We start from the raw sequence: 57,671 nt of genomic DNA, 5'->3' as shown, positions 1-57,671 counted from the left end.
TCATCGCTTTGCATCACGCTGCGACTGGCTTCATAAAGCGCGATCTGGACAACAAGGAAATCACTTTCAGGATATTTTTCCTTGAATGCACGATGGATTTCGCTGAAAAGCCGCGACTTATAATGCGCCCATAACTGGTTGTGTACAACGAGAACGCGCATTATTTTTTAAGATTTAAATATTCCTGGAACAAAGGATAAAGATTGTTTGCCAAAAAAAGCTGTCCCTGGCTGTTATAATGTACAACATCCAGCTTCCGGTAATATTTGGGATCAATTCCCAGGCTGAATTCGTTCACAAGCCGGATATCGTGCTGAATGGCAAAGGCTATAATCTGGTCGCCCTGATCATTGAAATGTCCCAGCTCTATTTCCGAAGTTTCGGGGTGGAGATAAATGAAGAGTGGGATAGAATCTTTTTTAGCGATTTCGTAAATCTGCTCATACCCGGGATTAAAAGTCAATCCTGGCTTCCTGATTCCGGCATCATTAAGCTCTTCTTTTTTCAGCGAATCCCTTTCCATAGAATCCAGAAGGGCTCTCTCAGGGTTTTTTTCAATGGTTGGGGCGAAAAACCAGGTGTTGAAATAGTAAAAGAAAATCCACCGGTAACGATCCCAGAGTTCGTAGAGCGCCACTTTATATTGCTTATCGGGCCAGCCGGGATCGATGCCCACAGGACTTTGGTGCGACATGATATCGTACGCATCGTGGCTGCTGGTAACCAGGCACATCAGCCTGGCCTTGAATGTTCCGTATTTTTTAAGATAGGCGGCAATGTTATCGGGGCCCCACGAGCCGGCCGAAATGTTCAGCACCCGAACGCGCGTACCGAAATCTTTCAGAAAACGCTTTTCAAGTAGAGTAGAAGCAATGCTGTCCTGGTCGGTAAGGCTTCCGCCGTTTACCACCGAATCGCCGATAAGCAGGATCACAATGCTATCCGACGGCAGGACTTCTTCATTGCGCATGGAAAAGCTGTTGGTCTGCACGCGGTAACCAAACCGTTTCACATCCTGGTCGGGCGCATATATGTATTCAAAATCCGGATCCGAAATATAGAGCGGAGAATTACAGAAGCCATATTTATATCTCAATACAACTTCCGTGGTAACCGCCAGGATCACGACGAGGATTAAAAATCTATAAAAATATTTTAACATCAAGGAAAACGGTGTGTCCGCTGCAAATGCGCATGCAAATTTAGAATTACTTTTTCCATTTACGACGTTTTAACACCGCACAGGAATAATTTAACAGAATTGCAGCAACCAGTCTGCCAAGCGGAGTTTTCGATGGTTTAGTACAGAATCCAGAAGCTGACCGACCCTGGTATACGATGTTAGCCTGGAACTTAGACACGATTTCAAGCTAACATTTCTATCAGTTCAATGCGGTTACCGAACGGATCGCGGAAGGAAAATCGCTTCCGGTCGGGTATGAGGCTGTCCTGCCGGATTGCAATTCCATTCTTTTCCAAAATTTCCCGCGCCGCATCCAGGTTCTTCACCTCAAATGCAGGATGCCGCTGCGACTGCTCCGAAGGCTCCTCTGCCCGGATATGGAGCTCAATATCGCCCATGGCAAACCAGATAGCGCCATTCGGAAGCGGATAGCCCGTTTCTCTCAGCTCTTTCAAACCCAATACACCGCCGTAAAATTCCCTGGCGGCTTCTTCTGCACCGGGAGGAATGCACAGCATGATGTGATTCAGTCTTTCAAATTCAATTTTCATATTCAGGAGTGTTTTTTTTCCAATCGCTTCACAAAGGACCTTTACTAGCCTCGAGGCCGTCTTTCCAAACCGCTTCAATTTTGCGCGTGTTTTTGATATCATTAGCAGGGTTAGCACTCAGAATGATCAGATCGGCTTTTTTGCCACGCGTCAGTGTGCCGAGCTCATTGTCAATTTTCAACGCTTTTGCCGCATTTTGAGTTGCAAGCATAATGGCCTGAACTGGGGTAAGGCCCGCCTGGACCATCAGTTCAAGTTCCAGATGTTCTGTGAAACCCTGCGTCCTGATCGGAAATGCGCCGGAATCGGTGCCGAGCGCGACGGTAATGCCCGCATCCACGATTTTTTTGAGGTTAATTAATGCTGTTTTAAATGCAGCAGCATTCCGTTCATAGTCAGCAGATGCCCGGACTTTTTCTGCGTAAGCCGGATCGGTAACCATTTCAAGCACGCCCGGTTCCAATGATTTTATAAAAAAGTCATCATTGATCCAGTCCGGCTGACTGGCGTAGGCAAACTGATATTCGTCCAGTGCAAGTGTGGGGATGTATATGACGTTCTTCTCCTTCATTTTATTCAAAAGCTCCGCATCCACCGTCCTGTCGCGAATGCTGTGGGCGATGATATCAATGCCAGCCTCGGTCAGGAGCCGTGCGTCTTCTGCATAAAACAAATGTGCTGCCACGCGGATATTGCGTTTATGCGCTTCGGTGATAATGGCCTGGTATATTTCGGGCTTCATTTTCTGAGCATTGCCGCCATGATCGTCCACCCATATCTTCACAACCGTAGGTTTAAGCGGAACCAGCTTATCCAGCATGGCGGGCACTTCCTCAGGATTTTCCGGGCGGAAAAGCAAGTTCATCCATGAACCCGGGTTGGGATCGGGTGTATTGAAGCCGTACCCTGCCGAAAAGAGGCGAGCGCCCGGAAGCAAACCCGCCACCGTCGAATCCCGCATGCCGTCGAAGATCAAAGGCCTGTCGGTGCCCATAGCAAGCACTGCATTAACTCCATAATCCTGATATTTTTTGAGCTGGCGCAGCACATTTTCTCTCGTGTAATTTTCTGCCGAAGAAGTTGTCCCCAGCAAAGTGCCGACATGCGCATGCGCACATATCAGCGACGGGATTACCGTCTTCCCTGTCAGATTAATCTCCTTCGCACCGTTCAGTTTAATGTTGGATTCTACCGCGACCACCCGGCCATCCATGATCAGAATGTCCGTATCCTCGCGCGGCTCTTCGCCGGTGCCATCGATCACCGTCGCGTTCTTCAATATAATGGACTGCGGCTGACTGATGGCAGAAAATCCGGTTACCAGCAGCAGAAGTAAGAAAAAGTGATTGGCCTGATTTTTCATAAAGAAGCATTTTTGAAATCTTGCACTATAACCGTACCGAACCATGTAATAGCTTTCAACTGGTATAGCTTTTGTATAAAACGGAGAATCATTTTTGAACGTCAAAGTAAATTATTTCAACCTAAATTCTTGTAATCATGGCAAAGTATTCAAAAAAGGCCGGAGAAAAAGTAGAGGAAGCGATGCACGAACAAAAAGAAGGAAAACTGAAAACAGGTTCGGGTAAGAAGGTGACATCCAAGAAACAAGCCGTGGCCATCGGTTTATCCGAGGCACGGAAAGAAGGCGCAAAGGTGCCGAAAAAGAAGGATTAATTTCTTGCTCTAATTTCTATACGATCTTATCTGATATTGCTGAAAATGTGACATTTTGCGTCCTAAATACGCATTCTACATGAAGATGTCGAAGTAGCTCTGTTTTGTTACGAAAAGTATTATAAACTATCCTGTTGTAACCGTTAAAGTAATTAAATAAAAGCTATATTGTACGGATATATGTATTTGTGACACCGACGCTTAATTGTAAGGAATTTTGATTAATGAATACATCAGGTAACGCAATGTCCGAGGAACAGGGCGGACCCAATAATGCAAGCGACTTTCAGCTCTTTCAGACTTTCATGGGTAGTCATTCCATGTATGTCGTCCGTACAGATATTGACGGAAACTATATCTTCCTTAATGATTATTTCTGCAATTTCTATGGCGTGCAACGTGAGGAGCTTCTAGGGCACTCATCCCTCATGGGCGTGGTCAATGAAGATATAGAAAAATGCCTCAGAGTAGCTGAACTATGCCTGCTAAGTCCGGGCAAGCCACATTCCGTAATTCTCAGAAAACGTTCTAAACACAACACAATCGCCACAACCCAGTGGGAATTTACTGCCCTGAAAGATGAATCAGGCACGGTAAAGGAGATTTTTTGCCTGGGTTATGACATCACGCAGAAGATCAAAACAGAACAGGACCTTTCTGTATTGGTGTCCAATGTCCAGGACGTTCTTTTTACATTATCTCCAACGCTGACATTCACTTATGTTTCGCCAAGCTGGACAAGAGTATATGGGTATCAGATCAAAGAAACCCTGGGCCAATCCTTTACAGACTATATACATCCCGATGACCTGCATTTGTGTACAGCTTCCCTTTTAAAGGTCGTTGAAACCAATACGCCCATCCGCGGCGGGATAGAGCACCGCATCCTGCATAAGAACGGAACGTGGTCCTGGAGTAATACCAATGCGAGCATCGACGCCCGGGGCAACGAAATTATCCTGACCAGCCACAACATTACCGAGCTTCGCCGCTCCCGTGAAAGGTTGAAAGAACTGGCTATTGTTGCTTCTAACACAACGGATTACATAGTGATAACCGATAGCAGGGGATTAATCACATGGGTAAACAGGGCATACGAGAACCAGACCGGCTATACCCGGCGCGAAGTGAAAGGCCGCCGACCGGTGGATCTCCTGTGCGGCCCTAAAACGGATATGGCCACGGTCGAGACAATCAATAAGGCCAGCATAGAAAAGAAGGTCATTCAGGTTGAAATCTTGTGTTATAAAAAAAATGGGGAATGCTACTGGGTTGACTTGAAGATTACACCCGTTTTTGACAATGAAGGAAACTGTACGAATTACATTGCAATAGAGAGGGACATTACCGCGCGCAAGAAGTCGGACGACGAAATGCGGCGGATGAAAGATCTTCTGGAACAAACAAACAGCGTTGCCCGGATCGGCGGATGGGAACTGCATGCCAAAACGGGTGAATTGTATTGGTCTTCCATCACAAGACAGATACACGAAGTAGACGAAGATTTTTTACCGGATGCCAACACGGCAATTTCATTTTATAAAGAAGGCGCGAGCCGCGATGCCATCAATAGGGTGGTGCTGGACGGAATTACCCACGGAACGCCCTGGGACATTGAGTTGCAGCTGACTACTTCAAAAGGCAATGAGATCTGGGTCAGGACGATAGGCAAGTCCGAAATGGTGGATGGCGCCTGTGTGAGACTTTACGGGGCATTTCAGGATATAACCAGCCGCAAACGCTCAGACGAGGCTATCCTTGATTCGGAAGCTAAGTTTCGCAGTCTGTACGACTCCACAAGCGACGCAGTAGTGCTGCTCGATAGGAAGGGATACCTGGATTGCAATCAGGCCGCATTGAGAATGTTTAATCTGGATTCGATTGACAATCTGATCGGTAAAACGCATGAAGAGCTCGCCGCTGCAACTTACACATCCTACGACCAGCTGGCCGGCATTGCCAAAGAGAATCTTGAAACGGCTTACGAGATCGGGAGCCATCGTTTTGAATGGGTATTCAAGCGGTTTGGGCCTGACACGGACAGTTTCGTTGCAGAAGTGCTCCTGAATCTGATCAATGTTAACGACTCCCAGATCATACAAGCGGTGATCAGGGACATTACGCAGCGAAAGCACGCAGAGCTGGAACTGCTGGAAGCACGCGAACAGGCTGAATCAGCGAGCAAGCTTAAATCCGAATTTCTGGCCAATATGAGCCATGAAATACGGACGCCGCTTAACGGCGTGGTTGGATTCACCGATTTGCTGATGAAAACGCGCCTGGACGAAACGCAGCAGCAATACATGTCCATGGTTTTCCAATCCGCCAATTCGCTGCTGGAAATCATCAATGATATTCTCGACTTCTCTAAAATCGAGGCCGGAAAGCTGGATCTTCGCTATGAGAAAACAGATCTGCTGACAGTCTGCGGGCAGGTAGCGGATATGCTTACTTACCAGGCGCAGCAGAAACATCTGGAAATGCTTTTAAACATTCCGGCAGATATTCCGCATTATGTGCTGGCAGATCCGTTGCGTCTGAAACAGGTTTTGGCAAACCTGCTTAGCAATGCAGTGAAATTTACGATCGACGGGGAGGTAGAGCTGCAAATAGCATTGCTTGGCCGCAATGATGATGAAGTGGCCATCCGTTTTCTGGTGCGGGACACCGGGATCGGGATTGAGCCCGAAAACCAGCGTAAGATATTTGATGCTTTTTCCCAGGCGGATTCTTCCACGACAAAACGATTTGGCGGCACAGGTCTGGGCCTTACCATCTCTAACAGTCTGCTGGAATTAATGAACAGCCGATTGCAGCTCAGCAGCAAGGCCAATGAAGGCAGTATTTTCTTTTTTGATGTAACATTCAAAATCATCCCGGACGGGGACGAGTTCTTCTGGGACAATACGGACAACATCAGGCGTGTCCTTGTGGTGGACGACAATGTGCATAACGGAACTATCCTCACCGACGTCCTGATCAACAAAGACATTGATTCCGATTTTGTTTCTAGCGGGCAGGAAGCATTGGAAAAATTATTTTCGGACGTGAAATATGATGTAGTCCTGATGGATTGCCAGATGCCGGAAATGGACGGCATTGAAACGATACGTAAAGTCCGCAACAGCAATGATCAGGATTTGAAAGATTTACCTATAATCCTGCTCAATGACTCTTTTGAAGAGGAAACGCTCACGGCTGTAATGACTGAGCTCAACGTTCCGCGTTTTCTGGTAAAGCCTGTCAAGATCAAGCAGTTGTTTTCGATGTTGTCGCGAATACATACCAAAAATCAGCCCACCCGGCAACTAACCGTCGACACTGCGAACAGCCTAAGTACCGAAACATCATCCGACGCCATTACAGTGCTGATTGCCGAAGATCACAAGATCAATATGTTGCTGGTAAAGACCATGTTAGGAAAGATTTTGTCCAATGTGACCATGATCGAAGCCGTGAACGGGAGAGAAGCCGTCAAACTATATGCGGAAACAAATCCTGACATCATATTTATGGATATCCAGATGCCCGAAGTGAATGGTTATGAAGCCACGCAGGAGATACGCAGGATGGAATCGGGCAGAAGGATCCCAATCATTGCGCTTACTGCGGGAACAGTGGTGGGCGAGCGGGAGAAGTGCATTGATGCGGGAATGGACGATTATCTCACCAAACCCGTCGTGAAAGATACATTGCAAGAAACCATTGTGAAGTGGCTCCTGCAACGTTCGGAAGTCGAGGTAAATTAAAAATGGGCCATAGGGCCCATTTTTAATTTACTATTATCCGTTAACAACTTGCCCACCGTTCGGGTGCAGCACCTGTCCGCTGATGTAAGAAGCATCCTCACATGCCAGGAAAACATACGACGGAGCAACCTCAGCAGGCTGGCCCGGACGCTCCATAGGCGTGTCTTTTCCAAATTTTTCTACTTTCTCCGCATCAAATGTGGCCGGGATTAGCGGCGTCCAGATCGGACCGGGCGCTACTGCATTCACCCTTATTTTCTTCTCTGCCAGCGCCAGTGCCAGCGATCTTGTATATGCAACAATTGCCCCTTTCGTCGAAGAGTAATCCAGCAATGCAGGGCTGCCGTGATATGCGGTTACCGATGTTGTATTAATAATGTTGTCACCTTCTGCCAAATGCGGCAATGCAGCTTGTGTAAAGAAAAAGAATGAGAAGATGTTGGTAGCAAAGGTTACGTGGAGCTGCTCGGCAGTGATCTCCCGGATATCTTCCTTGGGATGCTGTTCAGCAGCATTATTTACCAGAACATTCAACTTTCCAAACTCGCTGACAACCTGCGCAACAGCGTCTTTACAAAATGACTCGTCACGAATGTCACCCGGAACGAGCAGACATCTTTTTCCTTCTGCTTCTACCAATGCCTTTGTTTCCTGCGCATCCTGGTCTTCTTCCAGGTAGACGATCGCCACATCCGCGCCTTCCCGTGCAAAATGAACCGCTACCGCTCTTCCTATCCCGCTGTCTCCACCGGTAATCAGTGCCGCTTTGCCTTCCAGCTTGCCGCTTCCGCGGTAGTTATCCCGGATTATGACAGGAGCCGGATCCATAATGTGTTCAATACCAGGCTGCGAACCTTGCGTCTGTCCTTTCGTATCTATGTTGTAATCCATGGTTTAGTAATGTTAATGTTTCTAATTATTGTGAATGCGGCCTATCCCTAAAACCATGTGCCAGTGAATCGAACGGGCGTGGTTTTCAATGTTTTTTCCAAAAAATCTTATTAAATATCTGCATGAGCAATGTTTTGCACAGTGTTCATGCGCGAAATATGCCTTCATGCGCGCGCTCATGCATTCGGCACAATTCTAATAGCTGATTTCATGCATTGGGCATAAACTAAAGAACATGGATACGAAAAAGTAGTGATGCTCGACGGCAAGCCGCTCCAAGATTTCCATTATGTAGACAATGGCACAATGGCCATTACCGGCATCAGCAAGGCCGTAGCCGACCTTCCAGTTTGCATTTCAAAGGTTTTATAGCTTACTTTCTGTGGCTGGTCGTGCATTTGTTCTCTTTGATCCGCTATCGGAACCAGGTGAGAACTTTTTATAACTGGACGGTTGCGTTTGTTACCAGAGATCAGTCACTGCGCTTCATCATGGATGCAAAGCCCGACAAATAAATTATGATCAATACGATTGCTGAGAAGACAAAATATCCATTCGAGTGGCTGGATATTACAGACCCCAATGAGGAAGAGTTGAAACAACTTACCGAGGCTCATTCACTCCATAAATCCTCCATCAAAGACTGGTTGCAGCCTGACCACCTTCCCAAATATGAAAAAGTCGGTGATTACGTGTTCATCATTTTCCGGCTCCATTCCGAGAAGGTCGGCCCGGAAGCAGATACGGTTCCGGAGCTGACCGATAAGGTTGCCATTTTTATGTTCCAGGAAAAAGTAATCACCTTACACCGTAAACCGTGGGACGCGCCAAATTTCATTGCCGAAAATCAACTCGAACAACATCAATGCAAGGACACATTACATCTTGTGAATGAGATCATTAAGAGCTGCCTATCCACCTATGAAGCGCCTTCTGTGAAACTGACGAGTGACATTGAGTTTTACGAGGAAAATATGTTTCTCAAAAACCGCAGGCCTTCTTTATTAAAGGGCCTGTATTATCTCCGACGCAGGGTGGAAGTGACGCGCCGCATCATCATGTTATCGCATGAGATTGTGGACAAGATGGATGCTCCTGATCATTCCAATGCCTATACACGGGATACGAGGGATCTTTTTGTCAAAATGCAGAACATTTATGACACGCTTTTTGAAAATATGAATCAGCTGGTCATGATCTATTTTTCAATTTCTTCCCAGCGTACCAACGAGATCGTTCGCGTTCTTACGCTGTTTTCAGTGTTTTTTATGCCTTTAACTTTTATCGTCGGTATTTACGGCATGAACTTCGACTTTATGCCCGAGTTGCGGATGAGATATGGTTACCCCGTTGTGATGATTGTTATGGGGCTTATCACGGTTGCAATTTATGGCTGGTTCAAAAAGAAGGGCTGGTTGTGAGCTCGTTATGAAGGAAATATTTATTGCAAAAGCTGTCGCATTACACCCAACCTATGAATGATATCTTTACCAAAACATTGAAATACGCGTTCCTTTCTGCCCTTTTCTGCTTGATCCACCTTGCTGCCTGGTCTGCTGTCATTCCTAAGGCACCGTCAGCGCTGGCGGCCACTGCTATTTCTGCCACGCAAATCAATTTGACTTGGGTCGATAATGCGGTTAACGAAACTGGCTTCGAGCTGGAACGATCGACCGACGGTCTGAAATTTGTGAAAATCACGGACCTGGCGGCCAACGTCAAAATATACCCGAACACAGGCCTTACGCCGTCAACGAAATACTGGTTCAGGATTTTGGCCAAAAATGCCGCCGGCAAATCAGCTTACAGCAACATTGCCAATGCAACCACATTCCTCGTTGCCCCAAATGCTCCTGAGAACCTGAGTGCGGTTTCCGTTTCCCCGACGCAAATCAATGTCAGTTGGGTGGATAATGCATTGAATGAGAGTGGTTTTCAGTTGGAACGGTCGCTGGATGGCGTTGCCTTTACAAAGCTCGCAGACCTTGCACCGAACATTAAATCATTCCAAAACACAGGCCTTAACCCAGCCACTACATATCATTATCGCGTTCGCGCCATCAATGCGGCGGGCGCTTCGGCATATAGCAATGTGGATTCGGCGACTACGGATAACATTCCGGTGCCCGATAGGCCCGAAAACTTTTCCGCCATTCCTATCGCGCCGGATGTTGTGCAATTGAGCTGGGCCGCCGTGTCTGCCAATGCCAAAGAAGTCGTCATAGAACGTTCCAAAGACGTTACCACACAGTTTGAACAGATCGGAAAAGTGGCCGCAAATGTGCTGCAATTCCAGGACACCGATTCGCTGGCCAACACCAATTATTTTTATCGGATCAAGGCCGTTAATGCGGGTGGAAGTTCGCCTTACAGCCTTATTTCTATTGTTTTAGCCAATGCTATCATTACCGGCAGTGAGGCTCCGATGTCGGATTACGTTATTTATTCATTCCAAAAAATGCTGGTTATTGAATTAAAAAGGCCTGTGGCCGCACAAATGCAGCTCTATAATGCCAGCGGAATAAAGCAGATGGACACGAAAATAACAGCATCTTCGCGCACAGACCTTTCCAGGTTCACCACTGGCATCTATATCGTTCGCATTCAGACAGGTAAAGAAGTAATATCACGAAGAATAGTGCTTTTTGACTAAAATATCCTAAATCCTGAAACATGAAATCCGCTAAATACCTGCTGCTGTCAGCATTCGCGCTGATCATTCTTTCCCCTGCCTCAGCATTTGCTCAGAAAAAGAAGAAATATATCGTGAATGCGTATGTAGGCGGTTTTCGCGGCCTGGTTAAGACAGAAGAAATTGACGCCGAAAAGCTGACCCACATCAATTACGCATTTGTGAATGTGCAGGACAGCCTCGCAGTGCTGACCAATCTGGCAACGGATTCCACCAACTTTCGCAAGCTGAACGAAATGAAAGCAGCCAAAAATCCGGATCTCAAAATCCTGATTTCCATCGGCGGATGGGCTTGGAGTGAAAACTTCTCGGATGCCGTCCTAACCGAAACTTCCCGAAGAAAATTTGCCAAATCCAGCGTGGACATTGTACGTCAGTTCAACCTGGACGGCGTGGACATTGACTGGGAATATCCTGCCATGCCGGGAGAAGAAGGAAACATATTCCGGCCCGAAGACAGGCAGAATTTTACATTAATGTTCAAAGCCATCCGCGAAGAACTGGATCTGCTGCAAAAAGAAAAAAGCCGGGCTTATCAACTGACAACGGCAGTAGGAGGCTCGAAATCATTCATCGAAAACACCGAAATGGGACTTGCACAGCCATTTTTGGATTATGTTTTCATCATGACTTATGATTACGGCGGGAAAAACGGGACCGTCGGCCACCACACGAATTTATATGATTACAACCCGGACGGTTCCTCGGCCGACCGCTCCGTAAAGAATTTCATGGCGGCAGGCGTTCCGGCAAGCAAGATTGTGCTCGGCGCTGCATTCTATGGAAAAGGCTGGGAAGCCGCAACGGCCAACAATAACGGACTGGGCGAAAAACGCGTAAAATCCGTGCAGGGAGGCGGTTATACCAAGCTGAAAGACACATTGATCAACCAGAATGGCTACAAAAAGTTTTACGATAAAAAAGCAAAAGCACCCTATCTGTTTAATGAGTCGACCAAAGTGTTGATTACTTACGAGGACGAAAAGTCAGTGCGGGACAAATGTAAATATGTCAAAAAGAATAAGTTGGCCGGCATTTTCTTTTGGGAATATTTTAACGATCCAAAAGAATACCTGATCACGGAGATCAGTAAAAACCTGGACTAGCTGACCAGGTTAAGCAAATCCTTTTTCGTCAAAGTTTTCAGGACGGAAGCATCCGTTTTTACCAGATCGTCGGCGAGGTCCTTTTTGGATTCTTGTAATTCTAGGATTTTTTCCTCAATCGTCCCCGGGCAAATGAGGCGCACGGCGATCACATTTTTCTTCTGCCCGATGCGGTAACTCCGGTCAATGGCCTGATTTTCAACCGCCGGGTTCCACCACGGATCAACGAGATAAACGTAATCCGCCTCTGTGAGATTCAATCCCGTTCCGCCCGCTTTCAGGCTGATCAGAAACACGCGAATGTTCGCATTGTTTTGAAAATTGTCAACCCTTGCAGCCCGGTCCTTCGTCTGGCCGGTAAGATATTCAAACTTGATCCCGCGCGTGACCAGCTCTGCCTTGATCAAATCCAGCATGGTCACGAACTGTGAAAAAACCAGGATCTTATGCTGCGTGGATTTACTCTCAATCTGTTCCAAAAGCGTGTCGATTTTGGCCGACGCATTGCCATAATAAAGGTGGTCGTTCAACAGGGCAGGAGAGTTGCAGATCTGGCGCAGTTTGGTAAGCCCTTGCAACACATGCAGGCTCTCGCGCGCAATGTCGCCTTCGTTTTTTGTATTTAGAAATGTATAAAATTCGAGTTCATAAGCATTGTAAACCTTGCGCTGCTCTTCGCCCATTTCGCAGTAAATCACCATCTCCGTCTTGTCCGGAAGCTCGGTTGCTACTTGCTTTTTGGTCCTCCGCAAAATGAACGGATCAATGCGTTTTTGCAGTTCCCGCGCCCGGTCATTGTCCTTGAAACGGTCAATAGGCATGGAAAAGTGGTTTCGGAACTGTGTTTTGTTGCCTAGCAAGCCCGGGCAAGCAAACGAAAGCTGGCCATAAATGTCGAATGTATTGTTCTCAATCGGCGTCCCCGTCAGCACAAGCTTATTCCGGGATTGCAATAGTCTAGCGGCTTTATAGCGCTGTGATTCAGGATTTTTGATGGCCTGCGACTCATCGAGGACAATGTAGTTGAAATAATATTTCCTGAGGAAATTGACGTCCGAAAGCAACGTGCCATACGACGTCAGAATCACCTCGTAATTATCAAAGTCAGAAATGGTCTTAACCCGGTCCGCGCCGTAAATGGTCAGGACTTTGAGCGACGGGGCAAACTTTTCGATTTCCGCCAGCCAGTTGAATATCAGGGACGTAGGGACAATGATCAGGTTTGTGTTTTGAACCTGCTTATTTCTTTGCGTTAGGATGAAGGCAATGATCTGCAAGGTTTTGCCCAGACCCATATCATCCGCCAGGCAGCCGCCAAACCCGAATTCATCCAGGAAATTCAGCCAGTTAAGCCCCTGTTTCTGATATTCGCGCAATGACGCGTTCAGATCTGCCGGCACTTCGACGGCTTCAATCGATTCAAAATCGGCAAAACGGGATTTATAGAATGCAATCTGCTCTTTCACTTCATTACTAAGCGCCTCAGCATCATACATTTCACTCACCGAAGCAAAGTTCATCTTTGATGTCTGGATAACATCCCCGACAATTTCACCGGCTTCAAAAAATTTGGCAAATTTCTCGATCCATTCATCTGGCAAGATGCCCTGTGAGCCGTCGTCCAGCTGCACATATTTCGTTCGGTTCTTAACGGCCTTATGCAGATTTTTTAAGGTAACCTTTTGATTTCCAAAGCGCACACCCGCAGTTGTATTGAACCAGTTTATGCCGCTGATCACATGCACAGACACTTGCGCGCGGTTCGGATTAAGCCGGATTTTTGTTAGTTTATCAAATCCGAGCACCGTTATTTTCTGATCTCTCCATTCCTCAAATGTGTTCAGAAACCAGGACTCGTTCAGGAAGCGTTCTTTATACAAATAAAAGAATTCCCTGCCCAGCTGATCCTCAAAATCAGGATGTTGGCGGATAATAGCGCTTGCGAACCGAAGCTCTTCACTTTCATCTCGTTGCACGCTGAACGGATTGCCGTGCGCATCGACCGAATAAATTTGTTTCTTGGAAAAAACAGGCACTTCTACACGTCCATATTTCATGACGGGCGTGATCATTACATAATTCCCGAAATCTTCCAGGTAAATGATCTTCTCATTTTCGAGATGAAATCCCTGTTCTTCTTTCTGAGCCTGCGTGGCCGGTTTCAGATACGAATAAGTGATCCGGATCTTCGATTCCAGCTTCGAAAGCAGGTTTTGTCTGAATTCTTCAAACTTCGAGTTATGAATGATAATTTTTTGATTATGCTGGCTGAAAAATTCAACGGTTTTCAAAATGTCCTCATTATCAATTAAATGCAAAGCATCCAGATACAACACAAAGTAGTCGTAACGCATCTTGACTAATTCCAGGTCCAGAGAAACGCCGTTCAGGCTCAGTTGGCCCGAAATCTGGAAAAACGGATCTTTTCGGTCAATGTTCAAATGCATATCAACGGGCGATTTTTCCAGTTTTACCAAAACCAGGGACGCTGCGCTGACATTCTCGGAAATCAATGGGTTATGGTAAAAAAAGTCGAGTCCGTGCGGATTTTTGACAATGCTTTTGAGTCCCGCTATATCGGTATCGACCTGCTTTTTTCGGAAATTATTCTGGAAAGAAGCAATGGCCGTGTAAAACTTGATCACGTCCGCGTCGTGCGTTTTCCATATCGCGTCCAGCGGATTTATTAATGTAAGCGGGTTTTTAAGCTTTCCGTCGCGCGTGGTTGCGGCTTCATGGATCTCGAAATAAAAATGCTCGTAATACTTATGCTGACCAATGACGACGATTGTTTTCGAATTCTCCTTCGGCACTTCTGAGCCCGGAATGTCGATAGCAGACTTGTTAATCCATTGGTTCTCTAAAAACGAAACCGACGACGCGCTGATCGGGATCAGCTCTTTCATCTTGGGCTTGATTTCCAGCTCCCTATTCATGTAAATCAGCTGAAAATAAGCATCCAGGTCCGCCTCATTCTCTAAGCCATAATCCTGCGCAACAACTCGTATTTTGTCAAATCTCAGCTTTTTATCAAAAAATGCACGCAGGTCCTTTCTGTTATTAAGGTTATACAGAACCTGGATCTGGTGCTCGCACAGCCGTTTTTTAGGCTTATTGCATTCACAATAGACAGTCAGCGAATGACTGTTTTGCCTGGCTACAACTTTACAATGGTCGGTTAATGCTTCGGGGATTTTAAATGAAGCATAATCCACATCAATTTCGTGCGGTTGGATGTCAAAGAAGCCTCTCCGGTCGGTGGCCGGCAGTTCAGCGCTGTTCTGCAGAATGTGTGTGGTTGTTAAATCTGCGAGATTGAAATCCTGAAAAACAAAGTTGTGGGCTGGCTGGTTTTCTGCGTCGGCAGGGGCATTCTGTTTCATATGGCAAATTAATGAACTATTTTGCACATTCATTTTAAATCATTCTCAACATGGAAATCGGACTTGCTGCTGATCACGGCGGATACGAACTGAAAGAGTTCTTGAAGACCTATTTAATCGAAAAAGGGCATCATATAACAGATTTTGGCGCCTATCAAATGGATTCCAAGGACGATTATCCGGATTTTGTGATTCCATTGGCCAATGCCGTTGTGAAAAAGGAAGTGGAACGCGGCATTGCTGTTTGCGGAAGCGGCGTGGGCGCTTCTGTGGTGGCTAATAAAGTTGCCGGCGTTCGTGCAGCGTTGATTAATGACCACTTTTCGGCCCACCAGGGTGTGGAAGATGACGACCTGAACTTGCTTTGTCTGGGCGGTCGCATTACCGGGAATATGGTTGCGCAGGAATTCGTGGAATCTTTCCTTAATGCGCGTTTTACGGGAGAGGAGAGGCATTTACGTAGATTAGGAAAGGTTAAGGCATTAGAAAAATGAGTGTAGGATTAAATTTTACAAAGCTTACCGCTTTCTTTTTATTTATTTCAACGGCCTTCGCCAACGCGCAGCAGCCGTCCTCTGGCTCACCGCAGGCCGTTCCACTCGACTCGGTGTTGTCAGTAAAACCGGATAGCGCCGTAAAGCCTCCGCCTCCGCTGTTCGACACAATTCGTTACCGCTTTATTGGTGATGGGAATTTTGCGCGGGGGAATGTGAACCGCAGCCTCGTCGTGCTCAGGGCAGAACTCACATTCAGCGGCCCAGCTATCAATGTAGCCACCAACCCGCGTTTTACATACGGAAAGCAAAGCGGTATCCTCGCGGAAAGAGATAGTTATGTTGACCTTTTCGTAGACGTTTTCAAAAAGCGGAGAACCTATGCATTCGGACTGGGTGCTCTGGAAACCAGCAATCTGCGCCGCATCGATCTGCGCCAGATGGCGGGTGCGGGAGTAGGTTACCGCCTCATCAGGAATAAATCCAATGACATGAGCCTGACGAATGCGATCCTTTATGAATCCACCAATTTCCAGGAAATCTCAACGGTGACGACCATAAGGAATTCATTTCGGGTAAAGGGCAAGCATTCGCTGTTACAGGATAAAATCCGGATCAACCACCTTACATTCCTGCAACCGGCTCTGAATGATTTTTCAAACCTGCGTTGGAACACCATCATTTCTTTCGAACTGCCTCTGAACAAATGGGTTACATTGCGGACGAGCTTCGAAAACTCTTATGAAAGTGTGGTAGAAGCCACCCGCAAACGCAACGATTCCCGGATCACATTCGGGGTTTCAGTAGGGAATAAATAAATGCGCAGGTCGGCCTGCTCTTGTCAGGGAAAAAGTGGGATAATGGTGTCCATGATTGCGGTACATTATATATGCATAAAATGTGCTTTGTATATCATCACAACTTTTCAATCCTGACATGAAAGAATCAGACGATAACCGCCGCCAGTTCATCCGGAATTCAGTAAGCACAGCCGCAGGCATCATGTTGTTGCCCGGCCTGGCGGAAAAGGCTTCTGCCTCCGCGCTGGCGCGTTCTGTGAAAGAACCATTAACGCCTAATATGCCACCCAGAATTAAATTTTCCGTGATTGGAATGAACCACGGCCACATTTACGGTCAGGTGGAGGCGGTTACACGGGGTGGCGGAGAGCTGGTTTCGTTTTATGCCAAAGAAGAGGACTTGTCTGCCGCATTCGCCAAGCGTTACCCGCAAGCCAAACAAGCAAAAAGCGAAGCCGAAATTCTCGATGACAAGTCTATTCAGCTCATCCTAAGTTCCGGTATTCCCGACGAGCGCGCACCGCTGGGGATTCGTGTCATGAAAAGCGGAAAGGATTATATGGTCGATAAACCGGGCATAACCACGTTGGAACAGCTTGCGCAGGTGCGGAAAGTGCAAAAGGATACCAAACGCATTTACTCCATCATGTACAGCGAACGTTTGGAAAACCGCGCGACAGTTAAGGCAGGAGAATTGATCAAAGAAGGCGTGATCGGAAAAGTGGTGCAAACCATCGGTCTCGGGCCACACCGCATGACGCCCAAATCACGTCCCGAATGGTTTTTTGATAAAAAGCGCTTTGGAGGCATCATCTGTGACATTGCATCGCACCAGTTTGACCAGTTTCTTTTCTTCACTGGATCTACAAAAGCCGAAGTTGTCGCCTCACAGGTTGGTAATGTCAACCATCCGCAATATCCAAAGTTCGAAGATTTTGGTGATGCAATGCTGCGTGGCAACGGAGGCACCGGCTACATTCGTGTCGACTGGTTTACACCCGACGGCCTCAAATCCTGGGGCGATGGCCGCTTGACCGTGCTAGGCACCGAAGGCTACATCGAGATCCGTAAAAACATCGACATTGCCGGCCGCGAAGGCGGAAACCACCTTTTCGTAGTCAATAACAAGGAAACACAATACATAGATTGCAGCAAAGTAGAACTTCCCTACGGCCGCCAACTCGTAGACGACGTCCTCAACAGAACCGAAACCGCCATGTCGCAGGAACATTGTTTCCTGGCCACGGAGCTTGCATTGAAAGCGCAAAAGAACGCGCAGAATGTAGCGGCTTTGAGTTGATCAGTTTGTGTCTAGACTGAGAATTTGAGATATTTAATCCTACTATTGCTTGTACAGTGTCCAGTTACACTGTACATTTGTTTTTATGATCATCAGCATCAGTAGTAAGCCTTTACGTTTGCTTTACCAGAAAGGGGATGGGACAAAACTTCCTGCTTCTCAATTGGGTAAGATCAATCTGATAATGACGTTACTGGATGGCGCGGCTGAACCGGAAGATATGGATTTTCCAGGCTCTGGCTTGCATAAGTTATCAGGCGAATATAAAGATTTCTGGTCTGTAAAGGTGAATGCTAATTATAGGATCATCTTTAAATTTACAAGCAAAGGCGTCGCTGACGTTGATTATCTGGATTATCATTAAACAGAACTCAACAATGGAAGACAATAAAGTAAAAGGCCCGATGAAGAATCCGTTACACCCCGGACAGGTGTTGAAGCAAATGTATTTGGAGCCGCTTAATCTTACTATTACGCAAGCTGCGGAAGGATTGGCAGTGGACAGAAAAACATTGTCTTACCTGGTAAACGGAAAGCAGTCCGTGTCTGTCAATATGGCTTTGAGGCTGGCTGAGGCGTTCAACACGACACCGCAGCTTTGGCTTAATATGCAGCAGAATTACGATTTGCGCCAAGCAGAGAACGCTACCAAATTGGAGAAGAACTATACAATTCAGCACTTTTGGGAGCCGCAGAAGGCGGCTTCCCAAAAGACTGTGTGAGGTGCTTCATGTCACTCGACAACGCTTCAAAGTCCTCATCGGACAATGTAATGTTCGCTGCGCCCATGTTTTCTTTTAAATGTTCCAGCGAGCTGGTGCCGGGGATAAGGAGAATGTGTGGAGCTCGTTTCAATAGCCAGGCTAACGCAATCTGTGAAGTTGTAGCGCCGTGCTTCTCGGCGATCTGTGCGATTTTGGATTGTAGCTTGTTCGGGCCGGATGCGAGCGGATACCACGGGATAAATGCCATTCCTTGCTGCTCGGTGTAATCAACGACTTCTTCCCATTTGCGGTCGCCCAGGTTGTACAGGTTTTGAACAGAAACAATTTCAATCACTTTTTCAGCGCGCTGAATCTGCTCGACATTTACTTCCGACAAACCCACAAATCGTATTTTGCCCGCATTAACCGCCTCTACAACAGGTGCCAGCGTCTCTTCAACCGGGAATTTTGGATCGAAACGGTGCAACTGCCAAAGGTCGATTTTCTCAACTTTTAATCTTTTCAAACTCCCGTCGATGGCTTCACGGATGTGTTTTGGATCGCCGTTGGTGACCCATTGATTTGGGCCGGTCCGATCAAAGCCGCCTTTTGTCGCGATTAGCAGGTCGAGCCGATAGGGGTGCAATGCATCTGCGATCAGGACTTCGTTGGTATGCGGGCCGTAAGAATCGGCTGTATCGATGAAGTTTACTCCTGCTCCAACGGCAGCTTGTAACACTTTTTTGCCATTTTCCCGATCAGCAACTTCGCCCCAGACGCCCTTGCCTGTAAGCTGCATGCCGCCATAACCCAGTCTTTTTATCTCAATTTCTCCGCCAACGCGGAATGTCTGTGCAATGGATGTGCTCATGGTTTGTGATTTGTTAAAGATTATTAAGCATTAACCCGCAGTTTGATGATTTGATTCGCCATGATCCGCATGTTAATGCCTAATTATTTGAGAAATCACAAATGTCACGCCTGGGCATAAGTTGGCACAGTTTTGTTCCAAATCATTTAAATCAATGTTCAGAAAAAATGGAAACCACAATTTACGAAGATCAGGCAAAAGCACTGGTCGCTGAGATGAAGCAACTAATTGAAGCAAAGGGGATTAATAATGGTAATGCATTGGAAGAAGCAGGCCTGAGCCAGGAAATTGCAGAGAAAATCTTTAATGGCGGGCAGTTGCCAAGCCTCTCGGAGTTCCTTGCGTTGTGCCAGATTTCAGGGATTTCATTCCAGTTACCGACTGTTGAAACGCCGAATACGCCGATGTAAGCGGAGAAGGAGGCTGCGTTACTTAGCCACTTCAAAGCTGCATCACCTAGCCACTTCAAAATTGAAATCGCCATTCATGACCAGCCTCGCGTCGGTGGTTTCAGGGTTGCCGGGGATTTGCAGTCCTTTGATCTTGGCGGTTTTGCCTTTGCTTAGCAGGTCATATACATGTTTGTCCGTAAGTTTTTTACCTAAAAACTCAAACGGAATTTTAAAACCGCATACGCTGAAATTGGAACAGCCGTAAGCGGTTTTTCCTTTTTTGAGCAATTGCTCTTTGCATTTTGGGCACGTAAGCGCTTCAATGTTGATTTCCTCCTTTGGCTCTTTCGGCTCGCGGGGTTTGGCGGGCTTCTTTTCTTTTTCCTCTTTCTCGATCACAACCGGCACTTCTTCGGCAATGCTGATGGCACGTCCGCGGTTATTCTTCACTTCATTGGTCAGCTCCACAACCATCTGGATCAGCTCTTGTTTGAACGTTTCCATCGAATAATCGCCCTTTTCAATCAGCCGCAGTTTCCGCTCCCAGTTTCCGGTGAGCTCGGCACTTTTCAACAGTTCATTCTGAATGGTGTCAATGAGGTCAATGCCCGTTTGTGTGGCCAGAATGTTCTTCTTTTTCTTTTCAATATAACGCCTTTTGAAAAGCGTTTCGATAATGTTGGCGCGGGTGGACGGCCTTCCGATGCCGTTGTCTTTCATTAGCTCGCGCATTTCCTCATCCTCCACCTGCTTCCCGGCCGTTTCCATGGCTCTCAGCAATGTGGCTTCCGTGTAAGCTTTGGGCGGCGTGGTTTTTCCCTGGTGCACGCGCGGCTCGTGCGGGCCTCTTTCGCCGACTTCGAAGTTGGGCATCAGCTTTTCCTCTTCCGCTGCCTCTTTTCTCGCGCTGGCATCATTGGCATAAACAGCCCGCCAGCCCGGTTCCAGAATCTGCTTCCCTGTTGCTTTGAATTCAACTTGTCCCACCATTCCCAGCACCGTTGTGTTTGAAACCTTACATTCCGGATAGAAAACGGCAATAAACCGGCGGGCGATCAGGTCGTAAATGCGCTTTTCTTCCGAGCTGATGTTACCGGGCAAAACGCCGGTAGGAATAATGGCGTGGTGATCCGTTACTTTCTTATCATCAAAAACCGTTTTTGATTTTGGGATTGGTTTTTCCAAAAGCGGCGCGGTCAGTTGCGCATAGTAAGTGAGCTGCCTCAATATGCCCTCTACTTTGGGATGCAGATCTTCGGAAAGATAGGTTGTGTCGACCCGCGGGTAAGTCACGAATTTCTTTTCGTAGAGATTTTGAATGTGCTTTAATGTATCCTCGGCGGAATAGCCAAACTTTTTATTGGCTTCCACTTGTAGTGAAGTCAGGTCGAAGAGCCTTGGATTTCCTTCTTTTCCTTCCTTTTTTTCAAATGATGTTATTTCAAAATCGTGCAGCAGCAAATAGGCGAGGCCTTTTTTTGCCTTTTCTTCACTCCTGATCCGGTCAATGGTTGCCGTAAATTCTGTTTCGCGGTAAATGGTTTTTAATTCCCAATATTCTTCCGAGATAAATGCATTGATCTCCTTCTGACGCTGCACGATCAATGCGAGCGTAGGCGTTTGGACGCGGCCAATGCTCAGGACGACCTTTCCCTGACCGAATTTTTTGGTAAAAAGGCGTGTCGCGTTCATGCCCAGCAGCCAGTCGCCGATGGCGCGTGCGCTGCCTGCTGCATATAAGTTGTTGTAAAGTGCGCTGTCTTTGAGTTTTTCAAAACCCTCGCGAATCGCTTGTTCGGTAAGCGAAGAGATCCAGAGGCGTTTCACGGGAACGGTGCATTTGGCTTTCAGTAATACCCAGCGCTGGATGAGCTCACCTTCCTGGCCCGCATCCCCGCAGTTGATCACTTCCTCGCATTTGCTGACCAGACTTTCGATCACCGCAAATTGCTTCATCGCTCCCGCATTATCGATCAGCTTGATGCCGAAACTGGATGGGATCATGGGAAGGTCTTCCAAACGCCATGATTTCCAGCGTTCTGTATAGTCGTGCGGTTCTTTTAATGTGCAGAAGTGACCAAAAGTCCAGGTGACCTGATAACCATTCCCCTCATAATAACCGTCCCTGCGCTGATTGGCCCCGATAATTCCCGCAATGTCTTTGGCAACACTTGGCTTTTCAGCAATACACAATTTCATAGCTGCAAACTTACTCGATTGAGCCGCAAAGTTTATAAAAACACCCGAAAAACTGACCGGATAATCAATCGGTGAAAACTATTTAAAATTATTTTCAAAATATTTTTTGGCAGTGGGAGCTTTTTGGGTCAAAAAATTGGCAAAAATGGCTATTGATAAAATACACTCCGAATTTTATTCTGATTAAAGATCACTTTGCCAAATTGTATCTTATCCTTTTTAATTGGATTGTTCTAAGATTGACCGTTGGCCTAGCCAAACAGAATTAAGTGAAGTAAAAAAAGCAGCTTTTAGGTTACTATTCAAATTCTAATCTTTAAATAATTATATTTTAAGAAGCTGTATAAGCGGATCTTAAACTTCAAATTATGATCATTTCCGCCGAATGCCGTAAAGCACATTGTCTGCTTGAACGTTTGTATTCAGATAATTGTAGTATATTTGTACAAGAATTAGAGACAAAAACAGAACAAAAAACGTAAACACTATTAACAATGAAAAATACAAAAAACATTTTCGCAGCAGCCTTGATGGCCTTGACTTTCGTAACTTACGCTAACGCTAATACCACTGCATATACAGTTGAAGAAAAAGTAAAAGTTTCTGGACTAAGCAAAGCACTTCCAGCTTCACTTCCCGTTTTGGAAAGTCCGGCACCACAGAAAGCAAAAAATTCGATTGACACCAACAATCACAGTGCATCACAAAAAGCAGCTATCGTAGGCCTACAATTGAAAAGCACTACGAAGTAATTAAAATCAGCCTTAATTTGAGAAGGCTTTACGGAGAAAGAGAAAGTTAAAGAGGGGGATTATTTCTCCCTCTTTTTTTGTGCATTAACCTATTCGCGGACGCCGGTTTTTTGCCATCTGAGCAAGCCTTGACGGATGTCGGCCAGGATCTGGTAATCATCTTTGACCCAGTTGCCCGAATTATGTTTGGTATGCTTTGCAGTGCGCAGGTAATTTTCAAACAACGCATAGCATTCCATTGCATCCTCGCGCGAATGAAAACTGTCGATCCACGCTTCCGGCACTTCGTTTTTGGGCACAATGCCGATGCCTACATTATAGACCTTAATAATCCCTTTGGAGAATTCCCACGAAATGTAATCCTGCTCCCGCGTGTAAGCGGCCCTTAATATGGATGCATTGTGGCCAATGTAATTGATCAGCCGGTCATAAATTTTATCCTTCGTTTCCGGCGCGTCCGGTTTAATACGCCAGGCATTGTTTTGAACGGAAAAAGGATCTTCCATATATCTATCTATCGGCTCACCATATTGGGCCAGCGGCAGGCTGTTTCCCGGCATGAACTCTACCAAAAGTCGCTGTTTTCCCGAAGGCGACGTTTGTATAATCACTTTCAACTCCTCCGTTTTGCGATTGGCCGTCAATAAAAGCGACTGGTCATTTTCGTCATAAGAATATTGGCCGAAATCGTATTTGCCATCTTGATAAACACGGGTGAAAGTGCTGTCGGGGAAAAAGGACATTAAAACCTGATCCATGCTGCCGGTCACTTTTAGCAGGCTGCGATCTTTATTCGGAACGGCCGAACTGCCTCTGAATTTAGCAAACCGCCAGCTTCCAGCCAATTTTCCCTTATTCAGGATCAGGGGGTTAATGTTGGTGATCCGGCCCTGGTAACTTGCATCTTTTTTTTGCTTCACGCCACGGTAAATGATCCCATGAAAGTCCATCATGGTAATCAATATAAGCAGCCATATCATTTTGATCAACGCCATGACAGATCGAAACCTAAGTTTTTAATGTAGCCTTCCTGAAAGGTTTAAGAGTATTTCCAGAAGGTTTTGTGCTTATTCCTGTCATTCCAAGCCCTTTCACCAACCATTACCTGATTGTAAAACCTATGCAAATCATAAGGTCAGCCCCGCTTTTCCTCATTTTCCTGTTGCTCAATTTCGGATATAATTTAAAAAATCCCGCGAAGGAAATCAAAAAAAATGTGGTTGCGGAAAATTCCCTTTCTGCCGTTCAAAACGAAGCGGAAGAGACCATCAGTATATTTAATGGAACAGATAAAAAGCCGATTTTAGTCCAGAATGCGAAGGCAAATTTCCGCCCTTACCTGCACCCGATTGTCGCGCCGGACGGAAAAGGCGTGCTTACCGAATACAGCCCGGGTCATCACAAGCATCAAACTGGCATTTACTGGGGTTACACGCGCGTGAACAGCCGCGACTATTTTCATCATCCAGACGGCGATTATTGGAAAAGGGTTTCGGCAAAAGTGGTTGAAGCAAAAGGAACCGAAGTCAAATGGCAAACAGTCTATAATCTGCTTGATTCGACTGGGAAGGCTGTTTTGACCGAAACCCAGAACTGGTCCATGCGTTTCAAAGACGGCAAATATCTGCTCGATCTCGAATGGAATGGCGAGGCACAAACGGATGTGACCATTGGAAAATATGATTACGGCGGCTTGTTCGTCAGAATGCCCTGGAAGGAAGGCATTAAGGGCGAGGTGATCAATGCTGCGCGGCAAAAAAATGAAAAAGCAGAGGGCCAGGCCGCCATGTGGGTGGATATCGGCATGCAGGTGACGGGCCGCGATAACCTCGCACACATTGCGATTCTGGATCATCCTGAAAATAAAGGTTATCCCCAAACCTGGCGCGTTGACCAGCAACTGGGCGCTGGTCCGGCGAGGGCAAGAAAGGCCGATTGGCACATTAAAAAAGGAGAAACGGAGACAATCAAGCATGAACTCGTCATTTACACCGGCGAGCTGAATGATGTGGAATTAAATAAAACATTCGGCGAATTCATCGGCAACAATGGCACTTATAACACTGCTGCATTGTGGGCGATTGCCCAAAAAGAGGGTAGGGAGGCCAAATTCCTGAGTGCGCAGGAGGCAGTTGCTGCTATGACAATTAAAGACGGTTTTCAGGTAAATGCCTATGCTTCGGAACCTATGATGACGCAGCCGATGGCGTTCTGCTGGGACGATAAGGGGCGAATGTGGATTGCGGAAAACAAGGATTACGAGTCGAGGGGAAAAGGTTTTTCAAATGCAGGCGACAGCCGGATTCTGATCCTGGAAGATACGAATGGAGATGGCGTTGCCGACAGCCGAAAGGTTTTCATGGAAGGCATTGCATTTCCATCCGCGATTGCAGTAGGTTTTGATGGCGTTTTTGTAGGCGCTCCGCCGAACCTGCTTTTTGTGCCGGATAAAAATGGTGACGACAAAGCCGATATGGACAATATTGAAGTGCGCCTGACAGGCTGGGGCATCCGCGACCGGCACGAGACATTGAACAGTTTTCATTGGGGTCCCGACGGCTGGCTATATGGTTTGCAGGGTTTTGCCACGCCTTCCAAAGTGGGAAAACCTAAGGATAAAGGCAAGCTTTACAAGCATAAGGACCCGTTTCCCGAGAATTTTGAGGTGGAAGATGGCGTCGATATCAATGGTGGCGTGTGGCGTTACCATCCTACCAAAGCTATTTTTGAGGTTGTAGCACATGGTTTCAGCAATCCTTGGGGCATTGATTATGATGCAAAAGGCCAGTTGCTGATGACGGCTTGCGTGATCCCGCATTTATGGCACGTAATCCCGGGCGGCATTTACCACCGGCAGGGCGGACAACATTTCAATCCGTATGTTTATAATGATATCAAAACCATAGCCGATCACACGCACCGCTCGGCGCATGGCGGCGCACGGGTTTACTTGTCCGATGCTTTCCCGGAGTCTGAACGCGGGAAAATTTTCATGGCCAATATTCACGAGCACGGCATCTTATCAGACATTCTAACACCCAAGGGCTCGGGGTTCAGCGGGAAGCACGGCGATGATTTTATGATGGCCAACAATGCGCAATGGGTTGGTTTCAGCATGGAAATCGGGCCGGAAGGTGGCATGTATGTCCTCGACTGGCACGATGCCGACATTTGCGGATCGGATGTTTTGAACTCAGAAACAGGCCGGATTTTCAGGATTATGCCAAAAGTTTCCAATGCAGAAAACTGGAAAGGTCGCTATGATGATCTTGGCAAAATGTCTGACATGCAACTGGCCGATTTGCAAACCAGCAAAAGCGAATGGCACGCACGCCGCGCCAGGATCATTTTGCAAAACAGGGCTGTGAAAGGCAAGTTGTCCAAGGATGCGCTTGAAAAACTGGCGAACATTTATGCAAAAGATAATAACGCAGATTACAGACTCCGTGCCATGTGGGCTTTGCAGGTTACGAATGCTCTGAATGCTGATCAATTGATGAAAGCATTGGACGATAAAGACATCTATGTTCGCGCCTGGGCCATTCAATTTTTAACGGAAAACAACAAGCCTTCACAGGAAGCGGTTGCCAAATTTGTAAAGCTTGCCAAAGAAGATCCGTCTCCTGTTGTGAGACTTTATCTCGCGTCCGCATTGCAACGCATGGATCCGGCGCAGCGGTGGGGAATTGCAGAAAATCTGATCGCCCATTTAGCTGACGCCGAAGATCATAATCTTCCGAAAATGATCTGGTATGGCATTGAGCCTTTGGTTAAAAACAATCCTGCGAAAGCATTAGAAATGGCCGGGAAAAGCAAACTTTCAATGGTGACGCAATACATTGCGCGCCGGGCGGTGGATGCGGATGCTGTGGAAACGGTGGTAGCGGCGATTGGAAAAATGCCTGCGAACCATGTTGTTATGATGGAGGGAATGCGTGACGGGCTGGAAGGCCGCACAGACATTAAGACGCCTGCAAACTGGAAAGCTGTTTTTGCCAGCCTAAAACAATCCAGCGAGCCTGCTGCAACGCTGGCAGTGGAAATATCCCAGCATTTCGGCGATACGGAGGCGGCAAAGGGCTTTTTGGCAACACTTAAAAATGCGAATGCACCCGCAGACCAGCGCCGCAAAGCGTTACAGGCACTGGCAATCCGGCAAAGACCGGAATTACTCGCTGAGCTGTCTAATTTACTCATTAATAAGGACTTGAAGCTTGATGCGATCCGTGCTATGGCCGGGTACGACAGCGAACCATTAGGCAAGCTGCTGATTGAACAATATCCGAAATTCAATGCAACCGAAAAAGCCGAAGCCATTCAGACATTGGCATCCCGGCCAAAATCAGGCTGGTTACTCACCCAGGCCATTTCTAAAAATGTGATTCCCAAAAAGGACATTCCTACTTACGTTGCGCGGCAGCTCAGAAGGGTGGTAGGAAGCGGTTTTGTGGAAGTTTGGGGGCCGATTGACCATGTAGCTTTTGATGAAAAGGCCTATAAGAAATACAAAACTCTGCTAACCGACAAGAATGTTTCCGCGGCCAGTCGCAACCAGGGACGCATGATTTTCCAGAGAACTTGTGCGCCGTGTCATAAGCTCTATGGTGAAGGCGGCATTATCGGCCCTGAACTTACAGGCTCGAACCGTGCGAATCTCGATTATTTGCTCGGTAACATTCTCGATCCGAGTGGAGAAATTCAGGACGATTACAAAATGGTTGTAGTTACCACGCGTGATGGCCGTACTTATGTGGGCAACATTGCCAAGGAAACGGACCGGCAGCTGACATTACGCATTGTTGGGCAGGATGCGGTTGCTATCAATAAATCAGACATTCAGACGCGCGAGGTGACGCCGGTTTCCATGATGCCCTCAGGGCTTCTGGAAGCATTGTCGGATAAGGAAGTGACTGAGCTGGTAGCTTATCTGAGAACCACAGCGCAGGTTGAACTGCCCAAATAAATGGCACGATACCAGTAATTTATTGTAATAGATCTGCTTTTGATTTAAATTAAAACCCAAACCAAACAGGAGATCGTTATGCGGATTTATTATAGGATTTTACTTGCGCTTATTGTTCTCGTTTCCAGCATTCAGTTTACCAAAGCAGAGCAACCCGAGACTTTAAAAATCGGCGCGGTGGCTCCGGATTTTAGCCTGATGGGCGTGGATGGTAAGAAATATTCCCTCAAAAGCTTCGCCGCTTCACCAGTTCTGGCCATTGTTTTTACCTGTAATCATTGCCCTACCGCACAGGCTTATGAGGATCGTATCAAAAAATTAACGGCTGATAATAAAGCAAAAGGCCTCGCATTGATCGCCATTTCATCCAACGATCCCAAAGCAATCCGCCTGGACGAGCTGGGTTACACGGATTTGAGCGACACATATGACGAAATGAAGGTGCGTGCCAAGGATATGGCTTATAACTTTCCTTATCTGTATGACGGCGACGATCAGAAAACCGCATTGGCATATGGTCCGGTGGCTACCCCGCATATTTTCATTTTTGACAAAGCCAGAAAGCTGCAATATCACGGTCGCATAGACGATGTTGAAAAGCCGACGGGAACGCCGAAAAATTTAGACGCAAAAAATGCCATTGAAGCATTGCTGGCTAACAAACCAGTTCCTGTGCCGTCTACCAAGACGTTCGGCTGCTCGATGAAATGGATCTCGAAAGAAGACGGTGTGCAAAAAGAAAAAGCTGGCTGGGCAAAGGAACCTGTAACGCTCGAAGCCATTGATGAGGTTGGATTAAAAGAACTGATCAGTAACAAATCGGATAAGCTGCGGCTCATTAATGTATGGGCTACGTGGTGCGGCCCCTGCGTCACCGAATTTCCTGATTTTATGACCATGCACCATATGTATCGCGGTCGCGACTTCGAATTTGTGTCCATCAGCGCCGATAATCCCGATAAGAAGGAAAAGGCCTTGAAGTTCCTGCAAGGGAAATTTGCTTCCAATAAGAATTATATTTTTAATATGGAAGATAAGTATAAAATGATTGAAGCTATTGACCCTAAATGGCAGGGCGCATTGCCCTACACGATCCTGGTGGAGCCGGGAGGGAAGATCGTTTACGCACAGCAGGGCCCTATTGACCCACATAAAATGAAAAAAATAGTCGTTGAGAATAAATACGTAGGCAGATATTACTAACAACCTGATCATTAACCTTTATTAATCATGGCAGAACACGAAATTTCAAGACGTCAGTTTTTGAGCGCATCCGCGCTTGTGACTGCTGGCGTAAGCCTTTTGCCAGGCACAGGCTTTGGCTTTCCGGCTTATATTAAAAACCTGGGCAAGCCAAATTCCCTTTTCAATGGTGTACAGGTGGGAGCGATCACCTACTCGTGGCGCAGTATGCCAGGCACCGCCGAAGACATTCTCAAATATTGTATTGAAGCCAATGTGAGCGCTATTGAGCTCATGGGGCCAACAGGCGAGCTGTTCGCAGGCGCACCCGAAGGACCCAAAATGCCGCCATGGACAGGTGGCAAGCGTCCGGAGCTGACCGACGATCAGAAAGCCGCGCAGGCCGAGCATCAGGTTAAAATGGCGGAGTGGCGTGCAAAGGTCCCTATGGATAAATTTGTTCAGCTCCGGAAGATGTATAATGATGCCGGTGTGAGCATTTATGCATTCAAACCTTCGGCACTGGGCGAAAAAAATACGGATCAGGAAGTGGATTATGCACTCCGCGCTGCCAAAGCACTCGGTGCAAACCAGGCTACCATTGAACAGCCCAATGATCCCGCACAAACAAAAAGGCTGGGAGACATTGCGGCAAAAAACAAAGTATACGTAGGTTATCATGGTCATACCCAGCAGACGCCAACCTGGTGGGACACTGCATTAAACCAATCGAAATACAATGCCATGAACTTTGATATGGGACATTATGTAGCCGCAGGTTTTGACCCGATTCCATTAATCGAAACCAAACATGACCACATTGTAAGCATGCACGTGAAAGACCGGAAAAACAAGGAGAACGGCGGTGCCAATGTAGTGTGGGGGCAAGGAGATACACCTATTACGGCCGCTTTGGAACTCATGCGCGCCAGGAAATATAAGTTTCCCGCAACGATCGAGCTGGAATATGAGATCCCGGCCGGTTCCGACGCAGTGAAAGAAACTGCCAAGTGCGTGGAGTATGCCAGAAAAGCATTGGGCGCCTGAGAAAAAAGTGACCCACTTTCTTACCGTCACGGGATTCGTTCCGTGACGGTTTTTTCATTTTTTAAGAAAAAATTTACCTAAATATTTTTTCGTACGAAATATTTCCTACATTTGAATTGTTGACTAGAGAACAGAATGATGGAGCCTACAAAATCGGAATTGGAAATATTACAAGTGCTATGGGAGCATGGCCCTTCAACAGTGAGGTTTGTGAATGACAAACTGAACGAAGAAAAGCGGGCTGTGCAGTATTCTTCCACTTTGAAGCTCATGCAGATCATGACCGAAAAGGGCATCGTGATCCGGGATGAAAGCAGTATGAAGCACGTATATAGTCCCGCGGAAGCAGAGGATAAAACAAAAAATGCATTGCTTGAAAAGTTTGTGGATTCGATGTACAAAGGCTCGGCCTCGAACCTGGTTATGCAGCTTTTTGGCAATAAAAACACCTCACAGGAGGAACTGAATGAGATCAAGGATTTTTTGAAAAAGCTGGATAAGTAAACACATAAACACCCCCTGGCCATGAATTTCAATGAATTGTATTTTCAAAAATTGGTTCAGGCACTGAGTCTGACGTTGATCCATTCACTCTGGCAGGGCCTCATTGCCGCCGTGCTGGCCGGAATCATTCTGATATTGACCAGAAAAGCGAAACCGGCGCTGCGATATAACTTGCTGGCGACATTGCTTTTGACCTTTGTGATTGCATCTTCCTACACTTTCTTTCAGTTGTTAATGTCGGCAAAGGGGGTTAGCAAAACGGCAGTAATGGGCTCATTAACAGCAACAAATCAAACAGCAGTCTCGGTTATATTTGACGGCAGCAATGCCGTTTCCGCCGGTGATCAAAATGTGTGGATTGGCTATTTACTGGATTTTTGCAACAGAAATGCGCAGCTGATCGCGGCTGTCTGGTTTATTATATTCGCATTCAAATCCTTGCAAGCTACCGCCGGATTTTTATATGTTCAAAACATCAAGAAACGGAATGTGCACCCGCTTCGGGAAAGCTGGCAGCCACGATTTGATATGTTACTTAACAAGCTGAAAGTTAGGCAGCTTATTCAGGTTGTGGAGTCTGAAAACGTGCTCGTTCCGATGGTCATCGGATTTATCAAACCTGTGGTTATCATCCCGTTTGGAATATTTGCGAACCTGCCGGAAGCGCAGATCGAGGCCATTATTTTGCATGAACTGGCTCACATTAAAAGGCGCGATTACCTCGTGAATTTGATCCAGATTTTTTGTGAAAATGTATTCTTCTTCAATCCCGCATTGCTATGGTTATTGCGATTGATCCGGGAGGAAAGGGAACATTGCTGCGACGATCTGGCGATATCTGTGATGGAAAACAAGACTTCATTTGTCCACGCGCTGGTTTCCTTTCAGGAGTATAATTTAAATGGATCAGCATTTGAAATGGCTTTTTCCAAAAAGCGTAATCACTTACTGGACAGGATCAAACGAATTATTTATAACAACAATAAACCATTAAACGCCATGGAAAAATTATTTGTAACAATCAGTTTGCTCACCGTTGCCGCTTTGTCAGCTGCTGTTTCGCAGGACGCACCAAAGTCTGCTCCTGTGCAGGTTAAAAAAGTAACCGCAAGCTCCATGCCTGCGCCTCTTGCTGCCGTTGAGCCGCTGCCGGTTGTAGTCATGAATCAGGACACTTTACCTAAAAAGAAAATAGAACCGAAACCGGCGAACGCGGAAGAAGAAGTTGAAGTGACCGAAAATATCTCACTCAACTATAATGTCGATTCCAATTCAAATATTAACATTAAAAGCAATGGTATAAGCACTTACAGCATTACTGTAAATGGGAAGCATTATGAAATGGTGAAGATCAAAGACAAAATCACAACGTTAATGATCGATGGAAATGAAATTCCAAAGGAGGACTTTCCTAAGTATCAGTCCGAGATTAACCAGGTGCTGGATAAGATAACAGAAGAGCATAAAAAAGCCGAGGCCCAAAGAAAAGAAGCAGATAAGCACCGGGCGACTGCTGATCAGCATCGGGCAGCAGCGGATGCGCAGCGCAGGCAGGCAGACGAAATGCGGGTGCTGGCTGATAAGCAGCGCTTACAGGCGGACGAACAAAGAAAACAAGCAGAGGAAAACCGAAAAGTTGCTGAGGCACATGCGGCCAGGGCAAACGTTGACCGGGAAAGATTTGAAGGCATGCAGGACAACATTATCGATGACCTGAAAGATGCAGGTGTTATCAAAAGCAAAGTTGACCTTTCCTATAAATTCAATGAGAACGAGTTGGTTGTAAACGGCGAGAAACAACCGGAAGCACTGCACCAGAAATTGAGAGAGAAATATATGAAGGACAAAAATTTTGAAATGCTTTACAATTATGGTGGCAAGTCCGGCTCGTCTACTGGAATCCATTATAAAAAGTAGGATTGAGCGTTAATCGCCTGCAAATACAAGTATAACGTTACGCCATTTGTATTTTATAAAAGTATCAAACGAACATGTTGGGACATGCATCGCAGGACTTTTATCAAAAATACAGGGGTAGCCGCCGCAGCAGGCGCAGCCATTTCAACAGGCTTTTCATTCAAAAGTCAGAATGTGAAGAACAAGCTCCCGAAATGGAAGGGCTTTAATTTGCTCGACTTTTTTTCTCCTGATCCTGCTTCAAGCAGGAAACCAACTACCGAAGAACAGTTCAAATGGATGAGCGATTGGGGTTTTGATTTTGTCAGGATCCCGATGGCTTATCCTGCATATGTGAAATTTGACCGCAGCCGGAACATTACGCCCGAAGAAGTTTATCAGATTGACGAACAGGCGGTCGAACGCATCGATAAGCTCGTTACAACGGCACATAAATACAACATTCACGTCAGTCTGAACCTGCATAGAGCGCCGGGTTACTGTGTTAACGCAGGTTTTCATGAGCCTTATAATTTGTGGACGGATCAGAAAGCGTTGGACGCCTTTTGCTTTCACTGGAACATGTGGGCGAAGCGTTATAAGAATGTTTCCAACAAAAAAATAAGCTTCGATCTCCTAAATGAGCCTAGCATGCGCGAGGATATGAATGATCAGCATTCTAAAAGATCTTCTGTGCCTGGCGCGGTTTACCGGAAACTTGCCATTGCGGCGTCCGAAGCGATCAGAAAGGAAAATTCCATGCATTTGATCATAGCTGATGGCAACGACGTGGGCAGCTCGGTTATCCCCGAGATTGCAGATTTGGACATTGCACAAAGTTGCCGCGGTTATCACCCGGGCATTATCTCACATTACAAAGCGCCCTGGGCGAACAAAGATCCGGATAATCTTCCCGAACCGAAATGGCCGGGACAGGTGGGTGACAAGTATCTGAGCCGAGCCATGCTCGAAAGCTTTTACAAACCCTGGATTGATATGGTGGGGAAGGGAGTAGGCGTGCATTGCGGCGAATGTGGCTGCTGGAACAAAACGCCCCACGCCGTTTTCCTGGCCTGGTTTGGCGATGTGCTCGACATTCTAACGTCCAACGGAATCGGTTTCTCCTTATGGGAATTTATGGGCGATTTCGGCGTGCTGGATTCCCGCCGCGACGATGTAGCCTACGAAGACTGGCACGGCCACAAGCTCGACAGGAAATTGCTGACCTTAATGATGAAATACTAAATTATATCCTGAATCGGTAAAAAAACGTCCGTTTTGGCTTTTCGTGTAAATCATACGTTAATTTCAGTCAATTCTTCATGAACCGCAGAACCGCTCTATCTTCTATTCTCGCCCTTTCAGGTGCAGGAATTTTGCCTGCCGAAGCCGCTAAAAGCAAAGAACAGCCTTTTATTTATTCTTTGAATATGAGCACTTTGCGTGGGCATAAGCTTGGTTTCAGGAAGGAACTCGAAGTGGCTGCAAAAGCAGGGTTCGGGTCTGTTGAAATTTGGATTAATACATTGCAGGACTACCTGAAAACGGGTGGAACATTGCAGGATGCCAAAAAGATCATCAATGATCTGGGCATTAAAGTGGAAGATGCCATCGGCTTCGCAACCTGGATCGTGGAAGACGAATCGGCGCGTTCCAAGGCGATTGAGCAGCTCAAAGTAGAGATGGACCAGCTTGCACAAATCGGCTGTCCGCGCATTGCGGCACCGCCTATGGGTGCAACCACCGGCGATTCGCTGGACCTGGCAAAGGTGGCAGAGCGTTACCGGACCATTCTTGAATTAGGGGATAAAACGGGCGTCGTGCCGCACCTTGAACTATGGGGTTTTTCCAAAAATCTTAGCCGGGTAGGAGAGATCCTATATGTGGCAGTGGAGTCGGGGCATCCGTCGGCGCGCTTGCTGATGGACGTTTACCATTTGCATAAAGGCGGCTCGGGTATGGATGCCGTGAAAGATGTTGGCAAACCTTTGGTAGAGATATTTCACATTAACGATTACCCGGCAACACCTCCACGTGAATCGATTACCGATGCCGACCGCGTCTATGCCGGTGATGGCGTTGCTCCGTTGAAAGACCTTTTGAAATCACTGAAAAATCCCGATCGTCCTGTTATTCTTTCCTTTGAAGTCTTCAATAAGGAGTATTATGCACAGGATGCATTGCTTGTAGCGAAAACGGGCCTTGCTAAGATGAAGAAAGTGACAGAAGGCGTGTAATCACAGCCTGTTGGTCCAGGCTAAAATGCTGAGGACCAGCCCGGCAATGGTCGCAATCCCCGAAAGAATGATTGCAAATATGGCTAGAAATCCTTTCGAGCCTGTTCTGGCTGTTATAAGCAATTTATCGCCTTCCTTAAAACTGACGGATTCAACTGTACGCAATGTGTAGTCGCCTGGGTCAGCGACGTTAAATCCTGCAATCGGCACAACACGGTTTCCCGACATGTCTTTGCGCATTCCGAGCATATTGACGGCATTGGTAACTTGTAATTCCTGCTGGCCGACATCCTCAATCAATGTAAATGAGCAGTTTGTAGGAATGACGCCCGTGAGTGACGGCCGCTTATAGGCGATCTCATAATCACCAGCCTGATCTATTTTAATTTTATTCGATCCCGTTTTTGCCGGAAATTCAGTTTTCGGGCCTGCATAAACTTGTGCAATCCTGCTAATGCTCCTGAACAGAAAATAGACGCCCGTCAAAAACAGGGCGGGAAAAAGGATCTTGAATAACATAGCGGTGTTTGTTTAGTGTGTTTTAAAAGGAATTAACATCAGAGCTGCATGGTTTTCGCTGTTTCGAAATATTTTTTGACGAGGATATTAATGAACCTGGTCAGGTAAACTTCATTGAAAAAGACATTGGAAAAATTATCAAAGCGCTGCGATTGAACGCCCAGGTAAAAGAAATACAGACTTACGCCCAACATTGGAATTATCCTCTTTTCCTCACCGGAAATGCTCGCAACCGATTCGTAGCCTTCGAGAAACCTGTTAACCTTACTCCTGCATTCCTGCTCATCTTTTTCGACACTATGCACTTGCAAAATGTAATAAGCCAGATCGAGGCACAGCCAGCCATTCCCGCAAAAGTCGAAATCAAAAATCGTAACCCTATTATTTGAATCAATGTTGAGATTGTCAAACCAGATATCCAGATGAACAGCGCCTTTTCGCAACTGGCTTTCATCGACATTGGCAAACTCCTGCATTAAAATATGTTGTGCAGATCGCATAAAAGCCATTTCTTCCGTATCTGATGCCAGGAATTCGCTGATATGTTCAAGCGGATCGACGAGTATGGTTTCGCTTGTGTAAGTGACACGATCGAGGTTAAAACCCTGGGATAGCACGTGCATTTGCGCCATTAATGCCCCGATCTGGAAATGCGTTTCCAGCGAGAAGTTGAGTTGCTTTTTACCTTCTGCATAAGAGAACATTACTGCATACCTGTCCCCTTCGGGCGCATTGATTGTCTGGATATAGCCGGTGGTTTCACTGGCGATCGGATAGGAAACCGGAATGCTGTTTTTGTATAAATACAAAAGAAGACGAATCTCTTCATTGATCTCTTTCTCGCTCCGCCATCCTAGTGCGTACACCCGGAAAATGTATTTGATGCCCGAAGCATTCACAAGATACGTGTGGCTGATGCCGGCTTTCAGCAATTTGCATGTCACCGCCTTATCCGGGAAATATCTAGCTTGTATAAATTGTCCTAAGTGTTGTGTAGAAGGGTTGGAACTCGTAACCGGAAAGTGCGCCATAACATGATAAAATTGAGGGGGCGAAATTATAGAATCATGACAACTTATTTGGTTTTTACTTGAATATGGTTCAATTTGTCGGCGAACGGCGGGAACAATTATTTACCGGTTGTTATCCTGGATTTTTTGGTTTATCAGACAAAAATATGATTGAAGTAAAATTGAAGCTCGATGAACGCAAGAGAGGCGCGTTTTACATCGAGGAAGAGGGCAAGCAGATAGGGGAAATGGTGATTGGCGTAAGCGACACCGCGGTAACGGTTTACCACACGGAAGTTGACGAGAACATGTCCGGAAAAGGCTATGCGAAGTTAATGCTGGATGAAATGGTCGGTTATGCGCGCAAACAAAATCTGCAAGTCGTTCCGTTGTGTGAATATGTGCATGTCCAGTTCAAAAAACATCCCGACGAGTTCCAGGACGTCTGGCGGAAATAAGCCGGGACGTTTGTGTCTTTAGTTTGGAACAGGCAGGTAGACGATGAAAGTGGATCCCACTTCCGGTTCGCTTCTGGCCGTAATGTAGCCGTGATGGTTTTGGACAACTTTTTTACATAATGCAAGCCCAATTCCCGAGCCGGAAAATTCACCCCGCCCGTGCAAGCGCTGGAACATTTGGAAAATCCGGTCCAGATATTTTTCATCAAAGCCGATTCCGTTATCGCGGACTTCGAAACGGATGTAATGATGCTCTGAAAACAAGCGCGGCAACGCTGCAAGTTCGGCCGCGTCCACGTCCCTGGCCAAAATTTCGATCACCGACGGCACATCCTGCTTCCTGTATTTGATCGCATTGCTCAGCAGATTTTGCACGAGCTGGGTCAGCTGCGAGGCATTGCCCCAAACCGTCGGTAATGGCCCTATCCTAATGTCGGATTTCTGTTCTTCAATAGAGATTTCAAGATCCGCTATTACTGACGAAACGATTTTATCCAGGTCAACAGGCTCCAAAGCGCTGTCACGCGTGGTCAGCCTCGAATATGCCAGCAAATCATCGATCATACTCGACATTCTTTTGGAAGCATCCTGGATCCGGTTCAGCATAAAAATGCCGTTCTCATCGAATGAATTTCCGTAAACAGTCTGCAAACGTGAGCTGAACGACAGGATTTTACGCAACGGCTCCTGCATGTCATGACTTGCCGCATAGGCAAATTGCTGCAAGTTGCTATTCGAGTTCAACAGCTCCTGATTAACCTGATGCAGTTCCTCGGTCCGTTTTTGTACTCTTTGTTCCAATTCATTGACCAGCTGACGATAACGCTCTTCGCTTTGCTCCAAAGCCTGTCGCGATTTCACCTGCTCGGTGACATCCACCGCCATATCAAGGATTGCATAGATTTCACCTTTCGAATTACGGAGCGGCTTATAGGTGAAGTCGAAATAGAAAGTTTCCAGGACGCCATTCATCACCAGGTCAGTCCGGCTGCCAAAGGCGGCATATGGTATCCCTGTTTCAAAAATTTCACTCAGGATTTTAAGGAAAGGCTGGCTTTGCAGTTCTGGAAGCGCTTCGTGTAATGGCTTGCCGATCACACTGTTACCTTTTCCCCAGATCTTTAACATCGCCTCATTCGGCAGCTCAATGATCATTTCCCTGCCTACAAATAAGGAAGTTGCCACAGGCGCCTGCTCGATCAATGTGCGCAAATGTTCTTCGCTGGTCCGGATTATATTTTCGGCTTCGATACGGTCCGTAATGTCCATAACCACGCCCGAAAGCGACACGGCTTTTCCGGTGCTGTCAAAAAGATATTGTCCGATTACCCGCACCCAATGTACGGAGTTGTCGTGCCATACAAAACGCGCTTCATACCGCAACTGGCCGGTTGCCGACGCAACCTTATATGCGTTCAACCGCTTATCGGCATCTTCCGGGTGTACATGTCTGATGAAGACATCACGTGAATACGCACTGTCCTCCCTTCCCGTAATTATGCGTGACATAGTGGGGGAGTAAATGATCTCATCGGTTGACAGGGTAACTAAAAACGATCCGGCACCGGAGCCTTCAATCGTCATAGCAGCCTGCTGGTCCGCCCAGGCAACTTTTTCCCGATTAGATATCTCGTCTGTGACATTGCGCGAAACGCCTGAAAACCGATAGGGTATCCCTTCGGCCGTGAAATACGCTTTACCCGTGCAATGGAGCCAGCGCAATGTGTTGTCTGCGGCGCCAACCGCTCTGTACCGAACGTCATAAGTTAGCCGCTTATCCGGGTCGAGTGCATTCCTTATGGCACTGGTTACTTTTTCCCGATCCTCAGAATGAATGTGCAGGATCAGACTCTCGAAATTTAATATCTCTTCGGGGGGATTTCCGTATAGTTCTCTGCATCTATCATCAAAGTAAACTTCCCCGGTATCCGGGTTCATATTCCAGACGCCCAGCTGCGCGGCGCCAAGCGCGAATTGCAAATTGGCTTCACTTTCCAATCTTGCCACTTCGGACTGCAATTCTTCCGACAGATCCCCCATTAATTTATTGTGATTTAAGTCCGGCTTAGTGTTCATTTTCCCCGATGCCTGAATACATTTTATCCGTAAAAATAATCATATTAATGACAAAGCATTAGCTACGTTCATAACCCATTTTCGGATTGCAGCCGGACCGTATATAGTAAAGTCTATAGCGGACAGACTTTTATCCGTGATCCAACATTATATCTGCATTATGTTAAAAACATCATTATGCCTGTTTCTATCAGTTATGCTGGCAACATTTATCGCAATGGTGCCGCAGAAGAAGAAAGTTTCGCTTTTTGACGGCAAAACATTCAGCGGCTGGGAAGGTGATACGGTGAAGACCTGGAAGATAGAGAACGGCGTAATCGCTGGTGGTTCGCTGGAAGAAACGGTGCCGCACAATGAATTTTTAGTTACCAAAAAAAACTATTCGACCTTTATACTAACCCTTAAATTCAAGCTTACGGGGCATGACGGCTTCATTAATACAGGCGTTCAGTTTCACAGTGTGCGATCGAAAGATCCCTCCTATGAAATGATTGGTTATCAGGCAGATCTGGGAGAAAAGTTTTGGGCGAGCCTTTATGATGAATCCCGCAGGAACAAAACCCTTATTGCGCCCGATTCGGCGGAGGTGCTCAACCTGGTTAAGCTGAACGACTGGAATGATTATCAGGTGCGGAGTGAAAACGGCCGGATCAGGATTGTGCTCAATGGTAAGCAGACTGTGGATTATACAGAGCCCGACAAGTCCATTCCTCAGCAGGGGCTCATCGGGTTACAGATCCACGGGGGCGGAAAAGCAAAGGTTTATTACAAAGATATTTTTATAGAAGAATTATAAAGCCACGCCGCTAGGGACGTGGCTTTGGTGTTATTTCCAGCTTTTCAATAATCGTCTTGCAACCACTATTTCGGCTGTGTGATAGGCATTGTGATCGGCAATAAGCATGGCTTCGCGTAGCAGGCTTTGTCCGGTTCCCCAGGGCAGTGGCGTAAAAAGATCGTTTTTTTCGTCTTCCAGCAGCGCTTGAAAACGCTGCTGATCTTCCTCAATTTGCTTCAACGAATTATTCCATTCCTCATCGCTGATTTTTTCGGTTGGTTCCACCCAGTAATCGTCCGGCCAGGCAAGCGAAGGACTGTCGGCAGAAGCGGAAAAATCGACAATGTCCTGCTGCGCAATCCTGATGTGTTCAACCAATTGCCAAATGCTGTATGGGAGATTTTCCGGGATAACGGTGCGTAATTCCGGCGGTAGCCCGGCAACCGAATCCTTAAAACTGACGTGTGCGTTTCCTTTTTCAATGAGGCCGATAAGCTCATCTACAAGTTTTTTTCGTTGGGAGTTGTCCATAAATTGTAAATAGAAGATCGTTGTGGTTCGACAAACATTTATTCCTTATTTTAGTGGAATCATCACAATGTAACATTTTAGTCATATTTAATATGAATCCTACCCGACGGAAATTTCTCATGAACGTAACGGCGGCCTCCGCTTTGTTAGCTACTGAAAGCATTGCCAAGCCTTTCAACATTATCAAAGACCTCAAAAAGATCAGCCCCAATGACAAGATCCGTTTTGCGACGATCGGGATGGGAATCCAGGGCCATCAGGATACGAAAGCTGCATTGAGAGGCGCACCCGATGCGGAGTTTGTTGCTGCGGCAGACCTGTACGACGGCAGACTGACCCGCGTAAAAGAGGTTTTCGGAAAAGATATCTTTACAACACGTGACCATCGTCAGATCCTCGAAAGAAAAGACATTGACGCCGTCCTGATTGTAACGCCTGACCATTGGCACGACCACATTACCAAAGCGTCATTGCAGGCGGGGAAGCATGTTTATTGTGAAAAACCAATGGTGCACCACATTAACGAAGGCCTTTCTGTGATTGACGCCTGGAAAAAATCAGGCAAAACCATGCAGATCGGCAGCCAGCGCATTAGCTCTGCTTCATTTAAGGAAGCTAAAAGGCTTTTCCAGGCAGGCGAAATCGGGGAGATTAATTATGTAGAGTCTAACAATGACCGTTTCAATTCCATAGGAGCTTGGAATTATTCGATTCCGACGGATGCGTCGCAGACCACATTGGATTGGGACCAATTCCTGGGTGATGCGCCCAAAGTTCCGTTTGAGGCCAAGCGCTTTTTCAGATGGAGAAACTATCGGGATTACGGGACAGGCGTAGGAGGGGATTTGTTTGTGCATTTGATCACTGGCGTGCATTTTGTTACCAACTCCCTGGGGCCCGAACGCATTATGTCGTCAGGCGAGCTGAGTTACTGGAAAGATGGCCGTGACGTGCCGGATGTGCTGGTTTCTATTTTGGATTACCCAAAAACAGACATTCACGCTAATTTCCAAATGGTGCTGCGCGTGAACTTTGCCAATGCAGGTGCCATTGCGAACAACACGCGTATCATCGGAACCGAAGGGCAGATAGAATTTACAGAAAACAATTTGGTCCTGACGAAGAAAAAACTGCCAAAAGCGCCTGGTTTCGGGGGATACGACAGTTATAACACATTCTCGGAAAGCGAGCAGCAGGCTTTTAAAAAACAATATGATGCTCAATATCCCGAAGACACCCGCAAGGCCGATCCGGTGAAGGAAGTAAAGTTCACAGCCCCGAAAGAGGACGATGCGCATGCCAACCATTTCGCCGATTTTTTTGACAACATTAAAAAAGGAAGCGTAGGGACAATCGAGGACCCGATTTTCGGTTTCCGCGCGGCAGCGCCGGTTTTGGCTTGTAATGAAAGTTATTTTTCCAAAAAAATCATCAACTGGGACCCTGTTGCGATGAAGGTTAAAAAGAAATAGATCAAACTGAGCATGAAGGTCAAAGTCGTCTGCCGACCGAATGATCTTGCGGAAAAGCTTCACATTGAGCTTATTGGGAATGAAAAAGCGATCAGCCTGGCGTTTGATAAAATAGAACAGAATCAGGTTTTATCCAGTTGGACGGGCGCACAAAGCAGTGCGGCGCGGTCCAAAGGCATTTCTAGTTACATGCAAGTGCCTACCAACGGTTGTTTTATTGATAAAAGAGAACTTAAAATCGACGATCCCGAGTATGTGCTGAGAAGGATCTGGTCCATCGGCGGCAAAACCGGCTGGTATTATGGAACCTGGCTCTGGCAGATACCCGGGTTTCTGGACAAGGTTACGGGCGGGGTAGGGCTCCGTCGGGGGAGAAGGCATCCCGAGCAAATCTATCCGGGCGATCCGCTCGATTTCTGGCGGGTGCTGCTTGCTAACGAAGAAGAAAAGCGTCTTTTGCTATACGCCGAAATGAAACTTCCCGGCGAAGCCTGGCTGGAATTTTGCCTCGATGAAAACAATGTTTTGAAACAAACGGCCACATTTCGCCCCCTCGGATTGGCGGGAAGGTTATACTGGTACTCGGTGCTTCCTTTTCATGCATTCATTTTTAAAGGAATGATTACAAACATTGCGGGTAAAGTGTGATGCGCGGTTACTTTTTAGTCCGAAGGATTTTATAAACCAAATCAACACGGATTTATGCGCAAGATTTACGCTAATTTTCTGCTGGCTATGCTGGCGGTTCCCTCATTTGCCCAAACGGGCAAGGTGATGGACAATTTATCAGTTCCCAGTAAGCTCCTGAAATCCGAAAGAAAATACGCCATTTACCTGCCGCCCGATTATGCAACCTCAGAAAGAAGCTATCCTGTGCTTTACCTGCTGCACGGTGCCGGCGACGATCACACCGGCTGGGTCCAGTTTGGCGAAGTCCTTAACATTACCGACAAAGCCATCCGCGAAGGTTCAGCAACGCCCATGATCATCGTTATGCCGGATGCAGACACGGGAAGAAGAGGTTATTTTAATGATGTAAAGGGCGACTGGAACTATGAAGATTTCTTTTTCCAGGAATTAATGCCACATGTAGAAAAGAAGTTTCGCATCAAAAACAACAAGCGTTTCAGGGCAGTTGCCGGGCTTTCGATGGGCGGCGGCGGCACGTTTATGTACGCGCTGCATCACCCCGAGCTGTTTTCGTCCGCATGCCCGTTAAGCGCATCCGCCGGGCCGCTCACGGTGGAAGATGCCAAGAAGAATCTGCAGCGCAACAATGCTAACCCCGACATTCAGGATTCCACAGTAACCAATTATTACAACCGCCACAGCGCACTGGCATTGATCAACAACATCAAAGACGATCAGAAAAAAGCCGTTCGCTGGTACATTGATTGCGGCGACGACGACTTCCTGTACGAAGGCAACAGCCTGGTTCACATTGCGATGAAGAAAAAGGAAATCCCGCATGAATTCAGGATCCGCGATGGTGCGCATAACTGGACCTATTGGCGGGACTCGCTCCCCAAAGTGCTCGAATTCGTATCACAGTCCTTTCACCAGTATTAATTAATGTCGGTTTCGCAGTTACCAGGGATTAAGCTTTTTGATCTGACAGGAAAAGTAGCCGTTATCACCGGCGGCTCGAAAGGGCTTGGCCTGGCTATGGCCGCCGGGCTGGCTTCTGCCGGAGCCGATATTGTGCTTGTGAACCGCAATGCAGCCGATGCCGAAAAGAGCGCGGAAGAGTTGCGCTCATTCGGAACCCGGATAACCTCATTCCCGGCAGACATTACCAGCCTGGGACAGACAGAAGCTATGGTAAGATTCGTGATAGCGGCTTTTGGTAAGATCGATATTCTGATCAACAGTGCGGGTATCAATATACGCGGCCCGATCGACGAGCTTCCCCCCGCAGATTTTAACCGGGTTATGGATGTAAATGTAAACGGCACGTGGCTCGCATCGCGTGCTGTTACACCCATCATGAAGCAGCAGAAAAGCGGCAAGATCATCAATCTGGCCAGCACGCTGGGGCTGGTAGGGCTAGCCAACAGAACGCCATACACTGCCAGTAAGGGAGCAGTCGTGCAAATGACCCGTGCACTGGCGATGGAACTTGCGCCTTTCAACATCAATGTCAACGCGATCTGTCCCGGCCCGTTCCTCACCGAAATGAACATCCCCATCGCCAACAGCGACGAAGCCCGCAACATCATCATTGGCGCCACCGCATTACAGCGCTGGGCCAACCTGCAAGAAATTCAGGGAGCCGCCATCTTCCTAGCCAGCGAAGCATCCAGCTACATGGTCGGGTCGATAATGACTGTTGACGGAGGGTGGACAGCGCATTGAAAGGGATGAGTGACAGGGGCGCCGGGCAATGATTGAATGATTGAATGAGTGAATGACTGAATTGAAGAATGAGTGATGAGTGAATGAGTGTCTGGCGATGATTGGCTCAGGTGTTGAGGAAGTTTCTATTGGTTGGCTTTGAATCGTCCTATTAGGTCTTTGTAGGAGATGAGTCCTGTTACGAAGGCTCCTATTACGAGATAAATGCGGTCAACATTACTGTCGATGAGCGTGTTGGAGTTGAGAGCTAACATAACAATGCGGACGGCGGCATTGATCCCGCCAACATCCAGCATGACCAGAATAGCCTCTTTCTCTTTGACATTATGCAGTCCGTCGCGCTTGCTGCTGACAGCAACATAAATGATGGCACCGCTGAGCGCCATGATGATTGGGACCACTAATGCGGTTAAATACTTGTCCATTTATAATGTGTGTAATAAGACTATACGACGTCGTTGTTTCTTTAACTAACAGCGTCGTTTTTTCGGGAGTTTTCTTTTTTGTCATAATAAAATCCCGCGGTTGCTCCCAGGATGACGCCGAACAGCGCGCCTATCGGACCTCCCACTACGCCTAAAAGAAGACCGCAAGCAATTCCTCCGTTAAGCGGTGTGTTCAGGGATTGGATATCATTTGGTTGATTTTTCATTGACAGATGCTTTTGTAATGTGTGAATATTAATTCCTGGTTTCCTTTTTCTCCGCTGCAAATTTAAATTCTCTTTCTCAAACTCCCTATCAGCACTGCTTATAACGTGATGTAAATATTTTCTTTTAAAACATAATAAAAGCAATTCGCTTGTTGTTATATCATTTACCGGGCAGAATGTTTTTTGCTCTCTTCTATGCGGCGATGCGCCGACGGATGGCCATGAAAAGTGTTGAATTGGGTTTAGTGAAGGCACCATCGAAAATCGAATTTTATAACAATCTATGGAATAAACAATATTTAAGTGTCCAAAAGACACTGTTTGCGACTATACGTAAAGTAACCTATGGTTATTTTCGAAGAAAACATAGTCAGAAAGCAGGAATGCTTGTTTATGTGAATTATATCATATCTTTTTGTACTGCCGGTTACCATTTCGCCGGCTCCGTAAAGACGGAAATGTAGCAGCGCAAATGCCGCTTTTGCTTCAACCCCCTCAAATTTTATGATAGCGCTACGCGGAAAATGATGTTCCGCGGAGAACAGAATGTGACTGATTTTTAATCAAAATAATTGTGTGAAAAAGACACACGAATTACGCCTGAATGCCATTTGTATAAAGTCAAGATTTTTCATTGTTTAACTATTTTTTAACTATCTACTATCTATACTCTGTTTATGGGGATTTCTAAACCTGAAAAAGGCCGGGGCCTAAGCCGGTACTTTTTTTCCCTTTTTCTGACGTTCATCGTCACGGCCGGTACATTTGCTCAGGATGTTACGGTAAAGGGAAAAGTCAATGATGAGCAGTCGCAGGGGCTTCCCGGCGTGAGCGTTGTGGTAAAAGGTACTTCTACTGGTACTGTCACGGATTTGGAAGGGAACTACACGGTGAATGCACCGGGATCCGCAACGTTGGTATTTTCATTTATTGGTTACATTACACAGGAGATCCCGCTGGGCAACAAAACCAGTCTGGACGTAAAATTGCTTACCGATACCAAAGCACTGGAAGAAGTGGTGGTTGTAGGTTACGGAACTGCCAAGAAAGCGACATTAACAGGCTCGGTAACAGCTGTTAAAGGTGGCGAATTGGCAAAGGCACCGGCAACCAACCTTTCGAACACATTGAGCGGTCGTCTGCCGGGTGTGTCTGCTGTACAAGGCAGTGGTGAGCCGGGGTACGACGGATCTGCCATCCGTATCCGTGGAACTAACTCGCTGGGTAACAGCAATGCACTGATCGTTGTGGATGGCGTGCCCAACAGAAGTGGTGGTCTGGACCGTCTGAACCCTGCTGATATTGAGAGCGTATCCGTTTTGAAAGATGCGGCGGCGGCTATCTACGGTTCACGTGCAGGTAACGGGGTTATTTTGATCACTACCAAAAGAGGTAAAACCGGAAAACCGCAGTTGTCGTACGATTTGAACATGGGTATCGGGCAGCCAACGCGCACCCCAACAATGTCAAATGCAACGCAGTATGCTACAATCCGAAACGAATTGCAGATTTATGATAACCTGCAGGTAGGTGAGTGGGGAGATGCATTGCAAGGTTTCAACACCAATGGCGCTTACACTAGAAAAGACAACGGCAATGTATTGAATGCAGTTTTCACGCCGGATGATATCAGGAAATTTTCGGATGGATCTGATCCTTTGATTCACCCGAACACAGACTGGTATGGCAGCGTGATCCGTAACTGGTCGCCGCAGCAACGTCACAACTTGCAGTTAACAGGTGGCAGTGAGAACATCAGATACCTGGCATCCCTTGGACACATTAACCAGGAAGGTAATTATGTAAAGTCTGCAACAGGTTACAAACAGTATGATATGCGTATCAATTTGGATACAAAAATCAACAAATATGTAAGTGCAAACCTGGGCCTGACGCTTCGTGAAGAATTCCGTCGTTTCCCTAATGGTGGTGGCGCAGGTGATATTTTCCGTATGTTGATGCGTGGAAAACCTACTGAAATCGCGATCTGGCCAGACGGAAGACCTGGTCCTGATATTGAGAATGGTCAAAACCCGGCGGTTATTACAACCAACACAACAGGTTATAACCACGACAAACGCGACTATATCCAAACAAACGGTTCTCTCGAAATCCTTATTCCGGGTGTGGAAGGTCTGAAAGTGAATGCAATGGCAGCGATTGATAAGCAAATCCGTCGTCAGAAGTCATTCCAGAAACCATGGACGCTTTATTACTGGGATAAGAAAACCTATGAAGCGGATGGAACTTCTCCACTCCTGACAGGAACGGTTCGTTCTACATTCAGCGATCCGCGTTTGACTGAAACTTCTTCGCAGGAATTGTCTATTCAGCTGACAGGTCAGGTTTCATACGAGAAATCTTTCGGCTCGCATAATTTCAATGTAATGGCTGGTATCCAGCGTGAGAAAGTGGATGCGGATGGATTTTTTGCTTACCGTCGCTACTTTATTTCACCAGTTGTTGATCAGCTTTTTGCAGGTGGAACGCCTGAGCAGAACATTGGTAACTCAGGTTCTACAACCGTTAACGGGACGACTTATAACAATACAGATTTGTTTAACAGAGCTCGTTTGAGCTACTTCGGTAGAGCCGGTTATAACTTCAAAGAGAAATATCTTGCTGAATTCCTTTGGCGCGTGGATGGTTCTTACGTATTCCCGCAGGATGGCCGTTTTGGTTTCTTCCCGGGGATTTCGGCAGGTTGGAGAATTTCGGAGGAGGATTTCTGGAAGGGCAACATCAACTTCCTGAACAATGTTAAAATCCGTGGTTCATGGGGACAAATGGGTGCTGAGCCGTATTTGGTCGGAACAGAAATCCTTGCTGAATACCAGTATTTGTCAACAATGGGCTTCGGTTCTTACGTGATCAACGACCAGGTTGCTAAAACGCTTCTTGAATCGCGCGTTGCTAACAAAGCATTTACATGGGAGGTTGCCAACAACATGAACTTCGGTATCGAGGGAACATTGTTCCGTGATAAAGTTGCTTTCGAATTTGATTATTTCGTGAACAACCGTTCGAATATTTTGATCCCGAAAACAGGTTCTACGCCTTCAAGCGCTGGTATTGATGGAAAACTTCCTCCTCAAAACCTGGGTAAGCTGCAAAACAAAGGATGGGAATTTAAAGTGAGCTATGATGGCAGCTTAGATGACTTCACTTACTCTGTGAGCGTGAATGGTGGTTATGCGAAGAACCAGATCAAATTCTGGGATGAAACGCCGGGCGCACCTACTTACCAGCAAACAACGGGAATGCCATATAACTCATTCCTGGCGTATCAATATGACGGTGTGTTCCGCGATCAGAGCGAAGTTGATGCCAACCCATTGGATTACAAGGGTATCACAGGAACGATCCGTCCGGGTGACATGAAGTTTAAGGATATCAACGGAGATGGAAGAATCACAGCTGATGATAAAGTGAGATCTGAAAAAACAAACCGTCCGCAATTCACCGGCGGTGCGTCGATCAACCTGGGTTACAAAGCATTTGACCTTTCAATCCTGTTCCAGGGCGCATTAGGCGGGTTGCAGTACATTGGACAAACGGAGTCGGGCGACATTGGTAACTATTTGCAATATGCATATGACAACCGCTGGACCATTGATAACCCAAGTTCGACAGACCCCAGGCTGGCCAACAGAAATAACACTTATTATACCAATTTCGACAACGCCGGTGCCAACACTTATTTCCTGAGAAGCAACAATTATTTGCGTCTTAAAAACATTGAGCTTGGTTACAACCTGCCTTCGGAAATTGGAAGCAAAATCGGTTTGGGTAACCTGAGACTGTATGTTAACGGACTTAACTTGTTCACATTTGATAAGATCAAGATCTGGGATCCGGAATCTACAAGCTCAAACGGACAATATTATCCGCAATCGCGAGTACTTAATGCAGGTGTACGTGTAACTTTTTAAGAATTAGAAATGAAACTGAATTATAAACATTGGATATTTTTAGCAGCACTTGGCTCATTCGGGCTGGTATCCTGCGACACGGAATTCTTGGACGTAACGCCTCCAACTGAAATTCCGTCAGAAGAAGTGTGGAAAGAAGGTCCGCTTGCCGAAGGATTTGTAACAGGTATTTACGGGGGACTTCAGCAAGGCGGTTTTAGCGAGCAGATGCTGGCTTCCCTCACAGATGAAGCAGTGTTTACGCACACTGGCCGGAACATTAATACGGTGAATGAAGGAAGTTTAAGTCCTTCCAATCTTGGCTGGGTGGATGACACTTATGGCTGGGGCCCGATGTATACCAGGATCAGGGCTGCAAACCTTGCGATTGCCAATCTGAAAACGGCGACTTTCACAGATGAGACTTTGAAAGCCCGTCTCATGGGAGAGTCTTACTTCCTGCGTGGCTATTACTATCAGCAGCTTGTTCGCTATTACGGATCTGCGCCGATCATCACGAGGGTTTATAACCTGAATGAGGATTACTCTGTGCCCCGTAACACATACGAAGAATGTGTGAACCGCATCGTTACTGACCTTGATAGCGCTGCCATGTTGCTGAAAGGCAAAACGATTGTCAAAGGCCGTGCAAGTGAAGCGGCTGCATTGTCGCTGAAATCGAGAGTGCTGCTTTATGCTGCCAGCGATCTGCATGATATGACTACTGCGAAAGCAAAATCGGCTGTGCTTGCTGCTTACCCTAACCCTGAATTCCTGGGTTATGTATCGGGTGACAGAAAGGCACGCTGGACGGCTGCACAGGCTGCTGCAAAAGCGGCATTGGCTGCAACGGACGGAGGTTATAAGCTTAACCTGACTGCTCCGGTAACGCCTGCACAAGGAAGGAGCAATTACATCTCCATCGCTATGGGCGGTGCGAGCGCTGATAAATCACTGGATGCTTCGGCTGCCAACGAGATCATTTTCGGACGTTATTTCACACCTAGCCTTAGCGAAGGTGCCCGCCAGACCGGCTTGAACAACGGTCCTAATGGTTACCACAACTGGGCTGGAAACACGCCTATCGGTCTGCTGGTTGATGATTACGAACTGATGGACGGAACACGTTTCAGCTGGACCAACCCAACGCACAAAGCGGCCCCTTACAAAAACCGTGATCCTCGTTTCTACGCAACGGTCATGTTTGACGGTGCAGACTGGAAGCCACGTCCTTCTGATGCGAAAGATCCTGCTAACCAGATCCAGACAGGTGCATATGACCTTTTGGATGACAAAGGCGCATTGATCAACCGCAAAGGATTGGATACACGCAGCAGCTCGATCGAAGACTGGAATGGTAGCCGTACCGGATATTACATGCGTAAATTCATTGATCCAAACCCTGCATTGTATGACAATACGGATCGTCAGAACATCCCCTGGCCGTTCATCCGTACTACGGAAGTTGTGTTCAACTACATTGAGGCAAGCATCGAAGTGGGCCAGGAAGCAGAAGCTTTGCTATGGCTGAACAGGATCCGTTTCCGTTCCGGTATGCCAGCATTGAAAGTGACCGGCGCTGCTTTGAAAGAAGCGTATCGTCATGAAAAACGCATCGAAATGGCTTACGAAGAGCAACGTTACCACGATGCACGCCGCTGGATGATCGCCAAGGAAACATTGGGCCGTCCGTTGGAATACATCAACGTTTTGGGCAAGTTCAAGCCAGGTAAGACGATGAAGGAGCCGTATCACTATGATACAGACGTTTATACTTACACTTATACCCCGGTTGTCGAGAAATCGCATGAAAACCGTACATGGGTTGATAAAATGTATTTCCGTCCGTTCAGCCGTGATGAGATCAACCGTAACGCGAAGCTGGTACAAAACCCAGGTTACGATAAATAATCAGATTCAATTCGCTTTGAAGCCATGCCCATCCGGGTATGGCTTCTCTGTTTTAGGGCAGGCATAATTTTAGCCATGCAGCATTGACTCCGACCAAGGCGTCAATATGGGCTATCAATTATGAAAAAGGATAAGACGTTTTTTCAAAGAGGACTTTTACTTAGTTCACTAGTTTTCGGAGCTGCTATCGTCGGCTCTGCATTTACGGGCGATGGCATTCATAAAGTGCATTTCGTCAAAGAGGCAACAGTCATCGAGCTTGAAAAACGCGTACAAGTGCGGCCGGAGGACCTTCCTGAAAAAGTACGCAACGCATTGAATAACAAATCATATGCAGGCTGGGCGATTTCTGACGCCTATCTGGTGGTTGCTGACGACGGCGGGCAGTATTATGAACTGGTTGTCAGGAAGGCGGATGAGCAATCCCGCATGAAAGTGAACAAAGAAGGTCAGATCCTGAATTAACCTTAGCTGGATATAAATCCCACAAAACGTGGATTTCGTTCGACACAGTCTTACGATGTTGTATTTTAATAATATACTGAAAATGAGCATATTAGGTATTTTGGCATAATGATGTTAGCTTTTTACGCAACAGTGCGGATGCACAGAAACGTAAAATAAACAAGTTCAAACGAACCCAAATTATGAAAAAGCTAATAGTATCGGCATTGGCCATGACACTTATCTCTTTCGCTTCTGTTCAAGCCACAGCGCAAACAACAGAGTCCGCTCAAACGGAAACCAAACAAGAGACCACGACAAAAACCACTACAACTTCAAAAGAAGATAAGGTAGCGGTAAAACCGGAAGACCTTCCTGAGGGAATTAAAAAGACCATTAAAGGAGAAGAGTTTTCAGGTTGGACGGTGAAGAAGGCCTTCCTCGTAAAAGAGGGCGCTAAAACACCATATTACGAATTACAAGTAGCCAAAGGCAGTGAAAGTGCCAGGGTGAGATTAGATAAAGATGGTAATAATGTGGGATAAGGAATAATTTTTCCACATAATGAAGGAACAGCCGGGAAAATTTCCCGGCTGTTTTGTTTTGTAAACCTTTGGCTTCTTTATATCAACCGTTTGGTAAATGAAACCCAGTCAAATAGGCGTACAGCTGTTTATTTGTTTATCTACAACACATTTAAACAGAAACAATAATGGCTAACGTAAAAACAATCATCGATCAATGGTCGGTAAAGGATCTGGAAGACAATTCATCGATTAATGTTACAGTTGAAAGCTGTACGGAATTAGGAAACAGCGGCGTGCCGGGAATTCAGGTGGTGAGTATGGGAACCATAGTTACCTATGAACCCAACATTGTTGAACAATGGGCTTATAAAGCATCAAAGCAAAACACGGAAGAATATTTTCTGGAAGATAAATCCTGGACTTACCACGAGGATCAGTATATCAAACATCACCTCTTAATAGGAAGTCCGCTGAAAGCCCGGATCACAGTCAAAACGCGCAGCTCAAAGCCTATTACAAAAGACTATGAGCTGCCTTTCGAGGTTTAGGGAATTCTGCAATATTTTCGCATTTCATTACAACCTTTTTATTGCCGTGTGTTTCTCTAAACAGTATGACAAAAAGCACTATTAGCATGAAAAGAACAATTTTATTTGCACTGATCTGGGTCTCGGTTATGGCTTGTAACGAGAAACAAAATGCAACGCCACAGCCCGAGGCCGAGTCAACCAGCGTGCCTTACCGCAAGCAGACCAAAATTGCAGCGTCGGGCGCAGGAGCATCAGGAGCCGACTTGAAGGTAGACCTTCGGGAAGTTAACGACAGCCGTTGTCCTAAGGATGTAGTTTGTATTCAGATGGGAAGCGCAAAAATCAAGCTCAATGTTTCCGATGCCACCAATTCCACTGAGGTCGATGTTGATTTCAAAGGAGATGCAAAAGCAGATTCGCAGGCGTTCACATTAAGTGGTCAGAACTACATTTTGACTGTAAGCGAATTGCAGCCTTATCCGGTGAGCACACAAACGCCTAAAATCGAGGATTATAAAGTTAATGTGACCATTAAGAAAAAATAAGAAGTTACATTTTGGTGTGAAAATTTGAGAAAGGAGCCTGGCCACGAGCCGGGCTCCTTTTTTGATTCTTGGGGTAATTTTTGGGATTGTTGTGTAAATTAGGCCATGTAAGCGTTTTTATCCTGCCCTTTTAAATATGAAAGATTCGTTTTCCCGTCGTGATATTATCAAGAGCATTGGCCTTTCCAGCGGTGCAATGCTGTTAAATCCATTGTTCTCTCATGCAAAACCGGAACAAAAAATAATGATACAAAGAACAATCCCGGCCAGCGGCGAAAAAATTCCGGTAATCGGTCTCGGTTCCTGGCAGCAATTCGATGTAGGCCAGGCAGCCAGCGAAAGAGCAGCATTGACCAAGGTTTTGCAGGAAATGGCGACATTAGGCGGCAAGCTGATCGACGCATCGCCTATGTACGGGCGTGCAGAAGAGGTGATCGGCGCGCTCACTACCGAGTTAAAAAACAATGATAAGTTTTTCTTTGCCACCAAAGTCTGGACAACCGGGAAGGAGCAGGGGATAGCGCAAATGAATGATTCGTTCAGAAAAATGCGGCGGAAAAAAATCGAGCTGATGCAGATCCATAATTTGCAGGATTGGCAAACACATTTGAAAACATTAAAAGACTGGAAGGCGCAGGGAAAAATAAAATATATCGGCATCACTCATTACACAGATTCCGCACACGCCCGGCTGGAACAGATCGTGAAGTCAAAGGAAGTTGATTTTGTCCAATTCAATTATTCCATCCGCTCGCGGAATGCCGAAAAGAGTCTGCTTAATGCGGCCAAAGATCACGGAGTGGCCGTGATTATTAACGAGCCATTTGAGCAAGGCGCATTATTCAGGGCGGTTAAGGGCAAGGAATTGCCGGCCTTTGCAGCCGACTATGACATCAAGAGCTGGGCTCAGTATTTTTTGAAATACATTGTCAGCCATCCGGCCGTAACCTGCGCCATTCCCGGAACTTCGGACGTAAAACATTTGACCGATAATCTAGGAGCGGCCCTGGGCGAACTTCCCGACGAGGGCGGAAGAAAAAAAATGATCGAATGGGTCGAGAAGGCATAAAAAAAGCGTGGCGTTCAACCGCCACGCTTTTTTTATGCTATTCACAGTATTTTAAACCGAAACTTGATTGTGATCGTCTTCTGCGATTTGAAGCACTTTGTCCATAGTGATAGGCAGGTTCCTAACGCGGACGCCGGTTGCATGGAACACCGCGTTCGCGATTGCTCCTGCCACTCCAATAATCCCAATTTCCCCGACGCCTTTGATACCCAAAGGATTGACAATGTCGTCCTTCTCTTCCACGAAGATCACTTCGATATCGTTAATATCCTTGTTCACCGGCACGTGGTATTCGGATAGATTGTGGTTCATGAACCGCCCGTATTGGTGATCCATTTTGCTCTCCTCCTCCAATGCCTTGCTGATTCCCCAAACAACGCCGCCCAGGATCTGACTTCTTGCCGTTTTCGGGTTCAGAATTTTTCCTGCGGCAACCGCGCAGACGACACGTGTCACACGGACGATCCCGAGATCTTCATCCACTTTCACCTCCGCAAAAACCGCCGCATGTGAATTAAAAGTGTACTTCATTTTGTTAACCGGGTTTGGGCCGCTGGTTGAGGTTTCCTCAATGCTGTTGACGCCCGCAAGCCGCATCAGGTCAACAATTGATATCGACTTCGAGCTGTCATTAAGGTCCGACAACATTCCCGAATCAAATGAAATGCCCTTCGGATCAGTATTATAGAAAGGGGAGTCTTTGGTTTTGACGGCCATCTTTGCCAGCTTCTTTCTCACATCTTCACATACGCCTTTCACGGCTGCGCCCACCGAAGCCGCCGTCCATGAACCACCTTCCAGCGGCGCAAGCGGCATATTGGTATCTCCCAGTTTGAATGTCACATCCTCGATTTTCAGGCCTAAACTTTCCGCCGCAATCTGCGTCATAATGGTGTAAGTGCCAGTTCCAATGTCCGAAGTTCCGCTGCTTACCACCAGCTTTCCGTCAATGGATAGCAATGCTTTTGCCCGGCAAGGCATCTGGAATGCGTCCCAGGCAGCCGTAGCCACTCCCCAGCCGATCAACTGGTTTCCTTCCCGCGTTGAGCGGGGTTCGAGGTTTCTTTTGGTCCATCCGAATTTTTCTGCCCCTTCCCGATAACATGCGATCAGCTCTTTGCTGGAAAATGGTTTCCCTTCGGTCTGGTCTTCATCCGCATAATTTTTAAGTCTGAAAATCAACGGGTCCATTTTCAGTTCATATGCCAATTCATCCATTGCACTTTCCATCGCATGCGCACCCGTAACAGCTCCAGGCGCACGCATATCCACAGGCGTATACATATCCAGCCCGACCAGGTCATATTTCAATTTGACACGATCGCAATTATACATTGTCCCAGACCAGTTTACGATGATCTCTGTATAGTTCTCAAACCTGGAAGTTTCAGAATATGCCTCGTGCGTAATGGATTCCAAAGTGCCATCCGCAGACGCACTAAGGGCAACATTCTGCATAGTAACCGGCCTGTGCCCGAATGTGAACATCTGCTGACGGGTCAACCCCACCTTAACAGGTCTTTTCAATTCAAGCGCAGCAAGAACAGCCATAAAAAGCTGATATTGAGGCCTTAGTCCGGATCCGAAAGCGCCGCCAACGTACGGCGAAATGATCCGTACATCCTTATACGCCAGTCCGAATACATTACCAATGTAAAACTGGCAATTGGAAACTCCCTGCGTTTTATCATAAACAGTCAGCTTTTCATTTTCCCAGATGGCCGTTGTTGAAAACAGCTCCATAGGGTTGTGATGCTCTGCTCCGTGCTGGTAAGAACCGGACATTTTAAATTCCGCCTGCTCATACGCTTCCTCTGCATTACCACGAGATTTAGGCTGTACAAAACCTATTTTCCCGGACGGCGCTTTGTATGAATTTCCCAGGTTTTGGATCAGATCGGTCGTGAATCCTTCTTCCTGATACTCCACCTGGACCAATGAGGATGCATATCTCGCCAGTTCGAAAGTTTCCGCCACAACCAATGCGATAGGCTGACCGCTGTAAATGATCTTATCGTCATGCAAAGGCCGGAATGGCGAGCCGGTCGGCGCATCCATATCCTTGTATTTAATGCTAAACCAAGGCAGGCCGGAAACATTCTCATGTGTGAAAACCTGCAAAACGCCTTTCAGCGACATGGCCTGCGAAGTATCAATGTTCAGAATTTTTCCCTTTGCAATGCCGCTGGATACAATGTAGCCATACAGCATGCCTTCCACTTTAAAGTCGGCTGAATATTTGGCGCTGCCCGTAACCTTCGCCAGTCCGTCCACCCGGCTGACGGGCTTTCCTATATATTGCGTTTTCATAGATTTTCTCCTGTTTTGAGCGCCTCATTCAAAGCACGTACGATTGCTCTTTTAGCCAATTCGATTTTAAAAGTGTTACCACCAAAACCAATTGCACCCGTGAGCATGGTTTCAGCCAACTCCTGGAAGTTCTCCGTAGAAGCCGTTTTTCCAATATAACTTTCCTCCACATCCCTGCGCCGCCAAGGCTTATGCGCAACACCGCCCATTGCAACCCGTATATCTTTAATCACATCCCCGTCCAGATCCAGAGCTGCTGCTACGGAAACCAGTGCGAATGCATAGGACTGCCTGTCGCGGACTTTCAGATAAAAAGCTTTTTTGGTAAAATTGCTTGGAGGAAGATCAATGGAAGTAACCAGTTCTCCCGGAGAAACGTTGGTATCCAAATGTGGTGAATTGCCGGGTAACCGGTGAAAATCAGCAAATTCTAATGTTCTTTCGCCATTAGGGCCAGAAATATTCACCTTCGCGTCCAGTGCCGCAAGCGCGACGCACATGTCCGAAGGATGCGTGGCAATGCATTGCATGCTCGTTCCCAGAATGGCATGGATGCGGTTGATGCCGTTGACTGCTGAACAACCAGAGCCAGGCTCGCGCTTGTTACAGGCAGTGGCCGTGTCATAAAAATAATAGCAGCGCGTGCGTTGGAAAAGGTTGCCGCCATTGGTAGCCATATTGCGCAACTGCGGCGATGCACCGGCCAGAATAGCCTTGGAAAGCAGGGGATAGCGCTGCTCCACGAGCTCGTTCCATGCTGTGTCGGCGTTGGTAACGAGTGCGCCCAGCCGCAATCCGCCGTCCTCATTCTCTGTGATGTCCGCCAGGTCAAGCCGGTTAATGTCCGTCAAATGATCCGGTTTCATCACATTTTCCTTCATCAGATCCAGCAAATTGGTGCCGCCTGCGATGAATTTGCCATGTTCATGAACTTGAATGTCCGCCACAGCTTCTGCGACGTCATAGGCTTTGTTGTATGAAAAACTGTTCATGCCATTTTAGATTTAACATCCATAATGGCTGCATTAATGTTATTATAAGCACCGCAACGGCAGATATTGCCGCTCATGAGTTCCTGCACATCCTCCAAAGAATTAGCCCGGCCCTCATTGAGCATTCCCACCGCAGAACAGATTTGTCCCGGCGTGCAGTAACCGCACTGGAAAGCGTCGTGCTCTATAAATGCGTCTTGCAAAGGATGGTTAACCGTCCCGTCCGAAAGCCCTTCAATAGTTGTGATCGCCTCGCCGTCTTTCATAACAGCAAGTGTCAGGCAGGAATTAATGCGTTTGCCGTTGATGAGCACCGTGCAGGCGCCGCATTGGCCATGATCGCATCCCTTTTTGGTCCCGGTAAGACCGGCGTATTCCCTGATTGCATCGAGAAGACTGACCCAGGGTTGCAATTTGAGTTTAAAAAACCGGCCGTTGATGGTTAAATTAACTAATTCATATTCAGGCAATTTTTGCTTTCTTTGGACTGGTTGATCCAGAACCGTTGCGTCAATTTTCATACATGCAAATGGTGAATAGTTGTTGATTATGCTTGGGTGCGTAAAAAACTATTCCTCCATGAAAGCATGTTTAAACGGGCATAAATATAGGGGTTATGGGAAATGTAGTCCCGTAATCCTGGGCGTGGATTTTAAGCGACCGATTCCAGCGACGCCATTTTGCTGGCAATATATTTACGCGCTTCATCCGCATCATCGAGCCATGGAAAAAGGCTTGGCGGATGGTTGAAGCCATTTACAAAATCAGAAGCGATTCCTGAATTTTGACTGGCCGCAGCCAGAATGTCGAATGCATGCGGTGACGGGGGAGACAAGAATATGTCGCAGAAACGGTTCACATGCTTGGAATATTCCCAGAAATCGTCAAAAGTCTGGTTCATCCATGCCACATCGAATGGCTTATCCCCACGCGCAATGATTGCTTTTGCATAAGCATTCGCCATTTTGGTCGCGTTGTTGCCACCTTGCCCAACGATCGGATCATTCA

51 protein-coding genes (2 of these 51 running past the window's edge) are annotated in these 57,671 nt (G+C 46.7%); 32 read left to right on the top strand and 19 right to left on the bottom strand.

Going from position 1 to position 57,671, the window contains the following annotated elements; genetic code table 11:
- The 4 genes from G395_RS0112080 to G395_RS29310 all read right to left on the bottom strand — a co-directional run.
- Positions 1-161: the beginning of a glycosyltransferase family 4 protein gene (locus G395_RS0112080; RefSeq protein WP_026630269.1), read on the bottom strand. It extends 985 nt beyond the left edge of the window; only the first 161 of its 1,146 coding nucleotides appear in the window; its start codon is at positions 159-161; its stop codon lies beyond the left edge, outside the window.
- The gene (locus G395_RS0112075) at positions 161-1,162 is read right to left on the bottom strand and encodes a hypothetical protein (protein ID WP_026630268.1); all 1,002 of its coding nucleotides are present in this window, start codon (positions 1,160-1,162) and stop codon (positions 161-163) included. Before G395_RS0112075 ends, G395_RS0112080 begins: the two co-directional genes overlap by 1 nt.
- A 203-nt stretch (positions 1,163-1,365) precedes the next feature.
- Entirely contained in the window at positions 1,366-1,734 is a 369-nt protein-coding gene (locus G395_RS0112070; protein ID WP_026630267.1) for a VOC family protein, read from the bottom strand.
- Between the two features lie 28 nt (positions 1,735-1,762).
- Complete coding sequence (locus tag G395_RS29310; RefSeq protein ID WP_035361150.1) at positions 1,763-3,097, bottom strand: amidohydrolase family protein; 1,335 nt, start codon at positions 3,095-3,097, stop codon at positions 1,763-1,765.
- A 137-nt stretch (positions 3,098-3,234) separates the two neighbouring features.
- On the opposite strand from G395_RS29310, the gene G395_RS32410 reads away from it, so the two are divergent.
- Positions 3,235-3,411 carry a DUF6496 domain-containing protein gene (locus G395_RS32410; protein WP_169720032.1) on the top strand — a complete coding sequence of 59 codons (177 nt, stop codon included), beginning with the start codon at positions 3,235-3,237 and terminating at the stop codon, positions 3,409-3,411.
- Positions 3,412-3,656: 245 nt separating this feature from the next.
- Positions 3,657-7,160: a PAS domain-containing hybrid sensor histidine kinase/response regulator gene (locus G395_RS29305; RefSeq protein WP_051350138.1), complete on the top strand. Its 3,504-nt coding sequence runs from the start codon at positions 3,657-3,659 to the stop codon at positions 7,158-7,160.
- Between the two features lie 33 nt (positions 7,161-7,193).
- Here the strand turns inward: G395_RS29305 and G395_RS0112050 are convergent, their stop codons facing one another.
- Positions 7,194-8,051 (bottom strand): SDR family oxidoreductase, encoded by an 858-nt coding sequence (locus G395_RS0112050; RefSeq protein WP_026630266.1) that lies wholly within the window; start codon positions 8,049-8,051, stop codon positions 7,194-7,196.
- 518 nt (positions 8,052-8,569) lie between these two features.
- Here G395_RS0112050 and G395_RS0112040 point away from each other — a divergent pair.
- From G395_RS0112040 to G395_RS0112030, 3 genes are read left to right on the top strand one after another with little or no spacing between them, the layout of a single operon-like run.
- On the top strand, positions 8,570-9,472 hold the full coding sequence (locus G395_RS0112040; protein WP_026630265.1) for a magnesium transporter CorA family protein: 903 nt from the start codon (positions 8,570-8,572) through the stop codon (positions 9,470-9,472).
- Between the two features lie 53 nt (positions 9,473-9,525).
- Positions 9,526-10,704 carry a fibronectin type III domain-containing protein gene (locus tag G395_RS0112035; protein WP_026630264.1) on the top strand — a complete coding sequence of 393 codons (1,179 nt, stop codon included), beginning with the start codon at positions 9,526-9,528 and terminating at the stop codon, positions 10,702-10,704.
- Between the two features lie 20 nt (positions 10,705-10,724).
- Positions 10,725-11,849 carry a glycoside hydrolase family 18 protein gene (locus tag G395_RS0112030; RefSeq protein ID WP_026630263.1) on the top strand — a complete coding sequence of 375 codons (1,125 nt, stop codon included), beginning with the start codon at positions 10,725-10,727 and terminating at the stop codon, positions 11,847-11,849.
- Here G395_RS0112030 and G395_RS0112025 read toward each other — a convergent pair.
- A complete protein-coding gene (locus G395_RS0112025; RefSeq protein ID WP_026630262.1) occupies positions 11,846-15,232 on the bottom strand; it encodes a DEAD/DEAH box helicase in 3,387 nt (1,128 codons plus the stop codon). The two genes, G395_RS0112030 and G395_RS0112025, sit on opposite strands and share 4 nt — an antisense overlap.
- A gap of 50 nt (positions 15,233-15,282) precedes the next feature.
- Here G395_RS0112025 and G395_RS0112020 point away from each other — a divergent pair, with 50 nt between their 5' ends.
- The 5 genes from G395_RS0112020 (at position 15,283) to G395_RS31685 (ending at position 18,548) form a co-directional block, all read left to right on the top strand.
- Complete coding sequence (locus G395_RS0112020; RefSeq protein WP_026630261.1) at positions 15,283-15,726, top strand: RpiB/LacA/LacB family sugar-phosphate isomerase; 444 nt, start codon at positions 15,283-15,285, stop codon at positions 15,724-15,726.
- Entirely contained in the window at positions 15,723-16,544 is an 822-nt protein-coding gene (locus tag G395_RS0112015) for a DUF481 domain-containing protein (protein WP_084439585.1), read from the top strand. Before G395_RS0112020 ends, G395_RS0112015 begins: the two co-directional genes overlap by 4 nt.
- Positions 16,545-16,662: 118 nt before the next feature.
- Positions 16,663-17,826, top strand: a complete 1,164-nt coding sequence (locus G395_RS0112010; RefSeq protein WP_026630259.1) for a Gfo/Idh/MocA family protein — start codon at positions 16,663-16,665, stop codon at positions 17,824-17,826.
- Between the two features lie 85 nt (positions 17,827-17,911).
- Positions 17,912-18,190, top strand: coding sequence for a type II toxin-antitoxin system RelE/ParE family toxin (locus tag G395_RS0112005; protein WP_026630258.1), 279 nt, complete (start codon positions 17,912-17,914; stop codon positions 18,188-18,190).
- A gap of 13 nt (positions 18,191-18,203) precedes the next feature.
- On the top strand, positions 18,204-18,548 hold the full coding sequence (locus tag G395_RS31685) for a HigA family addiction module antitoxin (RefSeq protein ID WP_084439583.1): 345 nt from the start codon (positions 18,204-18,206) through the stop codon (positions 18,546-18,548).
- Here G395_RS31685 and G395_RS29300 read toward each other — a convergent pair.
- Positions 18,472-19,401, bottom strand: coding sequence for an aldo/keto reductase (locus G395_RS29300; protein WP_211237772.1), 930 nt, complete (start codon positions 19,399-19,401; stop codon positions 18,472-18,474). The two genes, G395_RS31685 and G395_RS29300, sit on opposite strands and share 77 nt — an antisense overlap.
- Positions 19,402-19,568: 167 nt before the next feature.
- On the opposite strand from G395_RS29300, the gene G395_RS0111995 reads away from it, so the two are divergent.
- Entirely contained in the window at positions 19,569-19,811 is a 243-nt protein-coding gene (locus G395_RS0111995; protein ID WP_026630257.1) for a transcriptional regulator, read from the top strand.
- 42 nt (positions 19,812-19,853) lie between these two features.
- On the opposite strand, the gene G395_RS0111990 is transcribed toward G395_RS0111995, so the two are convergent.
- Positions 19,854-21,992 (bottom strand): type IA DNA topoisomerase, encoded by a 2,139-nt coding sequence (locus G395_RS0111990; protein ID WP_026630256.1) that lies wholly within the window; start codon positions 21,990-21,992, stop codon positions 19,854-19,856.
- A gap of 494 nt (positions 21,993-22,486) precedes the next feature.
- Here G395_RS0111990 and G395_RS0111985 point away from each other — a divergent pair, with 494 nt between their 5' ends.
- Complete coding sequence (locus tag G395_RS0111985; RefSeq protein ID WP_026630255.1) at positions 22,487-22,744, top strand: hypothetical protein; 258 nt, start codon at positions 22,487-22,489, stop codon at positions 22,742-22,744.
- A gap of 89 nt (positions 22,745-22,833) precedes the next feature.
- Here G395_RS0111985 and G395_RS0111980 read toward each other — a convergent pair whose 3' ends face one another.
- Positions 22,834-23,739, bottom strand: a complete 906-nt coding sequence (locus G395_RS0111980; protein ID WP_026630254.1) for a hypothetical protein — start codon at positions 23,737-23,739, stop codon at positions 22,834-22,836.
- A 125-nt stretch (positions 23,740-23,864) separates the two neighbouring features.
- On the opposite strand from G395_RS0111980, the gene G395_RS0111975 reads away from it, so the two are divergent.
- From G395_RS0111975 to G395_RS0111945, 7 genes are all read left to right on the top strand, one after another.
- The gene (locus G395_RS0111975) at positions 23,865-27,707 is read left to right on the top strand and encodes a PVC-type heme-binding CxxCH protein (protein ID WP_026630253.1); all 3,843 of its coding nucleotides are present in this window, start codon (positions 23,865-23,867) and stop codon (positions 27,705-27,707) included.
- Positions 27,708-27,785: 78 nt separating this feature from the next.
- Positions 27,786-28,910 carry a redoxin domain-containing protein gene (locus G395_RS0111970; protein WP_026630252.1) on the top strand — a complete coding sequence of 375 codons (1,125 nt, stop codon included), beginning with the start codon at positions 27,786-27,788 and terminating at the stop codon, positions 28,908-28,910.
- Between the two features lie 27 nt (positions 28,911-28,937).
- The gene (locus tag G395_RS0111965; protein ID WP_026630251.1) at positions 28,938-29,936 is read left to right on the top strand and encodes a sugar phosphate isomerase/epimerase family protein; all 999 of its coding nucleotides are present in this window, start codon (positions 28,938-28,940) and stop codon (positions 29,934-29,936) included.
- 138 nt (positions 29,937-30,074) lie between these two features.
- Positions 30,075-30,440, top strand: coding sequence for a BlaI/MecI/CopY family transcriptional regulator (locus G395_RS0111960; RefSeq protein ID WP_026630250.1), 366 nt, complete (start codon positions 30,075-30,077; stop codon positions 30,438-30,440).
- Positions 30,441-30,461: 21 nt separating this feature from the next.
- Entirely contained in the window at positions 30,462-32,357 is a 1,896-nt protein-coding gene (locus G395_RS0111955) for a M56 family metallopeptidase (protein WP_026630249.1), read from the top strand.
- A gap of 84 nt (positions 32,358-32,441) precedes the next feature.
- On the top strand, positions 32,442-33,581 hold the full coding sequence (locus tag G395_RS0111950; protein WP_026630248.1) for a glycoside hydrolase family 5 protein: 1,140 nt from the start codon (positions 32,442-32,444) through the stop codon (positions 33,579-33,581).
- 77 nt (positions 33,582-33,658) lie between these two features.
- Entirely contained in the window at positions 33,659-34,573 is a 915-nt protein-coding gene (locus G395_RS0111945; protein WP_026630247.1) for a sugar phosphate isomerase/epimerase family protein, read from the top strand.
- On the opposite strand, the gene G395_RS0111940 is transcribed toward G395_RS0111945, so the two are convergent.
- The gene (locus G395_RS0111940) at positions 34,574-35,092 is read right to left on the bottom strand and encodes a hypothetical protein (protein ID WP_026630246.1); all 519 of its coding nucleotides are present in this window, start codon (positions 35,090-35,092) and stop codon (positions 34,574-34,576) included.
- 38 nt (positions 35,093-35,130) lie between these two features.
- A complete protein-coding gene (locus G395_RS0111935) occupies positions 35,131-36,123 on the bottom strand; it encodes a phosphotransferase enzyme family protein (RefSeq protein WP_026630245.1) in 993 nt (330 codons plus the stop codon).
- A gap of 65 nt (positions 36,124-36,188) precedes the next feature.
- Between G395_RS0111935 and G395_RS0111930 the strand changes: the two genes are divergently transcribed.
- Positions 36,189-36,560 carry a GNAT family N-acetyltransferase gene (locus G395_RS0111930; RefSeq protein ID WP_374754380.1) on the top strand — a complete coding sequence of 124 codons (372 nt, stop codon included), beginning with the start codon at positions 36,189-36,191 and terminating at the stop codon, positions 36,558-36,560.
- Positions 36,561-36,578: 18 nt separating this feature from the next.
- Here the strand turns inward: G395_RS0111930 and G395_RS31130 are convergent, their stop codons facing one another.
- Positions 36,579-38,636, bottom strand: coding sequence for a PAS domain-containing sensor histidine kinase (locus G395_RS31130; protein WP_051350136.1), 2,058 nt, complete (start codon positions 38,634-38,636; stop codon positions 36,579-36,581).
- Positions 38,637-38,796: 160 nt separating this feature from the next.
- Between G395_RS31130 and G395_RS0111920 the strand changes: the two genes are divergently transcribed.
- Entirely contained in the window at positions 38,797-39,432 is a 636-nt protein-coding gene (locus G395_RS0111920) for a 3-keto-disaccharide hydrolase (RefSeq protein WP_026630243.1), read from the top strand.
- 30 nt (positions 39,433-39,462) lie between these two features.
- Here the strand turns inward: G395_RS0111920 and G395_RS0111915 are convergent, their stop codons facing one another.
- The gene (locus G395_RS0111915; protein WP_026630242.1) at positions 39,463-39,945 is read right to left on the bottom strand and encodes a DinB family protein; all 483 of its coding nucleotides are present in this window, start codon (positions 39,943-39,945) and stop codon (positions 39,463-39,465) included.
- Positions 39,946-40,037: 92 nt separating this feature from the next.
- Here G395_RS0111915 and G395_RS29290 point away from each other — a divergent pair, with 92 nt between their 5' ends.
- Genes G395_RS29290 through G395_RS0111895 form a run of 4 tightly spaced genes read left to right on the top strand, consistent with a single transcriptional unit; the run spans position 40,038 to position 43,772 of the window.
- Complete coding sequence (locus G395_RS29290) at positions 40,038-41,417, top strand: Gfo/Idh/MocA family protein (protein ID WP_035361146.1); 1,380 nt, start codon at positions 40,038-40,040, stop codon at positions 41,415-41,417.
- A gap of 12 nt (positions 41,418-41,429) precedes the next feature.
- The gene (locus G395_RS29285; RefSeq protein WP_051350135.1) at positions 41,430-42,065 is read left to right on the top strand and encodes a DUF2867 domain-containing protein; all 636 of its coding nucleotides are present in this window, start codon (positions 41,430-41,432) and stop codon (positions 42,063-42,065) included.
- A 54-nt stretch (positions 42,066-42,119) separates the two neighbouring features.
- Positions 42,120-42,986, top strand: a complete 867-nt coding sequence (locus G395_RS0111900) for an alpha/beta hydrolase (protein ID WP_026630241.1) — start codon at positions 42,120-42,122, stop codon at positions 42,984-42,986.
- A gap of 3 nt (positions 42,987-42,989) precedes the next feature.
- Entirely contained in the window at positions 42,990-43,772 is a 783-nt protein-coding gene (locus G395_RS0111895) for an SDR family NAD(P)-dependent oxidoreductase (protein ID WP_026630240.1), read from the top strand.
- A 125-nt stretch (positions 43,773-43,897) separates the two neighbouring features.
- Here the strand turns inward: G395_RS0111895 and G395_RS0111890 are convergent, their stop codons facing one another.
- Both G395_RS0111890 and G395_RS32070 read right to left on the bottom strand, forming a co-directional pair.
- The gene (locus G395_RS0111890; protein ID WP_169720031.1) at positions 43,898-44,173 is read right to left on the bottom strand and encodes a hypothetical protein; all 276 of its coding nucleotides are present in this window, start codon (positions 44,171-44,173) and stop codon (positions 43,898-43,900) included.
- A gap of 65 nt (positions 44,174-44,238) precedes the next feature.
- Positions 44,239-44,682: a hypothetical protein gene (locus G395_RS32070; RefSeq protein WP_157486681.1), complete on the bottom strand. Its 444-nt coding sequence runs from the start codon at positions 44,680-44,682 to the stop codon at positions 44,239-44,241.
- Between the two features lie 419 nt (positions 44,683-45,101).
- Here G395_RS32070 and G395_RS0111875 point away from each other — a divergent pair, with 419 nt between their 5' ends.
- From G395_RS0111875 to G395_RS0111845, 7 genes are all read left to right on the top strand, one after another.
- Entirely contained in the window at positions 45,102-48,356 is a 3,255-nt protein-coding gene (locus tag G395_RS0111875) for a SusC/RagA family TonB-linked outer membrane protein (protein WP_084439581.1), read from the top strand.
- Between the two features lie 9 nt (positions 48,357-48,365).
- The gene (locus G395_RS0111870) at positions 48,366-50,246 is read left to right on the top strand and encodes a RagB/SusD family nutrient uptake outer membrane protein (RefSeq protein ID WP_026630235.1); all 1,881 of its coding nucleotides are present in this window, start codon (positions 48,366-48,368) and stop codon (positions 50,244-50,246) included.
- Positions 50,247-50,366: 120 nt separating this feature from the next.
- Positions 50,367-50,711, top strand: coding sequence for a hypothetical protein (locus G395_RS29280; protein WP_051350134.1), 345 nt, complete (start codon positions 50,367-50,369; stop codon positions 50,709-50,711).
- 182 nt (positions 50,712-50,893) lie between these two features.
- Positions 50,894-51,235 carry a hypothetical protein gene (locus tag G395_RS0111860; protein ID WP_026630234.1) on the top strand — a complete coding sequence of 114 codons (342 nt, stop codon included), beginning with the start codon at positions 50,894-50,896 and terminating at the stop codon, positions 51,233-51,235.
- Positions 51,236-51,402: 167 nt separating this feature from the next.
- Positions 51,403-51,765 (top strand): hypothetical protein, encoded by a 363-nt coding sequence (locus G395_RS0111855; protein ID WP_026630233.1) that lies wholly within the window; start codon positions 51,403-51,405, stop codon positions 51,763-51,765.
- An 86-nt stretch (positions 51,766-51,851) separates the two neighbouring features.
- Complete coding sequence (locus G395_RS0111850) at positions 51,852-52,292, top strand: hypothetical protein (RefSeq protein WP_026630232.1); 441 nt, start codon at positions 51,852-51,854, stop codon at positions 52,290-52,292.
- A 136-nt stretch (positions 52,293-52,428) separates the two neighbouring features.
- Positions 52,429-53,361 carry an aldo/keto reductase gene (locus tag G395_RS0111845; protein WP_026630231.1) on the top strand — a complete coding sequence of 311 codons (933 nt, stop codon included), beginning with the start codon at positions 52,429-52,431 and terminating at the stop codon, positions 53,359-53,361.
- A gap of 51 nt (positions 53,362-53,412) precedes the next feature.
- On the opposite strand, the gene G395_RS29275 is transcribed toward G395_RS0111845, so the two are convergent.
- From G395_RS29275 to G395_RS0111825, 4 genes are all read right to left on the bottom strand, one after another.
- The gene (locus G395_RS29275; protein WP_035361142.1) at positions 53,413-55,671 is read right to left on the bottom strand and encodes a xanthine dehydrogenase family protein molybdopterin-binding subunit; all 2,259 of its coding nucleotides are present in this window, start codon (positions 55,669-55,671) and stop codon (positions 53,413-53,415) included.
- On the bottom strand, positions 55,668-56,663 hold the full coding sequence (locus tag G395_RS0111835) for an FAD binding domain-containing protein (protein ID WP_026630230.1): 996 nt from the start codon (positions 56,661-56,663) through the stop codon (positions 55,668-55,670). The genes G395_RS29275 and G395_RS0111835 overlap by 4 nt, the downstream gene beginning before the upstream one ends.
- Entirely contained in the window at positions 56,660-57,184 is a 525-nt protein-coding gene (locus tag G395_RS0111830; RefSeq protein ID WP_051350133.1) for a (2Fe-2S)-binding protein, read from the bottom strand. The genes G395_RS0111835 and G395_RS0111830 overlap by 4 nt, the downstream gene beginning before the upstream one ends.
- A 131-nt stretch (positions 57,185-57,315) precedes the next feature.
- Positions 57,316-57,671 carry the end of a styrene monooxygenase/indole monooxygenase family protein gene (locus G395_RS0111825; RefSeq protein ID WP_026630228.1) on the bottom strand. It continues 895 nt past the right edge of the window, so the window shows 356 of its 1,251 coding nt (coding positions 896-1,251); its start codon lies off the right edge, out of view; its stop codon occupies positions 57,316-57,318.

Origin of the sequence: Dyadobacter alkalitolerans DSM 23607 (assembly GCF_000428845.1) — a bacterium.
Classification (GTDB): domain Bacteria; phylum Bacteroidota; class Bacteroidia; order Cytophagales; family Spirosomataceae; genus Dyadobacter; species Dyadobacter alkalitolerans.
The sequence above is the reverse complement of the archived record's forward strand: the minus strand, read 5'-3'. Positions and strand labels throughout refer to the sequence as shown.

Bases quoted from the DNA above. Each gene is read 5' to 3' on its own strand.
- G395_RS0112075 (WP_026630268.1), bottom strand. From the start codon at position 1,162: ATGTTAAAATATTTTTATAGATTTTTAATCCTCGTCGTGATCCTGGCG.
- G395_RS0112070 (WP_026630267.1), bottom strand. From the start codon at position 1,734: ATGAAAATTGAATTTGAAAGACTGAATCACATCATGCTGTGCATTCCT.
- G395_RS29310 (WP_035361150.1), bottom strand. From the start codon at position 3,097: ATGAAAAATCAGGCCAATCACTTTTTCTTACTTCTGCTGCTGGTAACC.
- G395_RS32410 (WP_169720032.1), top strand. From the start codon at position 3,235: ATGGCAAAGTATTCAAAAAAGGCCGGAGAAAAAGTAGAGGAAGCGATG.
- G395_RS29305 (WP_051350138.1), top strand. From the start codon at position 3,657: ATGTCCGAGGAACAGGGCGGACCCAATAATGCAAGCGACTTTCAGCTC.
- G395_RS0112050 (WP_026630266.1), bottom strand. From the start codon at position 8,051: ATGGATTACAACATAGATACGAAAGGACAGACGCAAGGTTCGCAGCCT.
- G395_RS0112040 (WP_026630265.1), top strand. From the start codon at position 8,570: ATGATCAATACGATTGCTGAGAAGACAAAATATCCATTCGAGTGGCTG.
- G395_RS0112035 (WP_026630264.1), top strand. From the start codon at position 9,526: ATGAATGATATCTTTACCAAAACATTGAAATACGCGTTCCTTTCTGCC.
- G395_RS0112030 (WP_026630263.1), top strand. From the start codon at position 10,725: ATGAAATCCGCTAAATACCTGCTGCTGTCAGCATTCGCGCTGATCATT.
- G395_RS0112025 (WP_026630262.1), bottom strand. From the start codon at position 15,232: ATGAAACAGAATGCCCCTGCCGACGCAGAAAACCAGCCAGCCCACAAC.
- G395_RS0112020 (WP_026630261.1), top strand. From the start codon at position 15,283: ATGGAAATCGGACTTGCTGCTGATCACGGCGGATACGAACTGAAAGAG.
- G395_RS0112015 (WP_084439585.1), top strand. From the start codon at position 15,723: ATGAGTGTAGGATTAAATTTTACAAAGCTTACCGCTTTCTTTTTATTT.
- G395_RS0112010 (WP_026630259.1), top strand. From the start codon at position 16,663: ATGAAAGAATCAGACGATAACCGCCGCCAGTTCATCCGGAATTCAGTA.
- G395_RS0112005 (WP_026630258.1), top strand. From the start codon at position 17,912: ATGATCATCAGCATCAGTAGTAAGCCTTTACGTTTGCTTTACCAGAAA.
- G395_RS31685 (WP_084439583.1), top strand. From the start codon at position 18,204: ATGGAAGACAATAAAGTAAAAGGCCCGATGAAGAATCCGTTACACCCC.
- G395_RS29300 (WP_211237772.1), bottom strand. From the start codon at position 19,401: ATGAGCACATCCATTGCACAGACATTCCGCGTTGGCGGAGAAATTGAG.
- G395_RS0111995 (WP_026630257.1), top strand. From the start codon at position 19,569: ATGGAAACCACAATTTACGAAGATCAGGCAAAAGCACTGGTCGCTGAG.
- G395_RS0111990 (WP_026630256.1), bottom strand. From the start codon at position 21,992: ATGAAATTGTGTATTGCTGAAAAGCCAAGTGTTGCCAAAGACATTGCG.
- G395_RS0111985 (WP_026630255.1), top strand. From the start codon at position 22,487: ATGAAAAATACAAAAAACATTTTCGCAGCAGCCTTGATGGCCTTGACT.
- G395_RS0111980 (WP_026630254.1), bottom strand. From the start codon at position 23,739: ATGGCGTTGATCAAAATGATATGGCTGCTTATATTGATTACCATGATG.
- G395_RS0111975 (WP_026630253.1), top strand. From the start codon at position 23,865: ATGCAAATCATAAGGTCAGCCCCGCTTTTCCTCATTTTCCTGTTGCTC.
- G395_RS0111970 (WP_026630252.1), top strand. From the start codon at position 27,786: ATGCGGATTTATTATAGGATTTTACTTGCGCTTATTGTTCTCGTTTCC.
- G395_RS0111965 (WP_026630251.1), top strand. From the start codon at position 28,938: ATGGCAGAACACGAAATTTCAAGACGTCAGTTTTTGAGCGCATCCGCG.
- G395_RS0111960 (WP_026630250.1), top strand. From the start codon at position 30,075: ATGGAGCCTACAAAATCGGAATTGGAAATATTACAAGTGCTATGGGAG.
- G395_RS0111955 (WP_026630249.1), top strand. From the start codon at position 30,462: ATGAATTTCAATGAATTGTATTTTCAAAAATTGGTTCAGGCACTGAGT.
- G395_RS0111950 (WP_026630248.1), top strand. From the start codon at position 32,442: ATGCATCGCAGGACTTTTATCAAAAATACAGGGGTAGCCGCCGCAGCA.
- G395_RS0111945 (WP_026630247.1), top strand. From the start codon at position 33,659: ATGAACCGCAGAACCGCTCTATCTTCTATTCTCGCCCTTTCAGGTGCA.
- G395_RS0111940 (WP_026630246.1), bottom strand. From the start codon at position 35,092: ATGTTATTCAAGATCCTTTTTCCCGCCCTGTTTTTGACGGGCGTCTAT.
- G395_RS0111935 (WP_026630245.1), bottom strand. From the start codon at position 36,123: ATGGCGCACTTTCCGGTTACGAGTTCCAACCCTTCTACACAACACTTA.
- G395_RS0111930 (WP_374754380.1), top strand. From the start codon at position 36,189: ATGGTTCAATTTGTCGGCGAACGGCGGGAACAATTATTTACCGGTTGT.
- G395_RS31130 (WP_051350136.1), bottom strand. From the start codon at position 38,636: ATGAACACTAAGCCGGACTTAAATCACAATAAATTAATGGGGGATCTG.
- G395_RS0111920 (WP_026630243.1), top strand. From the start codon at position 38,797: ATGTTAAAAACATCATTATGCCTGTTTCTATCAGTTATGCTGGCAACA.
- G395_RS0111915 (WP_026630242.1), bottom strand. From the start codon at position 39,945: ATGGACAACTCCCAACGAAAAAAACTTGTAGATGAGCTTATCGGCCTC.
- G395_RS29290 (WP_035361146.1), top strand. From the start codon at position 40,038: ATGAATCCTACCCGACGGAAATTTCTCATGAACGTAACGGCGGCCTCC.
- G395_RS29285 (WP_051350135.1), top strand. From the start codon at position 41,430: ATGAAGGTCAAAGTCGTCTGCCGACCGAATGATCTTGCGGAAAAGCTT.
- G395_RS0111900 (WP_026630241.1), top strand. From the start codon at position 42,120: ATGCGCAAGATTTACGCTAATTTTCTGCTGGCTATGCTGGCGGTTCCC.
- G395_RS0111895 (WP_026630240.1), top strand. From the start codon at position 42,990: ATGTCGGTTTCGCAGTTACCAGGGATTAAGCTTTTTGATCTGACAGGA.
- G395_RS32070 (WP_157486681.1), bottom strand. From the start codon at position 44,682: ATGGTGCCTTCACTAAACCCAATTCAACACTTTTCATGGCCATCCGTC.
- G395_RS0111875 (WP_084439581.1), top strand. From the start codon at position 45,102: ATGGGGATTTCTAAACCTGAAAAAGGCCGGGGCCTAAGCCGGTACTTT.
- G395_RS0111870 (WP_026630235.1), top strand. From the start codon at position 48,366: ATGAAACTGAATTATAAACATTGGATATTTTTAGCAGCACTTGGCTCA.
- G395_RS29280 (WP_051350134.1), top strand. From the start codon at position 50,367: ATGAAAAAGGATAAGACGTTTTTTCAAAGAGGACTTTTACTTAGTTCA.
- G395_RS0111860 (WP_026630234.1), top strand. From the start codon at position 50,894: ATGAAAAAGCTAATAGTATCGGCATTGGCCATGACACTTATCTCTTTC.
- G395_RS0111855 (WP_026630233.1), top strand. From the start codon at position 51,403: ATGGCTAACGTAAAAACAATCATCGATCAATGGTCGGTAAAGGATCTG.
- G395_RS0111850 (WP_026630232.1), top strand. From the start codon at position 51,852: ATGAAAAGAACAATTTTATTTGCACTGATCTGGGTCTCGGTTATGGCT.
- G395_RS0111845 (WP_026630231.1), top strand. From the start codon at position 52,429: ATGAAAGATTCGTTTTCCCGTCGTGATATTATCAAGAGCATTGGCCTT.
- G395_RS29275 (WP_035361142.1), bottom strand. From the start codon at position 55,671: ATGAAAACGCAATATATAGGAAAGCCCGTCAGCCGGGTGGACGGACTG.
- G395_RS0111835 (WP_026630230.1), bottom strand. From the start codon at position 56,663: ATGAACAGTTTTTCATACAACAAAGCCTATGACGTCGCAGAAGCTGTG.
- G395_RS0111830 (WP_051350133.1), bottom strand. From the start codon at position 57,184: ATGAAAATTGACGCAACGGTTCTGGATCAACCAGTCCAAAGAAAGCAA.